Source organism: Bacillus sp. AFS012607, from assembly GCF_002558005.1.
GTDB lineage: Bacteria > Bacillota > Bacilli > Bacillales > Bacillaceae_G > Bacillus_A > Bacillus_A thuringiensis_S.
The window spans coordinates 1-57,671 of record NZ_NTVM01000012.1 but is presented as its reverse complement, the minus strand read 5'-3'; the positions used below and the strand labels follow the sequence as shown (position 1 = coordinate 57,671).

The window sequence follows — 57,671 nt, the reverse complement described above, 5'->3', positions numbered from 1 at the left end:
TAATTTAATTAGTGAAGAAAGTGATTTCGGGCACATGGATACGGAACTAAATAAAGCAATGAATGAAAAAGTGCATAAATATTTAGAACAAACTGTATTACCTAATCTCGCTCTTTCTATGCAAAATTGGATTGCAACTTCTAATAATGAGCTTCTTCAAAGTCAAACGTATTTAGAAGAACTTAGTGAAGGGCTTAATTCACTATTTGGAGAAAATAGAATACAGTTAGAATGTGATTTTAAAGTGCTTGATGACTGGCGCAGAGATACTGACAGGATGACGACTAGAATACAAATGGATGAAGTAAATATTTTACGTCGATTTACGCCAGCACAATTTTTGTTGAAAAGTGCCGGTAAATTATTTGGAGTTCTTCCTAAAAATAAATCTATACTATATAACAAATACAAACAGTATGTAGAAAATGAAGATTATACTGAAGTAACGGCTTCTATTATGAAGAAATTTTTCTTGCAATTTGAGCTGTTTGAAAACACACAAGAGCGAGATATTAATATATTCTTTAGGAATCCATTTAACTCCTTAAAGCAAGCTGTAGAAAACACGCATTTAGAAATACAAGAAAAACAAGAGATATTACATAAGATGAAATCAAATCCTGAAATCTATCATGATTCTATCATGCTCTTTGAATTGAGATTGCGTCAATGTGAAGTAATTTTAAATATAGGTGATGATAATACCTATACGGATGTAGCTTTAGAAACAAGCGTAGAATAAAAGTAAACACATCAGATTTTTTATATGAAAAATCTGATGTGTTATAAGAAAGTAAAAAGGAGCAATTGTAATAAGTTGCTCCTTTTTCATATATAGATTATTTTTCTGTTTCTTTAATTTTAGTTTGTACTTCGCCAGTTTTAATTTTATTACTTTCTGAGAAGCGTAATAAATCGCCTTCAATAATTTTGTCAGACATTCGTAATTCATTTTGTGCACGTTTAATGAGGGCTTGAGCTTCTTTTTTTGGTAAATCTACAATTTCCCCTGTTATACGGTCGTAGAAAGTGTTGTTTTTGTATGCATACTTATCTGTAACGAAGCTACCATCGCGTAAAACAACAAAGCCAGTATATTCATCTGAAAACATATCATGGCCAAAACGGATATCATTCGTAGAACCAACACCTAATAAATTTAGAATAGTAGGTTTCATATCGATTTGTCCCGTAGGCTTTGAAATAGTTTGACCTTCTGTTTGTCCAGGAATATGAATATATAAAGGTGTACGTTGTAAATTTAAAGTATCAAATTCTGTTATTTGATCTTTGTCTAAAAACTGTGCCATTGCACGATTATGTTTTTCGGAAATGCCATAATGATCACCGTATAACACAATAATAGAATCATCATACATTCCCTCGGCCTTTAAACGCTCAATAAATTTTTTAATTGATTCGTCTAAGTAACGTGCAGTTACGATGTAACGATCGAATACGCCATTACCAGAGTTGTATGGTTCAATGAATTTTGTATCTTCATCATACGTGAATGGATAATGGTTTGTTAAAGTAAGGAAACGAGCATAGAATGGTTGATCAACAGTTTTTAATATATCTACTGATTGATCAAAGTATTCGATATCTTTTAATCCCCAATTTAAATTTGTTTCTGGCGTAATTTTGTAATCAAGCTCATTATAGTAACGATCATAACCAAGAGCGGAGTACATAATATTACGATTCCAAAATGTTGCGTTATTCGCATGGAATACAGAAGTGAAATAACCTTGCTGACGTAAAATTTCTGGAGTCGCAGTATAATCATTGTTACCGTGTGTGAAGAATACAGCCCCTCGATTTAATGGATACAACGACGTATCGATTAGAAATTCAGAATCGGATGTTTTCCCTTGACCAGTTTGATGGAAAAAGTTATCAAAGTAATAACTTTCATTTATGAATTCATTTAGGAATGGTGTAACTTCTTGCCCATTGACTGATGCGCCTATTAAGAAGGTCTGCAAGGATTCAAGAGTGACGACAATTACGTTTTTTCCTTTCGCTGCACCAAACATATTAGGGTTTGGCTCGCTTTGGTTTGCTTTTACGTAGTTTTCAGTTTCTTGTAATTTACTACTATCAGCAAGTGCTTTTTGTGACCCAGCTTTTACTTGCAGTGTTAAGTCATATACTTGGTGAGTATATAAGCCTAAATTTTTGACAAGCATTACCCGGTCGAATGATCTCGTTAATAATTCAGGGCGCTCTTTTTCTGCAAGCTGTAGATTCGCAAAGAATACACCAATCGTTAAAAGAAAGTATAACAAGCGTGTAGAATGAGTTACACGTTCTGTTTTAAAGACCAATGATTTCTTTTTTAATAAAATAAAGAAGAAAACAATGTCTACGAATGCGAGTATAATTTTGTAGTTTAATATCTCTATAATACTGCCGCCTAATTGGCCAAAGTTTGAGGTTTGTCCAAGTACTGGTAATGTAACGAAATCACTATAAAAATCATAGAACATTACATTTCCAACAAGCACGATCGTTAATAAGAAATTAATACATAGCGCTATATAATTTCGCTTTTCACCAGTTGCAAATAATGCTAATCCAACAAATGCTAATGATGCGGCTAGAGGGCTAATAAACAAAATAAGCTCTTGCGTTGAAGACTCAATTTTTAAATCAAAACTGAATCGCGTAATAAGATATGTTTTTAACCATACTGCTAAAGCCATTATTATAACAAAACTTATATTTTGCATTTGTAAATTTATTTTATTCTTCATTTTTACACCTTCTTTATACAATTTATTTAATTGAAGTTATATATTATGTTTTTATAACTATTAGAGTTTAATGAACCATTTAGATTATGTTTTCTAAAGGGAATAATTTGAAGTATTCATATACATACAATGGGGATTTTTAAAGCGTAGTAGCATAAATATAACTCTTTTTGAGAAACGGGCAGAACAAGTCATAGTTGTAGTGAAATTGACTTATAGACATCCTACCATATTAAACACTATGATGATGTTACAAAATATCGAACAAATGAAAGTGAAAATGGATAGAGACTTTTAAAACTGTTGACATTCAATTTATTAGAATTGAATGTCAATCGTTTTAAATATACAGTTATGTTACATATGTATTTTGTAAAATTCCGTTTCTTTGCCAGTTAATCATTAGCCGGGAAGGATAGGAGGGATTATTAAAACACTTTTACTATATATAAGTAAAAGTGTTTTGGAATTGAAAATATTTGACTGACATCTTAATGATAGAAATTAAATGTCAGATAAGTACTTTCCAACATACAGACCACTTGCAGCAGCTTGAGATAAGGAATGAGTGACGCCGGAACAATCTCCAACTAAAAATAGTCCATGCACACTTGTTTCAAAAGAGTTATTGATTTTTATCGTAGGAGCATAGAACTTTCCGTCAATTCCATATAGTAAAGTATGTTGATCAATAGGCTCTTGTATAAATTGTTCTAAACGTAATAAAAATTCTTTCAGCCCTTCAATATATAATTGAGGAACTTCTTGATTCAAATCTCCATAATCCCCCTGTAGTGTAGGTTGTATACGATTATGTTCCATGCTGTTTTTCGCCGTAGGTTGTTTCTTTAATAAGTCCTCTAAGCGCTGTATAACAATCCGATCTCGTCCTTGGTTAATGCCTTTAATAATTGAACTTGCGTATACATTTGCTTCTTTGAGAGTTGGAAAATAGTGAGGAATAAATAAAGTGAAGTTTAAATTAGAAGTGCCAGTTCCTTGCTCTCGAAAATTTTGACCGTCAGGCATAACTAAACCTTCTTCGTACTTTCGAATGATGCGTCCTTTTGGATTCATACAGTAAGTAGTTGCTGTGAAATGCTCACCTTGATAAGAAAGTTTTGTTTCAAAAGTATCTTTTAATATAGAACGTAATTGATGTTCTTTCATTTCTACTCTAATTCCTAAATCTACACGTGTTTGCTCCTGAGAAATACTTAGAGAACTGCATATTTCTTTTAACCAATCGGCCCCTGAACGCCCAGTTGCAAATACTAGTTGCTTAGTTTGAACTGTTCCTTGATTTGTCTCTATTGTAAAATAATCTTCCTGTTTCAGAATATGTTGTACATCTATTTGAAATTTGATCTTTATTTTCGTCAGTAAAAATTCATAGAGCTGCTGAAAAATGTTATTGGAAAGGGGAGTACCAAGATGTCTTACTTCTGTTGTTAGCATTTGTAAACCACACGCTTCAGCTCTTTTAGTGAGACTTGAATTTTCAGTACAATATTTTGAGACAGAACTTCCACCAAACTGACATAGAATTTCATCTACTTCAGCCATGAGCTGTATAAAGCCCTTTTTACCGACTTTTTGCTCAAGTTCTCCGCCAAATCCGTTTGTATAATTAAATTTCCCTTCAGATCTTCCTAAACCACCAAACCCGAAATATTTATCACATGTAGTACAATTACACACTTTTCCTTCGTCTAAAGGACAATGGCGATCTTCTAGCGCTTTACCTTTATCAAGAATTAAAACTTTTTTGTTACTTTTAGCTAGTGAATAAGCCATAAAAATGCTACTTACTCCAGCGCCGATAATTGTAACATCATACATATTCTTTCACCTGCTAACGAATAGTTTGTTTTTTATTTTTCTAGTGTATAACAATTTTATGAAGTTAAGAAATAGCTTTTATTAATAAAGTGGGAGTTTTTGAACTTGATGCTGTATTAACTTCTCCGAGTGGTGGAGTAAATACAAAAATTTTTATTTGAAAGAAGAAATAGTTTGAAAAATCACTATGTCATATGATTAATAACATCTTACATAGAAAAAAACAGACCTTTTAAGTGAAGAGGTCTGTTAATGATTTTAAATCTTATTTAGCAAACACATGGTTACCAATTACTGCTACTGTTTGACGTGTCGTAATCCACTTGTCTGTTGATGTTTTTGGATTGTAGAAATAAATCCAGTCAGAATGTACTCCATTTGTGGAGATAGCCTCTTCTACAGCCATTTTTGCTTCTGCACTTGCAGGCTGATTAATTCTGCCATCTGTAACAGGAGTAAATGCATATCCGTATTTAATAGGTTCATAAATAACACCTGTTATTGTATTTGGAAAACCTTTTGCATTTACACGATTTAGTATAACTTTTGCTACTGCTACTTTTCCTTTATAGGATTCGCCACCTGCTTCAGCAGTAACTAAGCGTGCCATTAAGTCTTTTTCTTTTTGTGAAATGCTTGAGTTAATTTTTAAATGTTGTCCTGTATAAAGCTTGTTTCCGACTGTATTGTTAATTTGTTTTATAGATTGGACGGTGACATTGTAACGCTTTGCTATCGTTTCTAATGAATCCCCCGGTTGTACTTGATAAATAATTTGTCCAGAAATGCTCGCAGGCTTGGCGTTTTGAGGAACAGTGATTTCATTTGATTTCACGGACCCTGGAATATGTAACTGTTCGCCAATAAAGGTTTTATCGTTTCCTTTATTATTAGCCTGTTTAATGGATTGTATTGAAACTCCGTATTGTTTACTAATGCCCCAAAGTGTATCGTTCTTTTTTACTGTATGAATGGTAGAAGCTTCAGCTGTACTTTGACTACATACGAATGTAATTGCAGCCGCGGATAAAGGGATTATATGTTTTATTTTTAGTAATTTCATTGTAAATCCTCCTAAGAAAAAATTAAGGTGAAACTATTAAGTAATGTAGTTCAGAATGTGTATATGCATAATATATTAATGTAAGTATATTAGCACATATAAAATAAATAATCACTATAAGTTTCATATTCGTGTAGTGTAGAGTCAGAATATGAAATATTGCATATGAAAATACATTGAAGTTCATATTTCTGATTACTATAATCTATTTAGTAGAAAGGGAATACGTTATAGAAATAAAATCATTATAGATTAATATAATGATTAATAATTATTAATAGGAGGATTGATGTAATGAAAATATTTCAAAAAATGTATGCGTCAACTGTAATCATTACAACACTTTTAGGAACAGGAGGTACTATCAATAGTGTACATGCTGATTCTATAGAACAGCAGAGTAAATTAGGGATAGAACAAGAAACAGATAAGCAAATCATTGTAAAATTTAAAGCAGATTTGGATTTTCCATATGAAGATGGTATTGAAAAACAAATACAATCTCAAACGAATGATAAAGTAATAAAAGATCTTTTGACAGAATATCCAGATGTAACATTTACTCGTTTATTCACATCTGTAAGCCCGGAACAAATACAAAACCTTGAAGTGAAAGCACCTAATCATGTATCTACAAGTTTATTAAACTACTATATTCTTCAAAATCAAAATAGTGGGTATGAAGAAGAAATAGTAGATAAGTTAAAGGCATCTTCTTTAATAGAAGATGCGTATATGAAGAAACAAGAGAAAATAATGCCACCTGAAGTGCAATCATCAAGTGTAGCTCTTAATCCTAATAAAAATCCTAGATTTAAAAAACAAGGTTATCTTGAAGCAGCCCCATACGGTATTAATGCGCCTTTCGCCTGGGGAGTTCAAGGCGGTAATGGAAATGGTATCACTTTTGTTGATATGGAATACGGATGGCTATTAAATCATGAGGATTTATTACATCAAAATATTGAATTAATGTCTGGAAGAAATATAAATCAGCATGTCGGTCATGGGACGTCTGTACTAGGAATTGTATCCTCTGAGGACAATGAAGTCGGGAATATTGGGATTGCGCCAAAAGCGAAAGCAAAGGTTATCTCTCAAATAAGAGATAACGGACAGTATAATACGGCTGATGCAATATTAAGCGCTGTAAATCAGTTAGAAGCTGGGGATGTTTTATTGTTAGAGGCGCAAGCATCCTTTGATGGATATGGTGATAAATATTTACCTGTTGAAGTACAACCAGATATTTTTGATGCAATTCGTGCTGGTACAGATAAGGGAATTGTAATTATAGAGGCTGGAGCAAATGGGTGGAATGATTTAGATCAGTTCAAAGATAGAAAGGGTAAGCAAGTCTTAAATCGTAATAGTAAAGATTTTAAAGATTCGGGTGCAATTATGGTAGGAGCTGGCTCTTCATCTTTCCCTCATGAACGTATGTGGTTTTCGAATTATGGAAGCCGTATTGATGTGTACGGATGGGGAGAAAATGTAGATACAACTACAGCCGAGCAAAGTAGAAGTGCTGTAAATCTTTATACTTCAAGCTTTAGCGGAACATCTAGTGCTTCGCCAATTATTGCTGGGGCAGCGACTTTAGTACAAAGCATTGCTAAAGAAAATTTAGGACAACCATATAGACCTAGTGAACTAAGAGCAATATTAAGCAACCAGAGCACAGGAACAAAATCTAAAGATCCATATGCAGATAAAATTGGTGTTTTACCAGATTTGAAGTCTATACTAGTAAACTTAGGCTATGAACAAAGAAAACTAAACGGTGGGAATGAATTACAAGTAACAGAAAATGAACCAAATAATGAGCCTAGACAGGCAAATAAAGTTAACTTTCATACACCGGTGAAAGGAACGCTACATAATAGTGATAGAGTAGATGTATTTACTTTCCAAATTGACTCGCCGGAAAATATTAATATTTCTCTACTAAATGAACAAAATATCGGAATGACATGGGTACTTCATCATGAATCAGATTTAAATAACTATGTAGCATATGGTGAAAATGAAGGAAATGTAGTTAAAGGAACTTATAATGCAAAGCCAGGAAAATATTATTTATACGTCTATAAATATGAGAATAAAGATGGTTCATATGTATTGAACATAAAATAAGCAAAGGGAACTTCAGATGAAGTTCCTTTAAATTTTTCTAATTTAGTATATGTGAATGATTTTTTAACTTTACTTCTATGCAATATTTCATATTGATGAAATGTTATTTATTTTTTATGAACTAGCCTATATTATATTCAATAAGTTTGATATAAAAACAGAAAAAGAGAGTGATAATAATGAGAAATAAGAAGTTAATTTTGAAATTATTCATATGTAGTACAATATTTATCACATTTGTATTTGCTTTACATGATAAGAGAGTAGTTGCAGCTAGCTCTGTTAATGAGCTTGAAAATTGGTCGAAATGGATGCAACCTATACCTGATAATATTCCGTTAGCACGAATTTCAATTCCAGGAACACACGATAGTGGGACGTTCAAGTTGCAAAATCCGATTAAGCAAGTGTGGGGAATGACGCAAGAATATGATTTTCGCTATCAAATGGACCATGGAGCTCGCATTTTTGATATAAGAGGACGTTTAACAGATGATAATACGATAGTTCTTCATCATGGGCCATTATATCTTTACGTAACACTGCATGAATTCATAAATGAAGCGAAACAATTTTTAAAAGATAACCCGAGTGAAACAATTATTATGTCTTTAAAAAAAGAGTATGAGGATATGAAAGGGGCAGAAGATTCATTTAGTAGTACGTTTGAAAAAAATTATTTTGTTGATCCTATCTTTTTAAAAACAGAAGGAAATATAAAACTTGGAGATGCTCGTGGGAAAATTGTACTACTAAAAAGATATAGTGGCAGTAATGAATCTGGAGGATATAATAATTTTTATTGGCCAGATAATGAGACGTTTACCACAACTGTAAACAAAAATGTAAATGTAACAGTACAAGATAAATATAAAGTGAGTTATGATGAGAAAGTAAAATCTATTAAAGATACAATCAATGAAACGATGAACAATAGCGAGGATTTAAATCATCTATATATTAATTTTACAAGCTTGTCTTCGGGTGGTACAGCATGGAATAGTCCATATTATTATGCGTCTTATATAAATCCCGAGATCGCGGCATATATTAAACAAGAGAATCCAAAAAGAGTTGGTTGGGTTATCCAAGATTATATTAGTGATAAGTGGTCACCGATTCTCTATCAAGAAGTTATAAGAACTAATAAGTCGCTTTAATTTTTATCATAATTTCATAGAAACAATATAACTCTATTAAAAGTCTTGTGGAATTCCCATAAGACTTTTTAGTATTTGATAGTATGAGAATCAAGTTCTTCGAATATAATTATAAGATTAATAAAAAAATGTCGATAAATGTCGATTGTTGTTGTAATATAAAACAAGTAAAATATAATATATAGATGGAGTGATTTTGTTGTCTTTTATTAAAAATAGTAAAATTGGAACGAAATTAAATGTGTTAGTCATTATATCGAGTTTGGCTTGTATCATGTTATCTTCACTCGGGTTTTTAGGGCTTCAAAAAGGTGAAAATGCATCTTCTAGTATGTATGAAGAAAGACTATTACCAATTGAATGGATAGGAATTGTAGAATCAAATTTTTACCATGTTAATATGAATTTTATGGAGATTATGATATCGAAAGATGAAAAAAGAATGAAAGAACTCATAATAGAAATGGATAAGACTAGAAAAGAAAATGATGAGCTGTTAAAACAATTTGAAACTAGAATTAGTTCTCATAAAGAAAAAGATTTGTATAATGCGTTTCAAAGTCAATTTAAAGATTTAAGAGTACAAATGAAAAAAGCACAAGATTTGGGACTGACTAATAATGAAGAAGCCTATAGCTATTATTTAAAAGAAATTGACCCTAATATGGAAAAAACAATTCAGTCTATTCGTGAACTTATTTTATATAATAATAATGCTGCTGAACAGCTACAAAAAGAGAATGTTAATAGTGTGAAAAATACAATCATAACATTTGTAATTATTTCATTTGTTGGAATCATAATAATCATTTTTATTGGTTTTATAACAAAAAATGCTATAAAAAAACCAATTGTATTATTACAAAAAGATATGGAACGAGTATCTGCTGGAGATTTAACAATTCGAACTTCTTATAAATCCGAGAACGAATTAGGCCATATTGTACAGTCCTTTAATAGTATGTTAGATAACTTGCAACAATTAGTCGGTCAGGTGAAGGTTACGGCGAAAGAAGTGATTGTTTCAACTGAAAATATGCTACAAGAGACGAAAACGGCAGCACATATATCAAACGAGGTTGTTCGAACTACTTCTGAAATAAATAAAGAAATAGAGGGACAAGTGACTAGTATTCAAGAAAGTTCAACTTCAATGGAAGAAATTGCAACTGGTGTTCAAACAGTAGCTGAATCTTCAGCGATGGTTGCTGAAGTTGCTGTTGCAACAATAGACCAAGCAAACTCTGGTAGTGAAGTTATAAAACAATCTATTCATCAAATGAATAGCGTGAATGAAGTTGTCGAAGAAACTTCTAAGGTCATTGATAGACTTGTTACGCGTACACAACAAATTGAAGAAGCGTTAGATGTTATTACTAATATTGCGGAACAAACGAATTTACTTGCTTTAAATGCTGCAATTGAGGCAGCACGTGCTGGAGAAAATGGAAAAGGATTTGCAGTAGTTGCAGCTGAAGTAAGAGGTCTAGCTGAGAAATCTAAAACATCTGTAAATGATATAAATAATTTAATACGTTTTATACATCAAGATACAGAGGATACAGTTCATGTAATGAAAAAAGGTCAACAACAGGCTAGTGGTGGTAAAGAAGCAGCGCATAAGGCAGAACTCGCATTTTCATCTATTATGCAAGATATTAATAGAATAACGACCCAAATTCAAGAAGTGTCTGCTGCCACAGAAGAAATGTCTGCTGGGACAGAAGAAGTAAATGCCTCTTTGTCAATAGTTTCTGAAACTGCAACACAAGTCGCACAAGAAACGAATCGAACGGTACAATCAATTCAAGCACAAGCCACATTGATTCAAGAAATAACGACGAAATCTAATGAAATGAAAAAGAAAGTCGAAAATTTAGAAATGCTAATTTCACAATTCATTATTGAAGAATAAGTCTATTAACATTTATCCCGCTATTTGCCGGGCAGTAAGACCCCTACCTCAAAATTCAGCGGAAGCAAAGAAGTTAGGTAGGGGCCTGCTGCCCGTAAAAGCCCGATTGGTGAAGACTGATTAAAGTTTCACTTTATCATTAGTATAAACTTTAAGATACTCAACATAGTGCTGTGTTGTATAATTTGAAAAAGGACCTTCATAGGTTCTTTTTTTGTAAATGGTGTGAACGATACTTTTCATTATGAAAAAATCAAACTTTTAAATCGGGTTAATTTCAAGTGGAAAATGGATATAATTAACCTTGCGAAAAAGCAACTGGTCCTAAGTGATCAGTTGCTTTTTATTTTTAAAGTGGATGAGCAAAAAAACGCGAAAGTGGTTGGTCCGCTTTTTACAAACATCTATTATGATAAGAGAAGAAAGGTAGTATGTTATCAGCGTTTTAAAGAGGAAGGTTTTTATGTAAGTTCTTTAATTAAAATAGATGGGTCTTAGAGAGGTGAAAAGACAATGAGTTTTGCAATTTCACTAGTCGTTATTATTGTAATTGTATCGCTATTTGGGACTGTACTAGTTGCAAGAAACGTGGAGGAGAATTACGGCAAGTCTACAAAAAGAAATGTGAAAAACTTATCTGCAATCTATATTCTTCTTCTTTTTGTTCTACTGGTTGGGGTAACATGGTATGTGGTAATGATTTGATAGTTTGTGAAAGAACTGAAATGAGAGTATGAAGTTGGAATTTCAGAAGCTATCGAGTAATCAGAAAGAGAACTATTTTGGATATATCCATTTACGGATAAGAAAATGTGACTAATTAATACTATTTTTACGGTGAATACTGTTAGTAAAAAATGAGGATAGTTCGTTTTGAAAGGAGGGAACTAGATGGAATGGAAACCAAATCGTGCAGATAAGACACCTGTATATAAACAAATTGCTGATTATATTGAAAGAGGCATTTCTTCAGGTGAATTTCCTTCTGATAGTAAGTTACCTTCTGAGCGTATATTGGCAAAGGGATTACAGGTGAACCGGAGTACAATAGTAGCTGCGTATGAAGAATTAAAATCACTTGGAGTAGTAGAACGGCAAAAGGGAAGCGGAACACGGGTCAATACAGACATATGGGGTGTCTCACATAAACGAATACCGAACTGGGGTAGGTACGTGGAGGACGGATCATTCTTACCTAACGTACCACTCGTTCAACAAATTCGAACGGAAACACAAAAAGATGATTTAATTAATTTAGCAAGTGGTGAACTGTCACCAGAATTAATTCCAAGTGATAGATTTCGAACAATTTTGTCGGAGAAAACATTTATGGAAAACCTCGGTTATGACCATCCACTTGGAAATGAGATGTTGAGAAAAACAATTTCAGCACATGTTCAGCAATATAAACAAATTGAAGCAGATTCAAGCTCTATTCTTATTACGTCTGGAGCACAACAGGCGCTTAATCTTATCGTTCAATGTTTATTAAAACCTGGCGATGCGATCGCGATTGAAGATCCTTCGTATTGTTTTTCGCTTCCAATGTTTAAATCGGCCGGTTTAAACATATTTCATTTACCTGTTGATGAGCATGGAATGAATCCAGATGACTTAATCGATTTGCACAAAAAGCATCGCATTCGGATGGTATTTTTGAATCCAGATTATCAGAATCCAACGGGTACTGTACTTTCATTAGCGAGACGTAAAAAGATTTTAGAACTGTCTTCTGAGTTCGGTATACCAATTGTAGAAGATGATCCGTATAGTTTAATTTCTTTTAATGGAGAAGTGAATCCGACATTAAAATCAATGGATCAAAATGGAAATGTTCTTTATATAAGTTCATTATCAAAAATTGTTGCATCAGGATTACGTATTGGATGGATAATTGGTCCTATACGAGTAATTGAGCGTTTAGCAGATGCAAAGCAACAAGTTGATTTTGGCCATAGTGTATTTACGCAGTGGGTAGCAAATCAATTTTTAGAATCAAAGGATTTTCATACACATATTACGATACTTCGTGGACAATTAAAGCAAAGAAGAGATGAATTAATTACAGAGCTTGAAGGAACATTGGGAGACCGAGTTGAATGTTTCGTGCCAGAGGGTGGAATACATGTATGGTGTAAAGTGAAAGGAAAGTTTGATGAATATCACTTATTAGGTGAATCTATACGGAATGGTGTCGCATTTGTTCCGGGCAGTGTTTTAGGTTCGAAAAATGAATATATACGATTTACGTTTGGTAGAGCGAATATAGAACAAATTCAACTTGGAATTAAACGGTTTGCTTACACGCTAAATGAGATTTCATAATATGGATGTGTGATAGTGAAATGAGGGAAATAAATGAAGTACGTGACGCTTTTACTTCAAGTAGGCGTGCTATATGTATTTAGCTTAGTGGGTATGTGGATTCAGGAAATATTCCATCTATCAATACCGGGAAGTTTAATAGGGATGTTAATACTGTTCCTGTTTCTTTTCACTCGCGTTCTACCGTTAAAGTGGTTTGAGTTAGGTGCGGAAAAGTTAATCGTATTTTTACCGTTATTTTTAATCCCTTCGACAACAGGGCTCATGGAATACGGATCTTTTCTTTTAAGTAAGGGGAGTATTATATTCCTTTTAGTAGTTGCAAGTACTATAGTAACTTTAATTGTTTCAGGTTATATAAGTCAATTATTAGTAACATCAAAAAAATAAAATCGACAAGGTGCACGATTCAAATGGTCTTAATTATTATTACTGTAGCAATTTATTTCTTGGCGACAAATCTATATAAAAAATTTACGTTTGCATTTACGTTACCGGTGTTAACAGTTACGGCAATTATGATTTGTTTATTTTTGATTTTTGGTATTTCTCATCATGAGTATAGGGAAAATGGTGGAGACATTCTTTCAAGCTTATTGAGCCCTGCAATTGTAGCATTAGCCATACCTCTATTTAAAGAGCGAAAGATACTGATGAAAAATTTTTTATCGATACTTATCGGAGTAGTGATAGGTATAGTGGCTGTAACGAGCATGAATGTAGTGATTGGCGGAATTTTAAATATAGATAAGGAACTTATATTAACTACTTTACCACAGTTAGCAACGATGCCTATTGCCCTTTCATTAGCGGATCAAATTGGTGGTATTCCATCTATGACTTCTAGTTTTGTAGTTGTTGCAGGGATAACAGGTGCTATTGTCGGACCGACAGTACTTAAGTTTTTCAGTATAACAAGTACGATTGGAAAAGGAGTTGGAATGGGCTGTGCATCACATATTATCGGTGTGAGTCGTTTAGTGAAGGAAGGCGAGAAAGAAGCGACTATCGGTTCGGTAACGATGATTGTAACTGGAATACTCATTAGTATACTAATACCGTATGGAACGAAATTTATTTTTTAAATGTAATGGAGATGATAACAATGACAACATGGTTTATAGTTACATTATTTGTTTTTGGAGCTATTAAAGTATTAGTTTCTAGTATGCCCACTTCTGTTGTAGAATCAATTATTAGTAAATTTGAGTTGCATCAAAAACTTGAGGCGGAAAATACTTCTATATCAATAGATGGAAAAAATATAGAGGGAGAAATGAAACTACAAGTTATTCATGAATTTAATGAAGCTTTGTTTTTAGATAAACATTATTTCCCGCCGCACGGAGAAGGGACACCAATAGTCATTGATACGAAGAAAGGGAATAAAGAGATTAGGTTTTCTCTATATAGCTATGAGGAACATATTGATGTCATTAAGCAATATAAGAAGAAAGTCGTTGCCTATCGTTTACGCTCTAAAAGCCTACAAACACTGGCACCATTAGCAATAATGGAAGAGTATGCTTAAGAAGGGACCTATAATGGTCTCTTTATTTTTTTATCCAATTATATATGTTCCAAATAAAAGAATGGAAAATCATATAACCAAATAAAGAATATGTATGGTTCCAATTCGTACTGTGTATAAATAAACCTAAACTTTCAGCAATCTGTTCAAAAAGGCTAGCACAAATACCAATTGAAATAATAAATAGAATTCTAGAAACTTTAGATAATTTTTTTGAAATGTGTATAAAGATAACTGTTAAAATCGGCAGTACGAATAATGTAAAAGCTATATTAACCGAAAATGTGGATGAGAAGGGTCTAGCTGGAAAGGAATATATTTGTTTATGAACAAAAAAAGCATCTAAACAAGTTCCAATAATAGCAGAGAGAAAGATTGTAACTACTAATGCTAGAAACTCATTCTTCTTCTCGGAGGAGGACATTTTTCTTTGCGAGAATTGCGAGTTCAATTTTTTCGAGTGTTTTGCAGTAGTCTTCTGTAATTTGTCCATTTATATTTTCCTCCTTATCAACTAAATAATGTACAACTTGCCAATCGGTAAACCAATCTTCACTGTCAACTTCCTCATGCTTCATATCTCGCCATGCATAGATGAGTGCAGGGCTGTATATGCGATAAGCGTCATTTCGTAACTGGCATTTTTTTATTCGGCGCTTATAAAACTCACGGGAAAAAGATTCATTTACACTTGAAAATAAATGGGGCCAGTAATCTTTCCTTGATCCCGTGTGTGGATGGTGTTGGGCCCAGCTTATTATTTGAGATAAAACATGTGTATCTCGAAATAATAATGAATATAATCTTTTTCCAATTAATATTCGTTCATGTAAGGAAGTGAAATGTTTCATTGTATCACCAAATAGTAACACTTTTTGTTTCTTATCATTTTCGTAGAATGGGAAAAGGATATGATTAAACTGAAAGAAATCAAAGAGTTTAAATCCAATACTATTGAGTACGGTCTTTTTAAATTGTACATTTTGAATCACTCTTTTTTCTAAGTAGTTTTGTTCATTAATAATAGTTGCAATGGCTAATGTTTTTTTGTTGCCTGTTTTCCAAAAATCGTTCCACATCGTTTCCATAAATGTAGAAACATTTAGGTGAGGGAGAAGGTGAAATAACTTTTGTGATTTCTTTACACTTTGTTCGTAAAGTAAAAATTGAGGGTATACATCTTGGAAAATAAGCCAATTCCCTCTTTCTAAAAAAGAAAAAAATATGAATTGATCTTTCTCTGATAAGATTCTCGTATATAAATCGCCCTTTAAATCAGTCATATTCCAACCGCCGTTACGTGATACCATATGTCCAAGCAGTGCCCAATGTATTTCTGGATATTGAATGTAAAATTGGTAGTATGCGCGTGTTCTTGTAACATTATTTTTATTTAGCTGTTCTGTTTGTATTTTTATTTTGTTGATGATGAGTTGCTCTTCTTTCGTTAATTTATACAAGGTATCAGAAGGAATAAGCTTGCTTTTTTGTTTCAATTCATTTTTTACATCGAATAGGGAGAGGGGCAGTGCTTTGGAAGGTCCGTTATATGTATGATTTGAATTGCTTTGGTCCATTCCGTTACCTCCCTTTTTCATAAATTTAAACATGATTATTGGCTATGAATCATTCTATTTATCCCGCTATTTGCCGGGTAGTAAGATCCCCACCTCAAAATTCAGCGGAAGCAAAGATGTTCGGTGGGGGATCAACTGCCCGTAAAAGCCCGATTGGTGAGGGCTGATAATTAGTGGGGGATGAACAATATCCCCACTGATTAAAGTTTCACTTTATTTTATTACGAGTATAAGAAATAAATGAGCGGTGTTTTTTTACAAGGAATTTATTTATCATGCAAACAGTATAAAAAATCTTACTGTTGTGAGGTGAAATGAAAAACAGAAACGTTGTTTAATAGTTTCTGTTTTTTTATTTTGTCAATTAAATGTAACAAACGACGATTATGATTTGAATCAATTGAAAATAATTCAATAAATACTATTTAAATTGAGATGTTTCGTAGGAGGAAAAGGAATGTTAAATAAAATAATTTTAATTACTGGTGGTACAGGTTCGTGGGGGCATGAACTTATAAAACAACTATTAGAAAAATCACCGAAAGAAATTAGAATTTTTTCAAGAAATGAAACGGTTCAGTTTGAAATGCAGCAACAGTTTATAAATGATGAAAGGTTAAAATTTATTATTGGAGATATTCGTGATAAAGATCAACTAGTCTATGCTTGCCAAGGTGTACATTATATATTTCATCTTGCAGCTTTAAAACACGTTCCAGTATGTGAGTATTATCCTTATGAAGCTATAAAAACCAACATACATGGTACGCAAAATGTAATTGAAGCCTCTATACAGATGCGAGTTGAAAAAGTTATATATGTTTCAACGGATAAAGCAGCTGATCCATCAAATACGTATGGGATGACAAAAGCAATTGGTGAAAAATTAATGGTTCATGCGAATATACAAACGAAGAAAACAAAATTCATTTGTGTTCGTGGTGGAAATGTTTTAGGGACGAGTGGAAGTGTAGTACCGCTTTTTAAACAACAAATTAAAAAATCTTCACAAGTAGGGATTACCGATGCGAATATGACTAGATTTTTCTTAACAGTTGAAGATGCTGTTGGATTGTTATTTAAAGCCGTATATCAAGGTAGAGGCGGGGAAATCTTTGTTATGAAAATGCCGGCATGTAAAATAACAGATTTAGCAGAAGTGTTAATTGAAGATTCGGAAAAAAGGAACGTTAAGGTAAAAGAGGTAGGGATAAGACCAGGTGAAAAATTAAGTGAAATGCTTTTATCTGAGGTAGAGAGTAAAACAAGTATAAGTTTTGATCAAAATTATTTTGTGGTACTACCGACCATTCCTATAGAAGGACTTCAAGAATATTATTCTAGCTATCCGCTAGTGGATGTGAAGAGTTTTAGTTCTCAACAAGACTTACTTGCAAAACATGAGGTGAAACAAATGCTATTAAAAGGAGGATTTTTGCGATGAAAAAAAATGCGAGCCTTTTAATAACTGGTGCAAATGGTTTTACAGGACGCCATGCTTGCCAATATTTTTTAGAGCAGGGCTTTCATGTAATTCCTATGTTTCAAAATCGTGCACATAGAGAAAAAATTAGAAATGGTATTACTTGTAATTTAACTAATAAGAGCGAAGTAATAAAGGTAATGAAACAAATAAAGCCAGACTACGTATTGCATTTAGCAGGAAGGAATTCGGTCATAGAATCTTGGACATCTGCTCTTGAATATATAGAGATTAACGTAATAGGAACGTTATATTTATTAGAAGCAATTAAGCAAGAAGCATCGCATTGTAGAACATTAGTTATAGGATCTGCTTTGCAAGCAGATAGTATGGACGAAATGAAAATTTCAAATCCATATAGTTTAAGTAAAACGATGCAAGTCATTATTGCAGAGGCTTGGGGAGAATTAATGGATTCAAATATTATCATTGCAAAGCCTTCAAATTTAATTGGTCCAGGGGTATCGAATGGCATTTGTTCGATTCTCGCAAAGAAAATGATAGATATAGAATCAGGTAGAAGTAAAGCTATTATTGAAGTAAACAGTTTGAAAGATAGTAGAGATTTTCTAGATGTACGTGATGCGGTTAAAGCGTATCATGTGTTATTACGAGATGGAATAAATGGAAAACAATATAACATCGGATCAGGAGTAAAACGATCTTTATTAGATGTACTAGAACAATATAAAGAATTAACACAGCTAAATTTTTTTATAGAGGAAACAGAGAAAAGTGGGAGCGACTCAAATGAGAGTTTAGTAATAGAGGAAATAAAAAGGTTAGGTTGGATCCCAGAAATTGAATTTCATCAATCATTAAAAGATGTACTTGAGTATGCGAAGTGTAGTGACATCTGCATGCAATGAAAAACAAAAAAGGGTGTAAGAAATATATGAATGGTTATGAAGTAATAGATAATCAAAATACGCTATTTCTTTCAATTGTTGATACGCTGGACTGGAAAGATGAAGAAGCGCATGTATTGCGTCTTTATGAGGCAATACATAAATATCAAGCGTATGTAGAAGAAAAAAGGGTTAATCGAATAAAGTCAGCATTAGAGACCGAAACTAGGTATGTGATTCAAATCTTTGCTCAATATGAGTGTAGTGAGTATGGAAATGATTTTTATGAACTCATTAAAGATCTTTTACAAGATATAGAGGTGGAGTTAAAGATTTATATAAAAAATAATAAGTTTATTTACATTTAAAAGGTAAATATAAAGCTAGATTTTTAATAATAAAGGTGGGTATAAGTTATGAGCAAAACGATTCTTTTTACTGGGGGCGGTACAGCCGGACACGTTATGATTAATATTGTATTAATTCCTAAATTTATAGAGCAAGGATGGAGAGTCGAGTATATTGGATCCAAAAATGGAATTGAAAAATCATTAGTGAAAAATGTTAAATACAATAGTGTTTCAACGGGCAAGCTTAGGAGATATTGGGATTGGGAGAATTTTAAAGATCCTTTTAAAATTATAAGCGGTTGTTTACAAAGTTATAAATTAATTAAGAAAACAAAGCCTGACGTTATCTTTTCAGCAGGAGGATTTGTTTCAGTTCCTGTAGCTATAGGAGCATGGTTAAATCGTGTGCCTATAATTATACGTGAACCAGATAGCACATTAGGACTTGCCAATAAAATAGCATTACCTTTTGCTACAAAGCTATGCACAACATTTCCTCAGACAGGAGAAAATGTAAGTAATGAGAAGAAGGTTTATGTAGGACCGATTGTAAGGGAAGAAATTGAGAAGGGTAACGTATTAAGAGGAAGAAGATATTGTGAATTTCAACAAGATAAACCAGTGTTATTAATTATGGGTGGGAGTCAAGGTGCTAAATGGATAAATGATATGGTAAGGAAATGTTTAGATACAATACTATTAAACTTTAATATTATTCATATATGTGGTAAAGGGAAGGTAGACCCATCTATTGGCATGGAGGGGTATATGCAATTTGAATATATAGGAGACGAGTTGCCGCATATACTAAATATGGCAAGTGTTGTAGTTTCCAGAGCGGGTTCTACTGCTATTTCTGAATTGTTATTTTTGAAGAAACCGATGTTGCTTATCCCGTTAACTAACAGTTCCAGTAGGGGAGATCAAGGTTTAAATGCTGAATATTTTTCACGGCAAGGATATGCGGAAGTAATACTCCAAGACAGAGTAAATACGAATACATTTATACATGCAGTAAATAAGTTGTATACAAATCAGGAGAAATATATTCAAAACATGAATGAATATAAAAAAACAAATGATGAGGGGATTCATCAATTAGTAGATATAATAAATGATGTGGTGAAGTAATAGAAATGTAAATGGAAAAACAAAAGGAAAGAAGGTATCTTCTTTCCTTTTTACTATATTTGTTCAAATTTATTGTTAGTTATTCCAATTAGCTATGTAATATGGGTGAATGCCGTTTTCTAATAGCTCAGTAAATGCATCAATATGAATAGGCTTACTGTAATAATAACCTTGAATAAACTGACATTTATTTTTTTGAAGGAAATTTACGTGCTCTTTTGTTTCTACACCTTCAGCAATGACAGACATTCCTAGTGTATTTGCTAATGTGATGATTGTTTTAATAATTTCCATTCCATCATCACATGTTTCAGACATTGTAATAAATTCTCTCGGAATTTTTAATGTATCAATTGGATATAAAGGTAAGTAGGCTAGCGAAGAATAACCTGTACCAAAGTCGTCGATTGAAATGTGAATCCCTAGACTTTTTAGTGTACGCAGTTTTATCAATGTTTCTCGTTCATCCATCATTGCAATTCGCTCTGTTAATTCAAGATCAAGAGAGCTTGCTGGTAAACCTGTATTTGTTAAAGTAGAAGAAATAGACCTTACAAAATCCTCTTGTTCAAATTCTTTAGCAGATAAATTTACACCTATTTTTAAATGTGAATATCCGAGTCCGTGCCAACGTTTCATTTGCTTACAAGCCTGCTCTAATGTCCATTTTCCTATTGAAATAATTTGTAGTGTTTCTTCTGCAATCGGAATAAACTCGTATGGAGAAATAATACCTAATTCAGGATGATTCCACCTAATTAAAGCTTCTGCACCGATGATTTTATTAGATTCACTATCAACTTGAGGTTGATACAAAAGGAACAATTCTTCATTTTGTAGTGCGTTTGGTAAATCTTTTTCTAATCGTAATCGTCTTTCAATTTTTTTAGCGATTACATCGTCATAAATAGAGAGAGAGTTAAGCTCTTTTGCTTTTGCATCATACATTGCAACATTGGCGTTTTTCAGGAGTGTAGCGGTATCGATTCCGGAATGTGGATAAATAGCGATGCCGATACTCAGTGATAAAGTTAATTTATGCTCATGTATGATAAATGATTTTTTCATGCATTCAAATAATTGGTTACATAATTGGAATAAGTAATCTTCGTCAGTATAGTTTTCAATTATGATTGTAAATTCATCGCCACCGATTCTTGAAAGATGAGTATGTGATGGAAGACATGATTGGAATCGCTTTGCTACTTCTTCTAATATGTAATCTCCTGACGAATGTCCAAGTGTATCGTTAATTGCTTTAAAGCGATCTAAATCTAAATATAATAATGCAAACTCGCTTCCTGCTATTTTAGCATTTTTTATAACTCTCTTTAATTTTTTATGAAAAAAGGCACGGTTCCCAATTTTCGTTACTGTGTCATGGAATGCTAAATATTTAATTTCTTCTTGCTGTTTTTTTAGTGCAGTAATATCTTTCACCATAATATAGCTTCCTGAAATTTGTCCGTCTATTATAATAGGAATGATTGTAACGTATAAAAAATAAGTAAAGCCATCTTTATATTGAGAACTAAGTTGTAAGGATGCCGATTCTTGTTGTTTCACTTTCTCTAATGCCAATGCTAGCTTATGCTTATCTTCATCTAAAATAATCGAAAAACAAGTTTCACCTAGTAACTCATCCGTTGGTGCACCAAGTAGTACACTCCCAGCCTTATTTACATTTAAGAATATTCCATTTAAATCAATGGTGAAAATAGGGTCAGGATGATATTCATATAATGATTTAAACTTTTGTTGTTCTTGAGAAAGAGCCTCTGATTTATGAACTAAATCAGACGTCCGTAAAGTAACTTTTTCTTCTAGTTGGGCATTAAATGCCTGCAAACGTTTTGTTAAGGAATTGTTTTGCATACGTACGATAGAATGACGAATGAGTACGAAAATAAAAGTAATACAATTTCCTGTAATGAGAGTTGAAGATGATGTTTGTTCTTTTAATGTAAACCCGATTAGTATTGCAACAGCAAGATAGGGAAATACAACTAAAGCTTTTTTTCCTATTATAGGGTTTACAATGAAATAATTTTTATGGCTATTATGATCTTCTGGAATAGAGCCAGCTATTGCAATAAGTAATATAGGTATTCTATATAAAAGACGTAATAATGTTATCGTTTCAGTTGATAAGTGGTTATTTAAGTAAAAATAAATATAGTTAAAAGTTGCAGAACTTATTAATACAAAAATAAAGATATAAATTTTCCGTTTGGATTTAAAAATTGTTGGACGGAAAAAGAGACTAACACCTAGCAGCAGAAATAATAAATCTGCAATTGGGTATAAAAATGAAAGGAAAACATCTCCTAGTGAAAGAGAGAATATATTTAAACTTGGTTGGTTAAATAAATACCATTCTAATGTAAATATGGAAGTAAGCACTATGCATATATCACAAATAAAGAACGCTTTTTCCCATTTATTGCATTCCTTTAAAATTTTATAGCAGAAAGCGATAAGACAGAAAAATAGAAAAAACATGTAAAATACATCAGAAACAGTAAAACGATGTATTGGAATTTCGAAGAAGCTATCCTGATATGTATATACTATTTTCCCTAATAAAAAACTACCAATTGCTATTGTAATACATATCCAAAACGGATTTGAACTGACTTTTTTAGAATATATAGAGTAAATCAGTGATACAAATGTAATGGCTTCAACGATAAGTGAAGCGAAGCGTACATCTGAATTTGAAAAATGAGTAGGGAACAGATAGAAAAACATAAAATAGATTGAATAGCATATTAATGTTCCAATTAATATACATAATTGTAAATTTTTATTTAATTTCAATGAAATCACCTTCTTTAATTATGTACTATGTTCGTTATATCTATACATAATAATATTATTTAAGAATTGTATCAGATTTCCTTATAAAAATCATGTTTATAAGGAAAGTGTTAAATAGTGTAAGTATTCTTAAAGTTAAAAAAACATTGTGGTTGATAGTATAGACTGTATCAAGATTTTAAATAGAAATTGTATATTTAGTCATCCTTTGAATTGTAAAGTTTTTTTAGTGATTTGTAAGTGGAGATGCAAAATTGCATATAAAATGATGAGGGTTTTTTAGGCGAGATTTTTATTTTAAATCTGAAAATTAACATTTGTGAAAATATAGGGAAAGGATATAGAATAAGAACGTGTATTCTTACAGAGTGGATAGTATTGCCACTAAATAGGGAGGTTTTTTTATGATATATCGAATTAAAGATGCAGAAATATACTATGAAATTGTGGGAGAGGGTAAACCGGTCATTATCATACATGGCTGCGCCCCTGATCATAGGTTAATGATGAAATGTATGGAATCAGTATTTCAGAAATATGAAGGTTATAAGCGAATATATATTGATTTACCTGGTATGGGGAAATCGAACGCTCCAAATTGGATAAATAGTTCAGATCGTATAGTAGAAGTGCTTATCACATTTATTGAGGAAATCATTTCTACTGAAAAATTTTTATTGGTAGGAGAATCATATGGAGGCTATTTAGCCAAAGGTATACTTACAAAGATGTTTGAGAGAGTTAGCGGATTACTATTAGTATGTCCTGTTGTTGTAGCGGAGCCAGAAAAAAGGATTCTTCCAGATAAACAGGTAATTGTACAAGATGAGGAATTTTTAAATACGCTTACTTCCACGGAAAGAGAGAAATTTTGTGAGTTAGCTGTAATAGCAAATGAATATACATATACGCGATTTAAAGAAGAAATTAAGCCTGGGTTAGATGTTGCTAATTATGAATTTATTGAAAGGTTGCAAAAGAATTACTCTCTTACTATGGATTTTCAGCGTGAAAAATATGAAAAGCCCGTTCTTTTACTGACTGGAAGACAAGATATATCAGTAGGTTATCAAAATATTATAGAAATTATTGAAGAATATCCCAGGGCAACATTAGCAGTGTTAGATATGGCAGGGCATAATTTGCAAATTGAGCAGCCTGAATTATTTGAGAGTTTAGTAGGAGAATGGATTAGACGAACAAATCAGCACATTTTATAAAGTATTTTAGTATTACACTTAAGTGTTGAAATGGGATAAATGAACGTGATGTATTAACTAATAAACAATTTTAAGGAGAAATTATGAGCACATATATTTATATGGTTAGACATGGTGAATCACCAAAACTAGAAGGAAATGAAAGAATGCGCGGGTTAACTGAGAAGGGACGTATGGATGCCCGTAGAGTAACTGACATATTAAAAGCGGAGAAAATTGATACTTTTATTTCCAGTCCCTATAATCGGGCTATGTTAACGATAGAGGAGTCAGCTAATTTCCATGAAAAAGAAATAGTAGTATATGAAAATCTTAAAGAGTGTATGTTTTCAAGTGAGGGTCAGGTTATATCAGACAAAGAGGTGTATCCACTTGTACAGAAGATGTTCTCTAATCCGGACTTTTCACGAACGGAAGGAGAGTCATATGCAGATTGCCAGAGAAGAGTAGTGAAAGTATTAAAAGAAATCTTAATAGATTTTCAAGGACGCAAAATTGTAATTGGTACACATGGGCTTGTCATGACATTAATGATGAACTATTTTGATAAACAATATGGTTTTGAATTTTTAATGAATACGTCAAAACCGGATATATATAAGATGGAGTTTAAAGAAGAACAATTAATGAATGTAGAGAGATTATGGAAAGCGGAATAAAATTAGTTGCATGGATTTTGTTGTAAAAGTTACTTTTATAGCAAAGTCTTTTTTTGAATAGAAAGCATCTTTATCAACTATTTTTAGAATGTTAAATCAATAAGTAATTATTCAGTATTTGAATAAATTATGGGGGAATTGGTTTAGGGAAACAATTTTAAATGTGTCAAAACTCCAAACGTTGGATTTATATTCAATAGGAGAAAAAGATGTAGAATTTTGTCTTACAGTCCCCGTTTACTTTTCATTTCATTACATATAGGCTTTGTGGTGTAAGGGGGACATCACCTTTACGCAAAATCTATAAGGAGGTCATTGTAATGAAACAGATTAAAAAGTTTGCGGGAGTTGCTTTAGCGGGGACGATTGGATTAAGTGGACTACTGTTTTTAGAACCAAGTGTAAGCGTTGCGGAAGCACAGCAAGTGAAAGTGGAAAATTTCAATACAATTGATGTAACGATGGATCTAAATGAATTGTATGTATTAAGTGGCAGAAGTATTGATATTCTTTCTGGAGATAAAGAAGCAATTCAGTTAAATAAATACACAATTAGTTTTAATAAACCTGGGAAGTATGTGATTAAAGTAAATGGTTGTATTTATGATGATGTATATACTTTTATTGTGAATGAGTAGTATTATATATTCTTAAATTGCGAGATAAAAACAGAAACACCCTATTTGCGGCGGGAGTCGTAAATAGGGTGAATTTATTTGCATTAAGCAGTACTTTAAATATGTTCACTAATTTTCTTTTTGTTATGTAAAGTATGTAAAAGTGTTTGAAACATCTTAAATGATTGCTGAAAGATTGGACTTTGAATAAAGGTGTACAGAAAAGTTACGATGAAAACAGGACCGCCTAGCATAAATCCAACAACTAGTACAATACATTCTACTATGATTCTAGCACGGCTAATAGAAAGTCCTGTTTTGTCGGAAATAGTAAGCATGAATCCATCACGAGGGCCAGCGCCAATCCCAGCTGCAACGTACATCCCTCCCCCGATACCTGTAATGGCAATACCAGAAAATAAAATGAGTAAGTTTATCCATAAATAATTACTAGCGTCTGGAAGCATGTTTGATTGTAAGAAAAAGTCCATAATGGGACCGATAAGTAGTGCATTCAAAAATGTACCGACATTTATATATTTTCGATCTACTAGTAAAGATATTAGAACGAGACATAACCCACATATGACACTCCACGTACCAATGGTCCATCCAAACTTTTGGTAGAGAGCCATATTTAAAACTTCCCAAGGGTGCAAGCCTAGAAATTTAACTTTGACCGCAAGAGCATTTCCAAGGCCAAAGAAAATTAATCCTAAGAAAAAAAGAAAATAGCGAAAGAGAGTTAGCCTCATCTTTAAAACCTCCCATATTTTATAATTATGTATGTTACCTGTTACGGTTTTAATGTACAAATATTATGTCTTTTTATCATTCGTTTAAAAATGTTAACAATGTAAATGAAATATGTATCTTCACAGTCAAAAAAGTTAAAATATTTCGTTTTAAGGATTATAATGGAGAGAGAAACGTAAAAGGGAGTGAATGAACTTGAAACAAGAACTTATTGAAAGATTTACGAGATATGTAAAAATTGATACGCAATCAAATGAAGAAAGCCATACAGTACCAACAACACCAGGACAAATTGAGTTTGGTAAGTTATTAGTGGAAGAGCTAAAAGAAATTGGGTTAACAGAATTAATGATGGATGATAATGGCTATGTAATGGCAACACTTCCAGCTAATACGGACAAGGATGTTCCTGTAATCGGATTTTTAGCTCATTTAGATACGGCAACAGACTTTACAGGGAAAAACGTCAAGCCACAAATTCATGAAAATTTTGATGGTAATGCAATTACGTTAAATGAAGAGCTAAATGTTGTGTTAACACCAGAGCAGTTCCCGGAATTACCATCATATAAAGGGCATACCATTATTACAACTGATGGTACAACACTTCTAGGAGCAGATGATAAAGCTGGTCTTACAGAAATTATGGTTGCAATGAACCATTTAATACATAATCCGCAAATTAAGCACGGGAAAATAAGAGTAGCATTTACACCGGATGAAGAAATTGGTCGTGGGCCAGCGCATTTTGATGTAGAAGCGTTTGGTGCATCATTCGCTTATACGATGGATGGAGGTCCATTAGGTGGTTTAGAGTATGAAAGTTTTAATGCTGCAGGTGCTAAGTTAACGTTTAACGGAACGAATACACATCCTGGAACAGCGAAAAATAAAATGCGCAATGCAACTAAACTGGCTATGGAGTTTAATGGGCATTTACCAGTAGAAGAGGCGCCAGAATATACAGAAGGCTATGAAGGATTCTATCATTTACTTTCTTTAAATGGTGATGTTGAGCAAAGTAAAGCGTATTATATTGTTCGAGACTTTGATCGTGAAAATTTTGAGGCACGTAAAAATAACGTTAAAAATATTGTGAAGAATATGCAAGAAAAGTATGGTGAAGATGCAGTCGTCTTAGAAATGAATGATCAATACTATAACATGCTTGAAAAAATTGAACCGGTAAGAGAAATTGTTGATATTGCATATGAAGCAATGAAAAGTTTAGACATTGAACCAAATATTCATCCGATTCGCGGAGGCACAGATGGATCACAATTATCATATATGGGATTACCGACGCCGAATATTTTCACTGGTGGTGAAAACTATCACGGTAAATTTGAGTATGTTTCGGTAGATAATATGGAAAAAGCCGTTCAAGTTATTGTAGAAATTGCAAGACGTTTTGAGGAGCAAGCTTAAAAAAGAACCAAGTAGTACGAATGTGCTACTTGGTTCTTTTAATATAGTACTCGCCATAAATAAAAAGTCGCATAAGACTCCCAATTAGCCCAGTTTGCCGCGAAATCTTTTATTTCATTTTTAGTCGGTTTATTTTCGGAACCTGTTATAAATTTAATTGCATTATGCAGACCAACATCATCAATTGGAAAAGCTGAAGGAAATCTTAAACAACGCATTAAAACATAGTTGGCAGTCCATGGGCCTATACCATGGATAGCGGTTAATTGTTTCTCAGCAACCTTTACATCTTGTGTTTGCAGTAAATCCTCTTTTGATAGTTTTCCCTCTGTGATAAGCTTCGCAATACCGATTAAATATTCACATTTTCTAGTCGTCATTTTTAATTGTTGGAGATCTTCTACATGTAGATTTGCAATTGTTTCAGGTGATGGGAATATCCAATGCTTTCTACCGTCCCATTCTACATAACTTCCAAATTGCTCAACTAATCTTCTTTTTAGCGTATAAGCATATGTTAGGTTAATTTGTTGACCGATAATTCCCCAGGAAAGTGCCTCAAATAAGTCTGGAATACCTAAAGTACGAAGGCCATAATATTGTTCAATTGGTCCTTGAAGGAGTAAATCATGTTTAGCTAATGTATAAAAGGGGGCTAAATCAGTAGTTAAATCAAACCATTCTTTTACATAGTTAGCTACAGCTTCACGTATCGATTTTTCAGATGTGAATGATTCTTCTAAACAAAGTATTTGAATATTGCCATCTGTATTCACACTAATTTCAACTAAAGGATTTATATCTTGAACAGGGATAACTTTATAAATTTTGTTATCTTCAATATGGAACATACATTCATTGTTAGAACGTGATAGATAACGTAAATTTTCTTGGAAACAAAATTCTTTTGGAACTGCTATAGATAATGCGCTATTATATTCTGCTGTCATATGAATTCCACCTGCAACTTTTCTAATGTAAGCAATTTTTTCTTCATTTCTAATCCACCCCTAAATCCGGTTAGTTTCCCATTCTTCCCAATAACGCGGTGACAAGGAATGGTAATAAGAAGAGGGTTAGCAGCAATAGCAGAAGCAACGGCGCGCACAGCTTTAGGTTTTTGAATTCTTTCAGCAATTTCTGTATAAGAATAGGTCTTTCCATAAGGAATTTCACGTACCGCATTCCAAACAGATGATTGAAAATTAGTTCCATAAGCATCGATAGGGAATGTAAAAGTTTCTCGCTTGCTTTCTAAATATTCGATAATTTCTTTCGTATATATTTGCAAGTAATCTGGACTATGGATCAATATATGTTGGGGCAGTTTTTTTCTAGCCCATATATTTAATTCTTCAAAGTTTTCGTCTTGTGATCCAATGAAACATAGTCCATTTTCAGTTGCAGCAATATGAAATCGCCAATTTTTATGTGTAAGTAGCGTCCAATATATATAATTATTTTTGTAGGAATTCATTATCGTATCCCTCTTTCATTTCGTTCTTTTTTCGATATTCAGTAGGAGTAAATCCGGTTTTCTTTTTAAATAAAGTTGCGAAATACTCTGGGTTTTCTATCCCGACAGCAGTACTAATTTCTTTAATAGATTGATTTGTGTGTAAAAGGTATTCGGTTGCTTTAAGAACCCTGAATTGTTGTATATATTCTATAGGAGTTAGCCCTATTATTCTTTTGAAAGTACGCTGTAAATGAAAAGGGCTACCATGACACATTTCCGCAAGCATGTCGAGAGTTAAGGATTCGTCATAATGCTTTTCGATATAGTCTTTAATTTGTTCTACCCACTCTTCATTAGGTAAAGTGATCCCGTTTGGCTTACAACGTTTGCACGGGCGAAAGTTTTCACTTAATGCTTGTTCTGCATGATGAAAAATTCGTACATTGTTTCTATTCGGTATTCTTGATTTGCATGATGGCCTGCAAAAGATTCCAGTTGATTTCACAGCATAAAAGAATTTGCTATCATAGGAAGAATCATTATGAATAATTGCATGCCAATACTCACTCGTTAATGTTAACCCTTCATTGTGCAAAAACATCACCTCTGAAAGTAGTATAACCTGAATAAAGTGCGTATGTACGTATTTACAAATGTAAGAGCAAGATTACAAAGATGAACATATGATTGTTTTTCTATTTTGTGATAGCATGAACTTTGAAAGTGAACATCAAGAGGAGGACTATAAGTGAAGTTAATTTCATGGAATGTAAATGGTTTACGTGCAGTTATTGCAAAGGGTGGATTTTTAGAATATCTCGAAGAATCTAATGCAGATATATTTTGTCTGCAAGAGATTAAATTGCAAAGTGGCCAAATTGATTTAAATCTAGAGGGATATTATACATACTGGAATTACGCTGTGAAAAAAGGGTATTCGGGAACGGCTATTTTTACAAAAAAAGAACCGCTTTCTGTTACATACGGCTTAGAAATTGAAGAGCATGATCAAGAAGGGCGACTTATTACATTAGAATTCGAAGATTTTTACATGATCACGTTATATACACCAAATTCAAAACGTGGATTAGAACGATTAGATTACAGAATGAAATGGGAAGATGATTTCAGATCCTATATCAAACGATTAGATGAGAAAAAACCAGTTATTTTTTGTGGAGACCTAAATGTTGCTCATAAAGAAATCGATTTGAAAAATCCAAAAAGTAATCGTAAAAACCCTGGATTCTCCGATGAGGAACGAGAGAAATTTACATGTATTTTAGAAGAAGGATTTATTGATACGTATCGTTACCTTTATTCTGATCAAGAAGGTGCATACTCGTGGTGGTCGTATCGTATGGGCGCGAGAGCGAAAAATATCGGATGGCGTTTAGATTATTTTGTTGTTTCGGAAAGAATGAAAGACCAAATAACAGAAGCGAAAATTAATAGTGAAGTAATGGGATCAGACCATTGTCCAGTTGAATTACATATAAATTTCTAAAAAAAGAAGTATCTCCCTAAAATCAGGCGGATACTTCTTTTTTTAATTCAGTTTGTTAAAATTTTTCAAATCATTCTTGAAATAATTTCATATTAAATATATACTTAGTAACGATAATCATTATCAGTAGAAACGGTTATCAAGTGGTGAAGGTGTAAAAGAATTATAGTCTAGGGGAAGTGAACGTGAATGAGTTCTGGATAAAATTATTAATCTAATGAAATATATATTTGAGACAAGGTTCATATAGTTAAATTTTATTGAGAATATAGTTTGAAAATTCGAGAGGAGACATATAAAGATGAACAAGAAATTATTTACTTTAGGGATGGTTACAGTTTTAAGTGTAGGTTTAGCGGCATGTAATAGTGCGGATAAAACTTCAGGCGAGCAAAAACAACAGACAAAAGCTACGGAAACGAAAAAAGATGAAAAACGAAAAATTACATATTTAGGTAAAGAATATACAGTGCCAGCAAAAGTAGATAAAATTGCGACAGCTAGTTTAGAGTCAATGGAAGATGCGGCGGTACTTGGAATTAAACCAGTTGGTGCCATTACTGTAGGTGGTAAATTACCAAAATACCTTGAAAAAGAGTTAGAAGGTGCGAAATCTGTTGGTGAGAAAATGCAACCAAATTTCGAAACATTACTACAATTAAAACCAGATGTTATTACATCGAGTACGAAATTCCCAGCAGAAACAGCTGAAAAGTTTACGAAAGTAGCTCCTACATTCCCGGTATCACACGTTTCAACAAATTGGGAAGATAACTTAAAGTTAATGGGAGAATTAACTGGTAAAAAAGATAAAGCAGAAAAAATTATTAAAGACTACAATTCGGACGCTGAAAAAGCAAAAGCAAAACTAGGAGATAAGTTAAAAGATAAAAAAGTACTTGTCATTAGATTAAGAGCAAACGAATTATTCTTATATCCAGATGGAGTATACTTCAACCCTGTAATTTATAAAGATCTTGGACTAACTGCTCCAGAACAATTGAAAACTGTAAAAGCACAAGAGAAAATTTCATTTGAAAAACTTGCTGAACTTAACCCAGATTATATTTTCTTACAATATGAGGCAAGTGAAAATAAAAACCCGAAAGTGTTAGAAGAAATTGAAAGTAATCCAATTTGGCAAAGTATGAATGCTGCGAAGGAAAAGAAAGTATTTGTAAATGTTGTAGATCCAATGGCACAAGGTGGTACTGCTTGGAGTAAAACAGCATTCTTAAAAGAAGCAGTGAAAAATTTATCTAAATAATACAATAAGTAAGGTGCGTTGAATGATATGCAGAAAACAAATGCAGTACCAGTAACCATATTATGTATAGCACCCATACTCATCTTATTTACAGTTATACTTTCGATTTTGTATGGGGCGAAAAGTATTGATGCTGAAACAGTGTGGAATGCATTATTTCATTTTGATTCAAGCGATGTAAATCATAATATTATTATTACTTCACGTTTACCAAGGGTAGTTGCAGCTCTTTTAGTCGGAGCATTTCTAGCCATATCAGGAGCACTTATGCAGGGGATGACAAGAAACTATCTTGCATCCCCTTCTATTATGGGTGTGACGGATGGCGCTGCCTTTGTTATTACACTTTGTATGATCTTTCTTCCGGGAATGTCATCAATTGGTATGGTTTTATGTTCAATGATTGGTTCTGCACTAGGAGCCGGTATCGTGTTTGGTTTTGGTTCGCTCCTTCAAAATGGCTTATCACCAGTTAGGTTAGCGATTATAGGGACAGTTATTGGAACATTTTTAAGCAGTGTATCGGCTGCAATGGCTTCATATTTTCAAATTTCTCAAAATGTTAGTTTTTGGTTTAATGCAAAATTAGATCAAGTAGATCCTAATATCATTAAAATCACGATACCGTTTGGGATAATTGGAATAATTTTAGCGCTGTTAATATCAAAATCTATTACCATTCTTTCATTAGGCGAAGAGGTTTCTATTAATTTAGGGCAGCGTACAAAACTAGTTAAAGCGATGGCAATTTTATCAGTTATCTTTTTAACAGGAACAGCAGTTGCTTTAGTGGGGAAAGTTGGTTTTGTAGGTTTAATTATTCCGCACATTACTCGCTTTATAATTGGGGTAGATTATAAGTGGATTTTGCCATGTGCAGGCGTTATTGGTGGCGTTTTCTTAGCGTTATGTGATGTTTTAAGTAGATTTGTAAATTATCCATTTGAAACGCCAATTGGAGTCGTAACATCTTTAATTGGAATTCCTTTCTTCCTTTATTTAATTCGTACAAGAGGAGGAGAGAGACATGCTTAAAAGTTCAAGTCAACGTTTTGGAATGACGATGGGGATTATTGTATTTTTAATACTATGTGCCATTTACATTAGTTTAACGAATGGTACGTTTGATATTACGATTACAGATGTATTTAAAACACTTTTTAGAATTGATCCAGTACCAGAACATGATTTAGTTATTTTTGAGTTTCGCCTTCCGCGTATTGTAATTGCTGGATTAGTAGGATTAGGCCTTGGTGTTGCGGGTGCCGTTATTCAAGGGATTACAAGAAATGGATTGGCAGACCCAGGTATTTTAGGCGTAAACGCCGGAGCAGGAACAGCCATCGTTATTTTTATGTTTTTCTTTCAAGGGCAACTAAAGAGCACAGATTGGATTTCTATAATGATGATGCCTATGTTTGGTTTAATAGGTGGATTAGGTGCAGCGCTAATCATTTATTTGTTTTCTTGGAAAAACGGTAAGTTAGATTCGCAACGACTGTTATTAACAGGGATTGCAATCGGTTCAGGGTTTGGAGCATTCTCTATGTATTTATCACTCAAAATGAAGTCAACCGATTTCGAGATGGCTGCAGTGTGGGTGTCTGGAAGTATATATAGTGCAAACTGGAAGTATATTGTGGCTATGTTACCATGGCTTATTATCTTAATTCCGCTTATACAAAAGAAAGCTTATTTATTAGATTTATTTCAATTGGAAGAAACGAGTATTACAAGTTTAGGTGTTTCAGTAGAAAGAGAGAAATCGATTTTACTGTTAAGCAGTATCGGACTTGTGAGCGCATGTGTTGCTGTTTCAGGGAGTATCGGTTTTATTGGACTAATGGCACCGCATATAGCGAAAAGACTTGTCGGTATTCAACATAAGTATATAATTCCTACGTGCGGCGTAATAGGAATGTTTCTTGTAATTGCTTCAGACTTTATTGCGAAAACAGTTTTCACACCTGTAGAGCTACCAGTTGGAATCGTTATTTCTATTGTCGGTGTACCGTATTTCTTATATTTACTTTATAAGGCGAAAGCGTAAGAGGAGGAATAAAAGTGAGTATTTTAAGTGCAAAAAATTTAGAAACAAGTTATGAAAAGCTTACAGTGTTTCGCGATTTAAATGTGGAAATACAAGAAGGAAAAGTAACGACAATTATAGGTCCAAACGGTTGCGGTAAATCGACATTGTTAAAAACAATGGGAAGAATTTTAAAACAAAAAAGCGGAAAAGTATATTTGCAAGGGCAAGATTTACATACAATTCCAACGAAAGAAATTGCGAAGCAGTTAGCTTTACTCCCGCAAACGCCAATTGCACCAGGTGAACTTAAAGTGGAAGAATTAATTTCTTATGGACGCTATCCACATCGAAATAACGTAAATAAGTTAACGACAAAAGATAAAGAAATGATTGATTGGGCATTAGATATAACGAAAACTTCTGAATTTCGGACGAGACAAATTGCAAATTTATCGGGCGGTCAAAGACAAAAGGTATGGCTAGCGATGGCATTAGCACAAGAGACAGAAGTGTTGCTATTAGATGAGCCAACTACATACCTTGATATGTCTCATCAATTAGATGTATTACAAATTGTGGAGAAGTTAAATAAAGAACATAATTGTACGGTTGTTATGGTATTACATGATATTAATCATGCAGCAAGGTTTTCAGATGAAATTATTGCAATGAAGGAAGGAGAAATTGTTATAACTGGTAGCCCAGAAGAAATCATTACAAATGAAGTGTTAAAAGAAGTATTTCATATTGATGCGCGTGTCATGATTGATCCGTATAACGGGGCTCCTGTTTGTTTCGGTTATGATAGCGTTGTATCTCAAGAAGAAAAAATCGAAATATATGTAACAAGTTAAAAAGGGGGGGATAGAGTGAATACTACAGTTGAAAAACAGCAGATTATAACATCTAATACAGAGCAGTGGAAAATGTATTCAAAATTAAAAGGTAAAGAATATCAAATTCATATTTCAAAGCCGAGGCAACCAGCACCGGATTCAGGATATCCTGTCATTTACGTATTAGATGGCAATGCCTTTTTTCAAACATTTCATGAAGCAGTTAAAATACAATCAGTAAGAGCGGAAAAAACCGGTGTTTCACCAGCTGTTATAGTAGGAGTGGGTTATCCAATTGAAGGCGCATTTTCAGGGGAAGAAAGATGCTATGATTTTACGCCTAGCGTAATTTCAAAAGATGCTCCTTTAAAACCAGATGGTAAACCGTGGCCTAAAACAGGAGGAGCACATAATTTCTTTACTTTTATTGAAGAAGAACTGAAACCACAAATTGAAAAGAATTTTGAGATTGATAAAGGTAAGCAAACGTTATTTGGGCATTCTTTAGGTGGACTATTTGCTCTCCATATACTATTTACAAACTTAAATGCTTTTCAAAATTATTTTATTAGTAGTCCATCTATATGGTGGAATAATAAATCTGTACTTGAAAAAGAAGAGAACCTTATACATGAATTAAACAATGCTAAGTTTGAAACAGGAGTGTTCCTTACAGTTGGGTCACTAGAACGAGAGCATATGGTTGTAGGTGCAAATGAATTATCAGAGCGCCTTCTCCAAGTAAACCACGATAAACTTAAATTTAAGTTTTATGAAGCTGAAGGAGAGAATCATGCATCTGTTGTGCCGACGTCTTTAAGTAAAGGATTGAGATTTATTAGTTACGTATAGGAAAAAAGGTAAGCAATTGCTTACCTTTTTTCCTTATTGTTTAAAGGCAACGTATCCATCAATTAAAAAACTAGTGAAAAAGCGAGTCATTTGAGTAAAGCCACATTCCTCGATAATAGTTAATAAATTAGCTTCGGAAATAGGAAATATTTCTGTTTCAAAAGAATTTTCAAATCGGTCCCAATCTTCTAATGGAATTTGATTTTGCATCATATGATTGCGCCAAGCATGTAATTGTGTAGAAAACATACTTGTATGGGGCACACCATTTATTGAAGCGAGAAAGAATGGCGCACCAGGCTTTAGGCGATTACTAATATCATTAATAAGTTCTTTTTTCTCCTTATTAGTTGGAATGAAGTGCAGGACGAGCATACAGGTGGCAGCGTCAAATAACTGATTTGGTAATAATGTATGGATAGTTCCATGTACAAGATGAACATGGTTTTGTATGCCTTCGTTTTTAATTCTTTTTTTAGCTAACTGTAGCATGCTTTCAGATGGATCGACCCCTGTAAAAGATAAGTTGTTATTTTGTTTGCCTATTGAGAGAATTTCTTGTCCGCCACCAGCACCTATAACTAGTAAATTTGGATTCATGTTTTTTATAGGGAGTGTAGTAAATAAAAAATGGTTCATCATTTCATATAGGTGGTAGTAGCCTGGGATTTTACATGGAATTCTTTGTTCATATGAATTTACGGTAGTATCATTCCAATTCATTTTTAACCTCCTAAGTATGTGTTTTATAGGTTTATTATGAAATGAAATTATGAAGGGGAACAATCCCGTAAATCTGGGGGGGAAGAGGATGCATGAAAAAACAATGAAAGAAATTAAAATGGTAGCGAATCATATAAGTTCTATAAGATCATTTCAAGAGTCATTTCTCCACTTGATACGTAAAGTTATTGATTTTGACGCCGCTTGTTTTACAACTATAGACCCAATTTCTTTTTTATCTACTGGGGCATTTACCGATGAGAGTGTTGAAAAGATTCATCCACAATTGTTTATGAATGAATTTTTAGAAGATGATTTTAATAAATTTAAATGTTTAACAGAACACTCTCCTCATGTTGCTTCTCTAAGTATGGCGACAAATGGTGAACAAAAGAAAAGCTCTAGATACCGAAATATTTTAAAACCAGCAAGTTTTGGAGATGAATTAAGGGGCGTTTGTATGAGTAAGGGGAAATGTTATGGCCATCTTAGTTTATTTCGAGGAAGTATAAGTCCCGCTTTTCATATCGATGATTGTAAGTACTTAGCAACGATAGTCCCAATCGCTGGAGAGGCTTTAAAGAAGACAGTTTCTATACCTTTTTCAGAAGAGAAGGTGATAGGCACAGGTACGATTATAGTAAGTGAGGATTTTAGTGTATTATATTGGAATCAAGGTGGCAGCGAGTGGCTTTCAAATCTTAGAAAGCATGAACAGTTAAATATAAAAGAAATACCAAGGCCAATACGTGCGGTTTGTTCGAAAGTAAAGGCTAACGAGTATAATGTAGGGTGTATGAATAGAGAAGAAAACGTTTGTCTACCTTTAGCCTATGGCCATTTTTTAATCATTCGGGCTAGTAAGTTAGAACGTACAAGTAGTTTTCAAGGTGGTTATATTGTTCTATTCGAAAGAGCAAGACCGGAAGAGATTTTTCCACTTATTATGGAAGCTTATAGTTTTACAATACGTGAGAAGCAAGTAATACGTAAAATTCTTACAGGTATGTCGACAAAGGAATTAGCCCAAGAACTTTGTATATCTATATACACGGTACAAGATCATTTAAAATCCATTTTTGAAAAGACTGGGGTAAGTAGCAGAAATGAACTTGTGTGGGAAGTATTTTCGAAGTTTTGCTTTGATGCCAATGAATGAAAATAAAACAACTCTACAAAGATCACATGAAGTACGGTGGATGAGTTGTAGGATTGGACTTAAAAAGGTTATGGATGAAACGTTCCATAACCTTTTTTGATATGTAGAATTGTCCTTTTTGAACGTTTTGTTTCAACTTTTCGTCTAAAGAGACAAAAAGTTGTCACAATTCGGTCACAATTAGCATAAACATAAAATAGACGAAATGAACTTATTTCCAAAAAAGCTTAGTTCATTCCAATCATGATTCGTAGAGCTGCAAAAGCATGGATTAAAAGTTCACTATATTTTCAAGGAGGTAGATCGTATGAAAACTATTCTTGCTATCGCTGGGCTTATTTGGGTTTTATCACATGGAATTCCAATTTATGAGGGAGAACAAATTCGCAGTGCTCTGAATAAAAATTTTAATGAATATCATGTTATTGATCGGCAAGATAATGTTGTGACAGTTCGTGTAAATGACTGTTTTCATACGGTAACCGTGGAAGGAACTTCAGTAGTGAATGATGAAAAAGTATGTGATCAGCAATAATTATATATAGAAGGAAAAAAGTCTCAATTTATACACGTATAAATTGAGACTTTTGTATTTATGGATGAATAATAAGAGGGGATGGATAATCCCCTCTTATTATTTTTTTGAAAAAAGGAAAGGGTATCATGATAATTGAGGCTGAGAAGCTAATAAGTTGTTAAGAATAGGCATAAAGTGTAAATATACTCTTATGGGGTATCATGCGTAGATATTTAATGCTATAATTGGTATACTCATAAAAACAATTGTTTTATTGGATGAAGAGAAACTTTAAGAAGGTGATAATATGGATCATAAAGAGAATGAAGCAGTAACACATAGATCAGAAAAAGAAAAAGAACAGATTATAAATAGATTAAAGAGAATTGAAGGACAGGTTCGCGGTATTCAAAATATGATTGAAAATGATCGTTATTGCGTGGATATTTTAGTGCAAATTTCAGCGATTAATGCAGCGATGAAAAAAGTAGGAATGGGCGTTCTCAAAAATCATACGAGTCATTGTGTTTCAGGAGCTATTAAAAATGGAAATGGTGACGAAGCAATTGAAGAATTAATGACAGTATTTGAACGTTTTTCAAAAGCGTAAAAACAAGCTAGTATTTAACTGGCTTGTTTTTTTGTTTACCCTTATATTGGATTTTGGTGTATTGTAGTGAAAAAGTGTGTGTAAAATAAACTTTTAGAAAATAATTGAAAAATCATGATATAAAACCATTGATTACCTTAGGGGGGTATGGTAAGATATAATTGTGATTAACAAACAATGAATAAACAAGAGGAGGATTTTAAATGGAACAGTTAACATTACAAGTTGAAGGTATGTCTTGTGGACATTGTGTAAATGCTATCGAAAGCAGTGTGAAAGAGCTAAACGGTGTTGAACAAGTGAAGGTTCAATTAGCAGAAGGAACTGTTGAAGTTACTATCGATTCGTCTGCTGTAACATTAAAAGATATCGTTGCTGTAATCGAAGATCAAGGATACGATGTTCAATAATTATTTTTAGATATGGAGATAAATCGTACTTTAAATGAAGTACGATTTATTTTGCTAATAATTATACCTCATAAGGGTATATAGAGGTGAGAGACATGAATGAAAAAAAAGAGGCCAATCTTCAAATATCAGGAATGACATGTGCGGCATGTGCAAATAGAATTGAAAAAGGTCTAAAAAAAGTAGAAGGTGTTCATGAGGCAAATGTAAATTTTGCGCTTGAAAAAACAAAAATAATGTACGATCCAACTAAAACAAATCCGCAACAATTTAAAGAAAAAGTTGAATCGTTAGGATATGGAATTGTAAGTGATAAAGCTGAATTTACTGTTTCAGGAATGACATGTGCAGCATGTGCAAATAGAGTTGAAAAGCGTTTAAATAAGTTAGATGGTGTGAACAAGGCGACAGTAAATTTTGCTTTAGAATCAGCCACAGTAGACTTTAATCCTGATGAAGTTAATGTAAATGAAATGAAGAGCGTGATTACGAAGCTAGGATATAAATTAGAAGTGAAACCAGATGATCAAGATGCATCAACTGATCATCGATTACAAGAAATTGAGCGACAAAAGAAGAAGTTTATTATTTCGTTTATTTTATCTTTCCCATTATTGTGGGCAATGGTTAGTCATTTCTCATTTACTTCGTTTATTTATTTACCAGATATGTTAATGAACCCTTGGGTGCAACTAACACTTGCAACTCCTGTTCAATTTATCATTGGTGGACAGTTTTATGTTGGGGCTTATAAAGCGTTACGCAATAAAAGTGCTAATATGGATGTTCTCGTGGCGCTTGGAACGTCGGCCGCCTATTTCTATAGTGTATATTTAAGTATTCAATCTATTGGTTCTTCGGAACATATGACAGATTTATATTTTGAAACGAGTGCGGTACTTATTACATTAATTATTTTAGGTAAATTATTTGAAGCGAAAGCAAAAGGGCGCTCATCAGAAGCGATTAAAAAATTGATGGGTTTACAAGCGAAGACAGCTACAGTTGTGCGAGATGGAACAGAAATAAAAATTTTGATTGAAGAAGTAGTAGCTGGTGATATCGTCTATGTAAAGCCTGGTGAAAAAATCCCAGTAGATGGGGAAATTGTAGAAGGAAAGTCAGCGATAGATGAATCGATGTTAACAGGCGAAAGTATTCCGGTTGATAAAACAATTGGAGATGGAGTAATCGGTTCTACAATAAATAAAAATGGGTTTTTAAAAGTGAAAGCCACTAAGGTAGGCAGAGATACTGCATTAGCTCAAATTATTAAAGTAGTAGAAGAGGCTCAAGGTTCAAAAGCTCCTATTCAAAGGGTAGCAGATCAAATTTCAGGTATTTTCGTACCAGTTGTAGTTGTGATTGCAATTATCACATTTGCAGTGTGGATGCTATTTGTTACACCTGGTGATTTTGGCGGAGCACTTGAGAAAATGATTGCCGTACTTGTTATCGCTTGTCCGTGTGCATTAGGGCTTGCAACGCCTACATCTATTATGGCAGGATCAGGAAGATCGGCTGAGTATGGTATTTTATTTAAGGGCGGGGAGCATTTAGAAGCAACACACCGATTAGATACAGTTATTCTAGATAAAACAGGTACTGTGACAAACGGGAAGCCGGTGTTAACAGATGTAATTGTAGCAGATGGATTCCGTGAAGAAGAAATACTACGTTTAGTAGGGGCAGCAGAAAGAAATTCTGAACATCCACTTGCAGAAGCGATTGTAGAAGGAATTAAAGAAAAGAAAATTGATATCCCAAGTTCAGAAACGTTTGAAGCGATTCCAGGATTCGGTATCGAATCAGTTGTAGAAGGAAAACAATTATTAATTGGCACACGTCGATTAATGAAGGAATTCAATATTGATATTGAAGAAGTTTCTAAATCAATGGAAGCGCTAGAACGAGAAGGAAAAACAGCAATGCTTATTGCAATCGATAAAGAATATGCCGGTATAGTTGCCGTTGCAGATACTGTGAAAGATACTTCAAAAGCAGCTATCGCAAGACTGAAAAAAATGGGTCTAGACGTTGTGATGATTACAGGAGATAATACACAAACTGCTCAGGCGATTGCAAAGCAAGTTGGTATTGATCACGTAATTGCAGAAGTATTGCCAGAAGGAAAAGCAGAAGAAGTGAAAAAACTCCAAGCACAAGGTAAGAAAGTAGCAATGGTTGGAGATGGAATAAATGATGCTCCTGCTCTTGCTACGGCGGATATCGGTATGGCAATTGGAACAGGAACGGATGTAGCGATGGAAGCGGCAGATATTACGTTAATCCGTGGGGATTTAAATAGTATTGCTGATGCGATCTTTATGAGTAAAATGACGATAAGAAATATTAAACAAAATTTATTCTGGGCATTAGCTTATAACGCGTTAGGAATTCCAATCGCGGCATTAGGCTTCTTAGCACCTTGGGTTGCTGGAGCAGCGATGGCATTTAGTTCTGTATCCGTTGTATTAAATGCATTAAGATTACAAAGAGTTAAATTAAATTCTTAAAAAGCTACATTAAAGTAATTGAATAGAATTAAAAAACAATACTTTGAATAAGTATTGTTTTTTTGTTCGTATAGAAATTAAAACGATATAATAAAGAAGAAATATGGAATCGTATGTAGTAGAAAAGTTAAGAGGTAGTTTGGTAAGGAGACTTATATATGTTAAAAGATATTATAGTTAGAACATTTCAGAAAGAAGATTTAGAGCAAGTATTACAATTGTTCTATGAGACAGTTCATACGGTTAATGCAAAAGATTATAATGAGTTACAGCTACAGGCGTGGGCACCAAATCGACTAGATAGAGAAAGCTGGTTAAAGTCTTTAGAGAAGAATATTAGTTATGTAGCGGATCATAACGGTGTGATATTGGGATTTGGGGATTATAACGATGATCATTACGTAGATCGTTTATTTACACATAAAGATTATCAAGGGAAAAGAGTCGCTTCATACATACTACAGATGTTAGAAAAAGAAGCAGTGAAATTGGGGCATAGGGAGATATATACAGAGGCGAGCATTACCGCAAAACCTTTTTTTAAAAGTAAAGGTTTTATTTGCATAAAAGAACAAAAGAAACAGCATAATGGTCAGATTTTTATTAATTATGTTATGAAAAAAATATCCTTCTCATAAATGAGAAGGATATTTTTCATTATTTTACAGCTTCTTTTAGTTCTTTACCAGCTTTGAAAGCAGGTACTTTAGAAGCTGCGATTTGCATTTCTTCACCAGTTTGTGGGTTACGGCCTGTACGAGCAGCTCTTTCGCGAACTTCGAATGTACCGAATCCGATAAGTTGTACTTTTTCACCAGCAGCTAAAGTGTTAGTGATTGATTCTACTACAGTTTGTACAACTACAGTAGCTTCTTTTTGAGAAATCTCAGCATTTTGTGCTACGTTTTTAATTAATTCTGTTTTGTTCATGTTTTTCACCTCATATGTAAATAATGCTATTTAAGTTGTTATTATAACGTATAAAACATTCGAGAACAAGTGTACGTACATATATTCGCAAAAAAAATGAAATTTGTAATATTTTTTAGGACACTTTATAGACATTCCATTTAAGCGGATAGAGATTTGTTCTTCATTTCAGTCTTCTCTTGATGAGAAGGTAGTTTCTTATTATAAGATATGAAGTAAGGTAGTGCTACAAATAACATACCCCCTACTAAATTTCCAAAGAAAACAAAAATAAAGTTTGGAAAATATTCAGCCCAAGTGAAATGACCGGCAAAAATCGCAGCTGGGATGACAAACATATTGGCTACAACGTGTTGAAATCCAATCGCAACAAAAGTCATAACTGGGAACCAAATACCGATAATCTTTCCGATAAATTCTTTACTTCCCATACTGAGCCAAACAGCTAAACAAACGAGCCAATTACATCCGATTGCAGAAATAAATGCTTGCAATGGTGTATCTTGTAGTTTCGCTTGAGCGATAGAAATAGTTTTCGCTAAAAAAGCTCCTTCAGTTAAGCCGACGATATGACCGAAAAAATAGGCTACGAATACAGCTCCTATGAAATTGCTAAATGTAACAATAACTAAATTTCGTATGAAATAAAATAAAGTAATTTTCTTTTGGAACCAGGCCATAGAAACTGTCATCATGTTACCAGTAACTAGTTCACCGCCTGCAAGAATAACGAGAATAAGACCAATAGGGAATACAGCAGCGCCTAGAAAACTAGAAAATGATCCCCAATATTTTGGCATTGTCCCAATAACATGATATCTAGTAAATACCCTAATGAGATAAAAGCACCACCAAAAAAACCAAGAATTAGTATAGGGAGCAATGATAAATGACCTTTTTTCCTTCCTGAATTCGCAGCAAGTTTCGTAATTTCTTCTGGTGTAAATACAGACATGAATAACCCCTCCGTAATAAAATGATGGAATGAATAGAAAAAATTCAAAAATCTACGTATTATAAAAATATGTTATGACTTCTGTATAAAATTGTCAAAGTGAATAGAGAGGGAACGACATATTGATAACATTGTTCATGTTGTCACATTAATGTAACAATAAGGATTTAAAGTGTTTCTAGAGGTGAAAACATGAATACGAATCATGTAAAAAAAGAACGAAAAAAATCAATCGTAAAGATATTTATTATTATTTTTATAAGTATATTAATGATACCAGTAAGTTTGTATTATTATGCGACAGAAATAGAACGAAAATTAGTAACAGTTACGTGGAATGAAATAGAAGCTTCTGCAATTCCTAAAGAATTTAATAATAAAAAAATATTACAGTTTTCAGATGTACATTTAGGACCAGAGTTTACACTGAAACAACTTGAACATTTAGTGGAGAAGATGAATGAATTACATCCAGATATAGTAGTTTTTACTGGAGATTTAATAGATAAATTTGGGTCTTATAGTGCGGAAAGAGAAGAAGCGAAGGCTATTTTGCAGAAAATTTACGCTCCCTTAGGGAAATATGCTGTGTTTGGGAATCATGATAGGGGCGGGGGCGGTAGTTTATTTTACAAAAAATATATGGAGGAAGCTGGTTTTTCTGTATTAGTAAATGAAGTGCAGAAAATTAAAGTGGAAAACGGCAAATATATTACAATATCAGGTTTGGATGATTTTCTATTAGGGAAGCCGCAAATAGATTCAACTTTAAAAAACTTGAAACAAAATGATTTCAACATGTTATTAGTACATGAGCCGGATGTTGTAACCAAAATCAATCGTTACCCAGTTGATCTTCAACTGTCAGGACATAGTCACGGAGGACAAGTCCAAATTCCTTTTGTAGGTCCGTTAATTACTACCAAACTAGCTGAGAACTATGTTGAAGGTATGTATGAAGTAGAGGGGAAGAGTAAGCCGTTATATTTATATGTAAATCGTGGCATTGGGACTACTAGGATGCCTGTTAGATTTTGGAGTGTACCTGAACTTTCAATTTTTGTGTTGAAGCAAAATAGTGACTAGAATAGTAGGAGGACTTTTAGAGAAAGTTCTCTTTTTTTAATAGTTAAATACTGAATATTATGTAAGTTTCGTTTAAAGTGTTAAATAAAGAAAGGGGAATTTCTAGGATAGAAACATGGCATAAAGAATTGGAAAGTTTATATAATCAAATAGTTTCATGACGAAGAGATTTTCATCAATATCCAGAGCTAGCGTTTCAAGAAATAGAAACGCCGAGAAAAATAGCTGAAATCTTAAAAAGTTTTCATATTGATGTGAAAACAAATATCGGGAGCAGAGGAGTAATCGGCGTAATTGAAGGTGGAAGACCTGGGAAGACGATAGCGCTACGTGCTGATTTTGATGAACAAGCAATGTTAATTGGTGGTAAATTACTTTTAAGTCTTGTGAATAGTTATGTAAGAGATGAAAAAGAATCTCTTCATCATGTAGAAGTGAAAAAGTAATTTACATAAATAAAAAACAACAATAGGTTATGTAACCTATTGTTGTTTTTTATTATTTTTGCAAGGAAAGATTATCAAAATATGTTCTGTAAGTATTAGAGAATTCAAAGTTGTTTTTTGCATCCCAATTAATAGACCAAGACATTAGGCCGCGGAATGCAGGATAGCCACTCTGATTTGAAAGTTTATACTTTCCTCCGAAAGGAATGCCCTTAATGATATAATCTAAAGCTTTTTTCATTTCAGTTGGAGAAATGTACCCGCCACTTGGAGCGGCCGCTGGAGCTGCAGGAAGTCCAATTATGACTTGATCCGAACGAAGAGCTGGGAAAATGTTATTTGCATTACCACCTACAGGAAAACCATGTAAGAGCATATCCGCCATAGCGACTTCGTAGTCTGCAGTACCTTGATTGTAGTTATTACCGTCCATTCCAATCCCGCTACCAGCATTGTAGTGTTGAACGTGAATGTATGTTAGTTTATCTTTCACTCCATAAATAATTGGTAAATATGCACCCCAGATGCTTCCGTATGCGCTATAACCGCCTTGAACATAAGCTGTTTCAGGAGCCATGCTTAATAGAAAATCTGGACCATAATGATCTGAGATTGTTCGAATAGCTGATATAAGATTTACGATTTGAGGAGTAGTTGGGTTTTTGAAATTAGTGTCATTTCCGTTTAAGTAAATACCCGATTCAAGGTCAATATCTATTCCATCAAAAGCATATTTATCAATCAGAGATTGTATGGAATTAATAAAACGTTGCTTAGCGGCATTGTCAGGGAGTAAAACGACCCCATTTTGTCCACCTATTGAAAGAACTACTTTCTTTCCTTTACTTTTTAAATAAGAAATATCTGATTTGAATTCTGCATCTGTACCATATACAGGGGAAAATTCAACAGTGGAACGATCACCACCAGTTTCACCGAAAGATACATTGATTACATCCCATTTTGGTGAAACGTCTCTTAATTTAATAATGCCAGTACCGTTATCGAAGTTATGCCAGTATCCAACGAGTAATTTTGAACCTAAATTGTTTGCTGCTTGTGTTTGGAGAGGGGATAGCGGTAGTAGTAAGAACATTACTAAAATACAACAAAAAAATTTGAACTTGTTTAACATATTAACACTCCTATACAAAAAGTTGTCTAGATGTATAATCTTGTTTATTTAATGATATCTGAAAATTCTTTCTTTTGTAAGAGGACTATAATTTTCTCAACAATTGTGTATGGGAAAGTATTAAACCTAATGAAATAATTTTTGAAGGAGATTGAATTGCAATTGTTAAATTCAGAATATTTTGATATATTTTAAAGTATAGGACAAAATCTTTCGCACAGTACTCTTACATAAATTTCAAAATTTAGTTTGGAAGGGGATGTACAAGAGTTGGATAAAAATCTTAAGAAAGACCTCAAAATACGCCACATTACAATGATCTCAATTGGTGGCGTAATAGGAGCTGGTTTGTTTGTTGGAAGTGGTGCGGTTGTGCATTCGGCAGGACCTGGTTCTATCGTTTCATATGCATTAGCAGGGCTTCTAGTTATTTTCGTTATGAGAATGCTGGGGGAAATGGCAGCTATTAATCCGACAAGTGGTTCATTTGCAACATATGCAAGAGAAGCAATTGGTCCATGGGCAGGTTATACAATTGGGTGGCTATATTGGTTTTTCTGGGTAATTGTTATTGCAATAGAAGCTACAGCAGGTGCTGGTATTATTCAATACTGGATTCCGGAAATCCCACTCTGGTTATTAAGCTTAATATTAACGATTTTATTAACGTTGACGAATGTTTTCTCGGTGAAATCATTTGGAGAATTTGAATATTGGTTTTCATTTATTAAAGTAATAAGTATTGTTTTGTTCCTTTGCTTAGGTCTTGCTGTTATTTTAGGATTTGTACCAGGAACGGAAGCACCTGGCACTTCGAATTTAGTAGGGCAAGGAGGATTTATGCCAAATGGTATAAGTTCGGTGTTACTTGGAATTACCGTCGTTATATTTTCATTTATGGGATCAGAGATTGTTGCTGTAGCCGCTGGAGAGTCTGCCGAACCTGTAAAAGCAGTAAAAACAGCAACAAATAGTGTGATTTGGCGTATTCTCGTATTTTTCATTGGATCGATCGCTGTAGTTGTTACACTCCTTCCGTGGAATTCAGCGAACATACTAAAAAGCCCATTTGTGGCGGTATTGGAACATATAGGGATACCAGCGGCAGCACAAATTATGAATTTTATCGTTTTAACAGCTGTACTTTCTTGTTTAAATTCGGGTTTATATACGAACTCAAGAATGCTTTTTTCAATGGCAGAAAGAGGAGATGCACCAAAGGCATTTTTGAAATTGAATAGTAGTGGTGTTCCGGTTCGGGCGGTTTTATTTGGAACTTTCTTTGCTTACATTGGAGTTGTTTTTAGTTACATATCTCCAGATAAAGTATTTTTATTTTTAGTGAATGCATCTGGCGGTATTGCATTACTCGTTTATCTCGTTATAGCAATTTCACATTTCAAGATACGTAAAAAAATGGGGAAAGCAGAACAACAAAATTTGAAAGTGAAGATGTGGCTTTTTCCATATGTAACATATGTTACAATTGCTGCGATTATAGCAGTTTTAGTTGCAATGATCGCAATTGAATCTTTACGTTCACAGGCACTATTAACGATACTTGTTACTCTTCTTATAATAATTTCTTATTTTATTTTTAATAGAAATAAAAATAGTACAGTATTGAATTCCGAAAGTAAAAATGAGGAATCTGTTCGATTCTAATTTCTTGTTTTAGAAGAGAGTTACACCCAATCATTGCTATAAAAGAATCATATATAATCATAGAAACAAGTAATTACTATTGTCATAGTGAATATAAACTTTTTTCTTGACTTTTTATACGAAGGCGAGCAGAATGGTAAAAAAGGAAGGGGGGGATGATGTTGGAAGAGTACGTATTAGAGCTGTATAACTTGTTATATACGACAGAATGGCAAGATATTGTTTCGTTTCTAGGAATAGTATTTTGCATGAAAATTGTAATTGTATATATGGAAGAGCAAGGTATGTTCTATTCCTTCTCATCTCCGTTCGATGTGCAGCGCGAGCCGTTGCTAAACTATGCCAATGTGAATTACGAACAATTTCCTTTTGTACTATTCTTTATGATTCGATTTATAACAGCAATTGTAAAGAAGAAGGAAAGTGATGATGAAGAGTGCCACGCAACTTGTAAGGTAGCTAACGTTTTTTAAGCTAAATACAAGGAGGAGATTTATATGTGGTTTCGATTTCTTATGATTGGTTTCTTTTCATTAACAGCAATTTCATTAATGGGATATCAAGTGTCTGAAATTTTTCAAGCATATAGCGATACATTTTTTAACAAAAATTAATCGCGTTGCTATTTGAATAATAAAGCGATAAAATCCTTCTTAAGAAGTTTTATTAAGAAGGATTTTTTTCTTTGTCTTGTCTTGCTGTGTCAAACTATTGTCACATTTACACTGTGAATAATATGTTAAAATAGTGAGGTTATGTATACATACTCGAAGGAAGAGGGAGTGACCATTTTGGTGGATCAATCAACAAATCAGAAAAGCTATGCTCCTATTGTGATAACGCTTTCTGTAATTGTAAATGCGATTATTTTATTTTTGTTCTTTGGACCTGTTGGCTATGAAGGAGAAGTACATTTTGATGTAACAATTTTACCAATGTTAAATGCGATTTTTAATAGCTTTACGTTCGTATTCTTATTAGCAGCTTTATACTCTATTATTAAAAAGAATGTGAAAATGCACCGTGGTTTTATCCTCGCAGCATTTACAACGACGTTGCTATTTTGTTTTTCTTATTTATCGTATCATTACTTGGCGCCAGCAACACATTTTGGCGGAGAAGGGTTCATTAAATATGTGTACTTCATTATTTTAATTACGCATATTATCCTTGCTGCAATTATTGTACCACTTGCATTGTTTGCACTTGTATTTGGTTTTACAAATCAATTAACACGTCACCGTAAAATTGTACGTTGGACGATGCCAATTTGGTTATATGTAAGTTTATCTGGTGTTATTGTTTACTTAATGATCTCACCTTATTATCAATAAAAGTCTCAGCCCTTAGGCTGGGGCTTTTTTGTTAAGCAAATCTTTTTGTGAAATGAAAAAAATATGGTATACAAAAGTATAGTTGCTTTTCATATAGAAGGGATGGTAAAGAAATATGCAAAATTTTGTATTTCGTAATCCAACGAAACTTATTTTCGGTAAAAATCAATTAGAACAGTTAAAAACTGAAATTCCACAGTTTGGTAAGAAGGTTCTTCTCGTATATGGAGGAGGCAGTATTAAAAGAAACGGTATTTATGATAATGTAATTTCTATTTTAAACGATATTAATGTAGAAGTATTTGAATTGACGGGTGTTGAACCGAATCCTCGTGTATCAACTGTAAAGAAAGGGATTCAAATTTGTAAAGATAATGGAGTTGAATTTATTTTAGCAGTTGGTGGAGGAAGTGTAATCGACTGTACGAAAGCGATTGCTGCTGGTAGCAAATATGATGGAGATGTATGGGATATTGTAACGAAAAAAGCATTTGCTAGTGAGGCATTACCATTTGGCACTGTACTTACTCTTGCTGCGACAGGTTCTGAAATGAATGCAGGCTCGGTAATTACAAATTGGGAAACGAATGAAAAGTATGGATGGGGAAGCCCAGTTACATTCCCGCAGTTTTCAATTTTAGATCCAGTTCATACTGCATCTGTACCGAGAGATCAAACGATTTATGGTATGGTAGATATTATGTCACATGTATTAGAACAATATTTCCATCATGGAACGAATACAGAACTACAAGACCGTTATTGTGAATCTGTTTTAAGAACAGTCATTGAAACAGCACCTAAGCTTTTAAGTGATTTAGAAAATTATGAGCATAGGGAAACAATTTTATATTGCGGAACGATGGCGTTAAATGGCATTTTAGCGATGGGAGTAAGAGGTGACTGGGCAACTCATAATATTGAACATGCAGTTTCTGCTGTTCATGATATACCGCATGGAGGTGGGCTTGCGATTTTATTCCCGAACTGGATGAAACATGTTGTAGAGGAAAATGTAAGTCGTTTTAAACAGTTCGCTATTCGTGTATTTGATATAGAAACAGATGGCAAAACAGATAAAGAAGTGGCGTTAGAAGGAATTGAGGCACTGCGTCAATTTTGGACTTCAATTGAAGCACCAGCAACATTAGCTGATTACGGTATTGGAGAAAATGAAATTGATATAATGGCTAATAAAGCGATGGTGTATGGTGAATTTGGTAACTTTAAAAAATTAAATAAAGATGATGTTCTAAGTATATATAAAGCTTCTTTATAAGTGAATTTAGAAAAGAAACCTATTTGATTGTTTGATCGAATAGGTTTCTTTTTTGCTTTTTATAAGCGTTTATGAATGTTTGTGATTATTTTTGATTGTTTATGGTTGATTTTTGTGACCGTTTTCATTATACTGTAATCAAAGAAGAGGTGAATAAAATGTTAACTCCTGAACGTCATCAAATGATATTGCAACTTGTAAAAGAACAGAAAGTTGTAAAATTACAGCAATTAGTTGAAAGAACAGAAAGCTCTGAGTCGACAATTCGCCGTGATTTAGCACAATTGGAAAAGCAAAGGTTATTAAAAAGAGTTCATGGTGGTGCCGCTGTTTTAACAGGAAAAGGGCAAGAACCAACGATGGTTGAAAAATCATCCAAAAACATTCAAATAAAACAACAAATTGCTAATTATGCGGCTAGCGTTGTTGAACAAGGTGATTGTATTTATTTAGATGCAGGGAGTACAACATTTGAAATGATTCCATTTTTAATCAATAAAGATGTTACTGTCGTTACGAATGGACTTATGCATATTGAAGCTTTAGTTGAAAATAATATTCGTGCGTATTTACTAGGCGGAATGATGAAGAGTAGGACGAAAGCTTTAATCGGTGCTATGGCACAGGAAAGTATGCAGAAGTATCGCTTTGATAAATGTTTTTTAGGTGCAAATGGTGTACATGAACAGCTTGGCTTTACAACGCCAGATCCAGAAGAAGCGCTCCTAAAACAAATGGCATTAACATTAGCAAACGAAGGATATTTCTTAATTGATGAAAGTAAGTTTTCAGAAGTTGCGTTTGCGAAAATTGCAAATGTTGAAGATGCAAATATTATTACAAACCATTTAGAAATTGATTTAGAAAAATATAAAAAACAAACCAATGTAATTGAGGCTGATAAACAATGATCTATACAGTTACTTTAAACCCATCTATTGATTATGTAGTGCAAGTTCCTTCTTTTGATTTAGGAACAATAAATCGATCGGAGAAAGATATGAAGTTTCCTGGAGGAAAAGGAATTAATGTTTCTCGTGTTCTTCAGCGTTTAGGTGTTAAAAATATAGCACTTGGATTTACTGGTGGATTTACTGGTCAATTTATTAAAGAGGTATTACAGACGGAAGGTGTAACAACAAACTTCGTCCAAGTAGATGAAGATACTCGCATTAATGTGAAAATAAAAGGGAAAGAAGAAACAGAATTAAATGGCCAAGGTCCTATTGTAACAAAAGAGCAGTTCGAACAGTTAATGAAAAAAATTGAGAGTATGCAACCTGGAGATTGTGTTGTACTCGCTGGGAGTGTACCAGTCTCTATTCCAAGTACCTTTTACGAATCAATTGCTGCGTTTGGAGCTGAAAAAGGTATTCGTGTAGTAGTAGATGCAAGTGGAAGTGCACTGCAACATGTAATTAAAAATAAGCCGTTTTTAATTAAGCCAAACCACCATGAACTTGGTGAGTTGTTTGGAGTGGAGCTTTCAACAGTAGAAGACATTTTACCTTATGGAAGAAAATTAATTGAACAAGGTGTAAAACACGTTATCGTATCGATGGCTGGAGAGGGAGCTTTATTATTTACGGCAGAAGGTATATATGAAGCGACTGTTCCAAAAGGTGTTGTAATTAATTCAGTTGGGGCCGGAGATTCTCTTGTTGCAGGGTTTGTAGGCAAATATGAACAGACAAAAGATATTGAAATGGCATTTCAATACGGCGTTGCAACAGGGAGTGCAACAGCATTTTCAGCTGATTTATGTAAGAAGGAAAAAGTAGAAGAATTATTGTCGCAAGTAATTGTAGCTAAGCGATAGGGGGAAGCAACATATGAAAATTACAGAACTATTAAAAAGGGATACAGTCATTATGGATATGACAGCTTCAAATAAAGAAGCTGTCATAGATGAATTAGTTGAGAAATTAAACGGGGCAAATCGTTTAAATAGTAAAACGGAATTTAAAGAAGCTATTTTAAAGCGGGAGTCCCAAAGTACGACTGGAATAGGGGAAGGTATTGCAATACCTCATGCGAAGACAAAGGCTGTTAAACAACCATCGATTTGTTTTGGTAGAAGTGTAAGCGGTATCAATTATGAGTCGCTTGATGGACAACCGGCACACTTATTCTTTATGATTGCTGCAAGTGAAGGAGCGAATAATACTCATTTAGAAACGTTGTCTCGTTTATCGACATTATTAATGGATGAAGGGTTTCGCAAGCAACTATTAGAAGCGAAGGATGAAAGTGAGCTTCTTCAACTATTTGATGAAAAAGAGAATGAAAAAGAAAAAGAGAATGAAAAAGAAGAAGAGATTGAAGTTGCAAAACCAGAAGGAAATGAACCGTACGTACTTGCTGTTACAGCTTGCCCAACTGGAATCGCTCACACATATATGGCGGCGGATAGCTTAAAAGCAAAAGCGGCAGAGTTAGGAATAGCGATTAAAGTTGAAACGAACGGATCAACAGGTATTAAAAACGGTTTAACGAAAGAGGATATTGAACGTGCAACAGCTATTATTGTTGCGGCAGATAAACAAGTAGAAATGAATCGTTTTGCTGGTAAACATGTCATTCAAGTGCCAGTTGCTGATGGGATTAGAAAAACGGAAAATCTGCTTAAACGAGCTGTCAAACAAGATGCACCAATCTTTAAAGGTGTAAAAGAGGATGGGAAAACAGAAAGTATTGAGAGAGAAAAAGGATTAGGAATTTATAAGCATTTAATGAGCGGTGTAAGTAATATGCTTCCATTCGTTGTTGGTGGCGGGATTTTAATAGCGCTAGCATTTTCGTTTGGTGGTATAAAGGCGGAAGGTCCTTTAGCTGAATTGTTCATGTCAATTGGTGGAGGAAAAACAGGTGCGTTTTTATTCCTTGTACCAATTTTAGCTGGATTTATTGCAAGCTCTATTGCTGATCGTCCTGGTTTTATGCCTGGTGTTGTAGGTGGATTTTTAGCGGCGAATGCGAATGCTGGATTTTTAGGTGGATTAATTGCTGGTTTCTTAGCTGGATATGTTGTTTTAGGGTTAAAAAGATTATTTTCAGGACTACCAGTACAATTAGAAGGAATTAAACCTGTTTTGTTATATCCAGTCTTTGGATTATTGATTACAGGAGTTGTAATGCAAAAAGTAGTAATTCCGCCTGTAGTAGCATTAAATGAAATGTTGACAGGGTGGTTAAATGGTTTAAATGGTACGAATGCTATATTACTAGGTCTTATTTTAGGTGGTATGATGGCAATTGATATGGGTGGTCCAATTAATAAAGCGGCATTTACGTTTGGTATTGCTGCAATAGAAGCACAGAATTTTGGAGTGCACTCAGCAGTTATGGCTGGTGGTATGGTACCGCCACTTGCGATTGCATTCGCAACTACATTCTTTAAATCAAAGTTTACAGAAGCGGAACGTAAATCTGGTTTAACAAATTATATTATGGGAGCATCGTTCATTACAGAAGGTGCGATTCCGTTTGCAGCTGCAGATCCGGTTCGAGTAATCGTAAGTTGTGTTGTTGGTTCAAGTATTGCAGGTGCGTTATCTATGTTATTCCAAATTACATTACCGGCACCGCATGGTGGATTATTTGTAATAGCATTAGTAAATAAACCGTTACTATATATTTTCTCTATATTAATTGGAACGATTGTCTCGGCTATTATGCTAGGTGTTTGGAAAAAGAAAGTTCAATAACAAATGAAAAGAGAGCAGCTTTTAGTAGCTGCTTTCTTTTTATTACAAAAAAATAGGTTAACAATGGAATATTGATGCTTTTTGGTAAAAGATGTAATGAATTTTGGTTTTTTTGTAACAAAAAAGTAACACTGTAATTTTTTCTGGAAAAAGTTCTTGTGCTCGTATGTAAAAAATATATGAAAACCATTGGAGATTGTATTAAAAATACATTTTATTAATATGGAAATTTATGTTACAGCTCATTAATCGTATATTACGAATGCTTTGTAATTGTGTGATTTCTAAAAATTCTAAAAATCTGTTGCTATAATGAAAATACGAAAACAAAGCAAATGGAGGCTATTCATGAAAAAATTATTAAGTATAGCAACAGCAGCAGTTTTTGGTCTTGGGATTTTTGCAGGTTCTGCTAAAGCGGAAACAATTGTAACAACAGACGTATTAAATGTTAGAGAAAACCCAAATGTAGAGTCAAAGCTTGTAGGTAAAGTGTTAAGTGGGAATACACTAGATGTTATAAATACAGAAAATGGATGGACAAAAATTAAGTTAAACGGTAAGGAAGCGTTTGTAAGTGCTGAGTTTACAAGGAGCACATATTATGTAACGGCGGGCGTATTAAATGTTCGTGCTGGAGCGAATACTGATTCTGAAATTTTAGGTAAACTTAATAAAGATGATGTGATTGAAACGACGAATCAAGTTCAAAATGAATGGTTACAATTCGACTACAATGGAAAAGTCGGATATGTTCACGTGCCATTTTTAACAGGAACGGCACCTGTAATTGAAAAGAAAGAAGTTGTAGCTCAAGAAGAAGCGCCGGTTAAAAATAATACAGCAGTTAAGAATAAAGAGTCTGTTAAGAGTAACGATTCTATTAAGAATGTAGAATCAAGTAAACCTGTGGTAAAAGAAAAGCCGGCTGCAAAACCAGTTGCGAAATCTACTGAAAAAAGTGCGCCTACTGGTGGTCGTGAAATTACAGTAGAAGCGACGGCATATACAGCAGATCCGAGTGAGAATGGTTCGTATGGTGGTCGTGTATTAACTGCAATGGGGCATGATTTGACAGCAAATCCAAATATGAAAGTAATTGCTGTTGATCCGAAAGTAATTCCGCTTGGCTCAAAAGTATGGGTAGAAGGATATGGAGAAGCGATTGCTGGAGACACTGGTGGTGCGATTAAAGGAAATCGTATTGATGTATTAGTCGGTTCAGATGGTAGTGCTAATAGCTGGGGGCGCAAATCTGTAAAAGTGAAAGTTATACAATAGGTTATCGATATTAATATAAAAAGCGGTTGCTTGAAATTATGTAAGCAACCGCTTTTTATGGATTATTGAAAGGGATAAATAGTTTTACCTGTAATAATTTTATATGCACTGCAAAATTGTGTTTGTATATATTCTGTATTTTTATTTTCTGGATGTGATGTTGTTTCATGGAGAGTAGAATGAAAAGCCCGTAGTAAACAATTTAGGGCGAAGTATAATTCCTCTTGTGAACAATTTTGTTCTTTTGTAGAAGTAGCTAAAATGAGGTCTTTTGTCAAAGATGAAAAATTGATGGTGGATTGTTTCATAGTTAACTCATCCTCTCGAAACTATTTTTATCATGTATATGCAGAATTGGACAAACTATGTTCTTTTTTATATGTAATTTCATGTACCGAAATGAAAGAACTTGCAATCATGCCGTTAAAATTGGTAAGATTGGGTATAATCAATAGATGGAGTATATTACATAAAGAGAGTTGAATGCTATGGGAGAAGTGCAACGTGAAAAAGTTGCTGTCATCATTGGACCAACAGCTGTTGGAAAGACGAAGTTAAGTATCGATCTTGCCAAAGCGTTGAACGGTGAAATTATTAGTGGTGATTCCATGCAAATCTATCGAACGATGGATATTGGAACTGCAAAGGTAACACAAGCAGAGATGGACGGAATTCCACATTATATGGTCGATATAAAAAATCCGGAAGATTCATTTTCTGTCGCGGAATTTCAAGAACGTGTTCGCAAACATATTCGAGAAATTACAGAACGTGGTAAATTACCAATTATAGTTGGTGGGACCGGTCTTTATATACAATCTGTTTTATTCGATTATCAGTTTACAGATGATGCTGGTGATGTGATATACCGAGAGCAAATGGAAAAGTTAGCTTTAGAACGCGGTGTGGAATATGTACATAAAAAATTGCAAGAAGTAGATCCAGAAAGTGCAGAGCGTATTCATGCAAATAATGTACGACGTGTCATTCGGGCGTTAGAAATTTTCCACACGACGGGTGAAAAAATGAGTGACCAAATTGAGAAACAAGAAAAAGAGTTACTCTATGATGTTTCATTAATTGGCTTGACAATGGATCGAGAAATGCTATACGATCGCATTAACTTACGAGTGGATTTGATGATGGAACAAGGCCTATTAGAGGAAGTAGAAGGGCTGTATAATAGAGGGATACGAGATTGTCAATCTATTCAAGCGATTGGATATAAAGAAATCTATGATTATTTTGAGAATCGAGCCTCTTTAGAAGATGCGGTATCACAATTAAAGACGAATTCGCGTCGTTATGCAAAGCGTCAATTAACGTGGTTCCGTAATAAAATGGATGTCACGTGGTTTGATGTTACAGACGGTGAAAAAACGTCAGAAATTTTACGATACATAGAAGGAAAGTTACAAGTAAAGTCGAATAATAGTAAGTAGAGAAAAAGAGGAGGATTCGACATGAAGCAATCAATCAATATTCAAGATCAGTTTTTAAATCAACTCCGTAAAGAAAATACGTTTGTTACGCTGTACTTATTAAATGGTTTCCAGCTTCGTGGACTAATTAAAGGATTTGATAATTTTACAGTCCTACTGGAAACAGAAGGTAAGCAACAGCTTATTTATAAACATGCAATTTCTACATTTGTACCACAAAAAAATGTTTCAATTGAATTAGAATAGTAATGAATTATTGTACATAACAAAAAAAGAGCGAGTTTCTCGCTCTTTTTTTATTTGTCATAAACAATATATAGTGAAATTTAAGCGATTCTAAATACAGTAAGGCGGATGTTAGTATTTCCTGTCGCAGGAATCGTAATCTCATTAAGAGTAGATTGGACAGAAATTCTTGCACCAGCTACTAATGTTTCGATTGTAGTAAATGAAAGTGAGTCGCCTATTAAATTTGAAGAGAAATTATCAGTTGCGACTGCTCCATTAATTGAAATTCCTACTCCGAGTGGAGCGCATCCTGGCGCAGTTGTAGAAATGGATACGCTAATTACATAAATACCACCGTTGATAACAGTAACTGTATCTGTGCCGTTGAAGATAATATTGTTTACGTTAATTGCAGTACTAAAAATAAAGTTATTAAATTGCAGTACTGTTTGCTGAATATTGTTTGTTACAACAATTGTTGCTACAGGGAAGCTAGGTCCAGTTGGCCCAGTAGGTCCGGTAGGCCCACCAGAAGGTCCAGTAGGTCCAGTAACTCCTATACCAGTAGCGCCGGTAGCACCCGTTGGTCCTTGAATGCCTTGAGGTCCAGTGGCACCCGTGTTACCTTGAACACCTTGAGGTCCAGTAGCGCCAGTAGCACCTGTGTTACCTTGA

At 33.7% G+C, this 57,671-nt stretch carries 55 protein-coding genes and 2 pseudogenes (1 of these 57 running past the window's edge); 41 read left to right on the top strand and 16 right to left on the bottom strand.

From position 1 onward, the window contains the following. Positions 1 to 742, top strand: partial view of a dynamin family protein gene (locus CN409_RS13690; RefSeq protein ID WP_001235297.1) — the 3' end only. 2,042 nt of this gene lie to the left of the window's left edge; 742 of the gene's 2,784 nt are visible here — the last part of the coding sequence; the start codon falls outside the window, past its left edge; the stop codon is at positions 740 to 742. 97 nt (positions 743 to 839) lie between these two features. On the opposite strand, the gene CN409_RS13685 is transcribed toward CN409_RS13690, so the two are convergent. From CN409_RS13685 to CN409_RS13670, 3 genes are all read right to left on the bottom strand, one after another. Further along, positions 840 to 2,759, bottom strand: a complete 1,920-nt coding sequence (locus CN409_RS13685; RefSeq protein ID WP_000791036.1) for an LTA synthase family protein — start codon at positions 2,757 to 2,759, stop codon at positions 840 to 842. 504 nt (positions 2,760 to 3,263) lie between these two features. Then, entirely contained in the window at positions 3,264 to 4,601 is a 1,338-nt protein-coding gene (locus tag CN409_RS13675; RefSeq protein WP_097980904.1) for an NAD(P)/FAD-dependent oxidoreductase, read from the bottom strand. Positions 4,602 to 4,866: 265 nt separating this feature from the next. Then, positions 4,867 to 5,664: a cell wall hydrolase gene (locus CN409_RS13670; RefSeq protein ID WP_000771008.1), complete on the bottom strand. Its 798-nt coding sequence runs from the start codon at positions 5,662 to 5,664 to the stop codon at positions 4,867 to 4,869. A 294-nt stretch (positions 5,665 to 5,958) separates the two neighbouring features. Between CN409_RS13670 and CN409_RS13665 the strand changes: the two genes are divergently transcribed. The 8 genes from CN409_RS13665 (at position 5,959) to CN409_RS13625 (ending at position 14,731) form a co-directional block, all read left to right on the top strand. Beyond that, complete coding sequence (locus tag CN409_RS13665) at positions 5,959 to 7,800, top strand: S8 family peptidase (RefSeq protein ID WP_000689210.1); 1,842 nt, start codon at positions 5,959 to 5,961, stop codon at positions 7,798 to 7,800. 179 nt (positions 7,801 to 7,979) lie between these two features. Further along, the gene (gene plcA / locus CN409_RS13660) at positions 7,980 to 8,960 is read left to right on the top strand and encodes a phosphatidylinositol diacylglycerol-lyase (RefSeq protein ID WP_001244684.1); all 981 of its coding nucleotides are present in this window, start codon (positions 7,980 to 7,982) and stop codon (positions 8,958 to 8,960) included. Positions 8,961 to 9,159: 199 nt separating this feature from the next. Further along, positions 9,160 to 10,875 (top strand): methyl-accepting chemotaxis protein, encoded by a 1,716-nt coding sequence (locus CN409_RS13655; RefSeq protein WP_000008148.1) that lies wholly within the window; start codon positions 9,160 to 9,162, stop codon positions 10,873 to 10,875. Positions 10,876 to 11,388: 513 nt separating this feature from the next. After that, complete coding sequence (locus CN409_RS13645) at positions 11,389 to 11,580, top strand: hypothetical protein (RefSeq protein ID WP_000006462.1); 192 nt, start codon at positions 11,389 to 11,391, stop codon at positions 11,578 to 11,580. 186 nt (positions 11,581 to 11,766) lie between these two features. Further along, positions 11,767 to 13,200, top strand: coding sequence for a MocR-like pyridoxine biosynthesis transcription factor PdxR (pdxR, locus tag CN409_RS13640; protein ID WP_000454959.1), 1,434 nt, complete (start codon positions 11,767 to 11,769; stop codon positions 13,198 to 13,200). A gap of 33 nt (positions 13,201 to 13,233) precedes the next feature. Further along, on the top strand, positions 13,234 to 13,590 hold the full coding sequence (locus CN409_RS13635; RefSeq protein WP_000878483.1) for a CidA/LrgA family holin-like protein: 357 nt from the start codon (positions 13,234 to 13,236) through the stop codon (positions 13,588 to 13,590). A 23-nt stretch (positions 13,591 to 13,613) separates the two neighbouring features. Beyond that, complete coding sequence (locus tag CN409_RS13630; protein WP_000242949.1) at positions 13,614 to 14,285, top strand: LrgB family protein; 672 nt, start codon at positions 13,614 to 13,616, stop codon at positions 14,283 to 14,285. Between the two features lie 20 nt (positions 14,286 to 14,305). Further along, positions 14,306 to 14,731 (top strand): YfmQ family protein, encoded by a 426-nt coding sequence (locus tag CN409_RS13625; RefSeq protein ID WP_000214632.1) that lies wholly within the window; start codon positions 14,306 to 14,308, stop codon positions 14,729 to 14,731. 22 nt (positions 14,732 to 14,753) lie between these two features. Here the strand turns inward: CN409_RS13625 and CN409_RS32360 are convergent, their stop codons facing one another. Then, entirely contained in the window at positions 14,754 to 15,155 is a 402-nt protein-coding gene (locus tag CN409_RS32360; protein WP_042595508.1) for a CBO0543 family protein, read from the bottom strand. Next, a complete protein-coding gene (locus CN409_RS13615; RefSeq protein ID WP_000372811.1) occupies positions 15,130 to 16,308 on the bottom strand; it encodes a DUF2515 domain-containing protein in 1,179 nt (392 codons plus the stop codon). Before CN409_RS13615 ends, CN409_RS32360 begins: the two co-directional genes overlap by 26 nt. Positions 16,309 to 16,765: 457 nt before the next feature. Between CN409_RS13615 and CN409_RS13610 the strand changes: the two genes are divergently transcribed. Genes CN409_RS13610 through CN409_RS13595 form a run of 4 tightly spaced genes read left to right on the top strand, consistent with a single transcriptional unit; the run spans position 16,766 to position 20,120 of the window. Next, positions 16,766 to 17,752 (top strand): UDP-N-acetylglucosamine 4,6-dehydratase family protein, encoded by a 987-nt coding sequence (locus CN409_RS13610; RefSeq protein WP_000932593.1) that lies wholly within the window; start codon positions 16,766 to 16,768, stop codon positions 17,750 to 17,752. Continuing rightward, positions 17,749 to 18,660, top strand: a complete 912-nt coding sequence (locus CN409_RS13605) for an SDR family oxidoreductase (RefSeq protein ID WP_000739089.1) — start codon at positions 17,749 to 17,751, stop codon at positions 18,658 to 18,660. Before CN409_RS13610 ends, CN409_RS13605 begins: the two co-directional genes overlap by 4 nt. Then, the gene (locus CN409_RS13600; protein WP_002082318.1) at positions 18,657 to 19,007 is read left to right on the top strand and encodes a DUF6572 domain-containing protein; all 351 of its coding nucleotides are present in this window, start codon (positions 18,657 to 18,659) and stop codon (positions 19,005 to 19,007) included. Before CN409_RS13605 ends, CN409_RS13600 begins: the two co-directional genes overlap by 4 nt. Positions 19,008 to 19,055: 48 nt before the next feature. After that, positions 19,056 to 20,120 carry an undecaprenyldiphospho-muramoylpentapeptide beta-N-acetylglucosaminyltransferase gene (locus CN409_RS13595; protein ID WP_000047567.1) on the top strand — a complete coding sequence of 355 codons (1,065 nt, stop codon included), beginning with the start codon at positions 19,056 to 19,058 and terminating at the stop codon, positions 20,118 to 20,120. Between the two features lie 75 nt (positions 20,121 to 20,195). Here CN409_RS13595 and CN409_RS13590 read toward each other — a convergent pair whose 3' ends face one another. Next, positions 20,196 to 22,940 (bottom strand): sensor domain-containing protein, encoded by a 2,745-nt coding sequence (locus tag CN409_RS13590; protein WP_140161780.1) that lies wholly within the window; start codon positions 22,938 to 22,940, stop codon positions 20,196 to 20,198. 404 nt (positions 22,941 to 23,344) lie between these two features. On the opposite strand from CN409_RS13590, the gene CN409_RS13585 reads away from it, so the two are divergent. The 3 genes from CN409_RS13585 to CN409_RS13575 all read left to right on the top strand — a co-directional run bounded on the left by CN409_RS13585 (position 23,345) and on the right by CN409_RS13575 (position 25,457). Further along, entirely contained in the window at positions 23,345 to 24,160 is an 816-nt protein-coding gene (locus CN409_RS13585) for an alpha/beta fold hydrolase (protein ID WP_000640338.1), read from the top strand. 83 nt (positions 24,161 to 24,243) lie between these two features. After that, positions 24,244 to 24,819 (top strand): histidine phosphatase family protein, encoded by a 576-nt coding sequence (locus CN409_RS13580; RefSeq protein ID WP_000109172.1) that lies wholly within the window; start codon positions 24,244 to 24,246, stop codon positions 24,817 to 24,819. Between the two features lie 320 nt (positions 24,820 to 25,139). Continuing rightward, the gene (locus CN409_RS13575; RefSeq protein ID WP_000809494.1) at positions 25,140 to 25,457 is read left to right on the top strand and encodes a hypothetical protein; all 318 of its coding nucleotides are present in this window, start codon (positions 25,140 to 25,142) and stop codon (positions 25,455 to 25,457) included. A gap of 95 nt (positions 25,458 to 25,552) precedes the next feature. Here CN409_RS13575 and CN409_RS13570 read toward each other — a convergent pair whose 3' ends face one another. Continuing rightward, positions 25,553 to 26,191 carry a YczE/YyaS/YitT family protein gene (locus CN409_RS13570; RefSeq protein ID WP_001241258.1) on the bottom strand — a complete coding sequence of 213 codons (639 nt, stop codon included), beginning with the start codon at positions 26,189 to 26,191 and terminating at the stop codon, positions 25,553 to 25,555. A gap of 196 nt (positions 26,192 to 26,387) precedes the next feature. Here CN409_RS13570 and pepT point away from each other — a divergent pair, with 196 nt between their 5' ends. Next, a complete protein-coding gene (pepT, locus tag CN409_RS13565; RefSeq protein WP_097980905.1) occupies positions 26,388 to 27,620 on the top strand; it encodes a peptidase T in 1,233 nt (410 codons plus the stop codon). Between the two features lie 38 nt (positions 27,621 to 27,658). On the opposite strand, the gene CN409_RS13560 is transcribed toward pepT, so the two are convergent. The 3 genes from CN409_RS13560 to CN409_RS13550 are packed head-to-tail and all read right to left on the bottom strand — an operon-like array spanning position 27,659 to position 29,674. After that, positions 27,659 to 28,570, bottom strand: coding sequence for a DNA-3-methyladenine glycosylase 2 (locus tag CN409_RS13560; RefSeq protein WP_000123497.1), 912 nt, complete (start codon positions 28,568 to 28,570; stop codon positions 27,659 to 27,661). After that, positions 28,567 to 29,097: a methylated-DNA--[protein]-cysteine S-methyltransferase gene (locus tag CN409_RS13555; RefSeq protein WP_001089834.1), complete on the bottom strand. Its 531-nt coding sequence runs from the start codon at positions 29,095 to 29,097 to the stop codon at positions 28,567 to 28,569. The genes CN409_RS13560 and CN409_RS13555 overlap by 4 nt, the downstream gene beginning before the upstream one ends. Next, entirely contained in the window at positions 29,078 to 29,674 is a 597-nt protein-coding gene (locus CN409_RS13550) for a bifunctional transcriptional activator/DNA repair enzyme AdaA (protein WP_000551298.1), read from the bottom strand. The genes CN409_RS13555 and CN409_RS13550 overlap by 20 nt, the downstream gene beginning before the upstream one ends. A gap of 153 nt (positions 29,675 to 29,827) precedes the next feature. Here CN409_RS13550 and CN409_RS13545 point away from each other — a divergent pair, with 153 nt between their 5' ends. From CN409_RS13545 to CN409_RS13515, 6 genes are all read left to right on the top strand, one after another. Continuing rightward, positions 29,828 to 30,586 carry an exodeoxyribonuclease III gene (locus CN409_RS13545; RefSeq protein ID WP_000767606.1) on the top strand — a complete coding sequence of 253 codons (759 nt, stop codon included), beginning with the start codon at positions 29,828 to 29,830 and terminating at the stop codon, positions 30,584 to 30,586. 301 nt (positions 30,587 to 30,887) lie between these two features. Next, positions 30,888 to 31,853: an iron-hydroxamate ABC transporter substrate-binding protein gene (locus CN409_RS13535; RefSeq protein ID WP_001035504.1), complete on the top strand. Its 966-nt coding sequence runs from the start codon at positions 30,888 to 30,890 to the stop codon at positions 31,851 to 31,853. A 27-nt stretch (positions 31,854 to 31,880) separates the two neighbouring features. Beyond that, positions 31,881 to 32,888, top strand: a complete 1,008-nt coding sequence (locus tag CN409_RS13530; RefSeq protein WP_001173054.1) for a FecCD family ABC transporter permease — start codon at positions 31,881 to 31,883, stop codon at positions 32,886 to 32,888. Next, positions 32,881 to 33,903 (top strand): FecCD family ABC transporter permease, encoded by a 1,023-nt coding sequence (locus tag CN409_RS13525; protein ID WP_000920455.1) that lies wholly within the window; start codon positions 32,881 to 32,883, stop codon positions 33,901 to 33,903. The genes CN409_RS13530 and CN409_RS13525 overlap by 8 nt, the downstream gene beginning before the upstream one ends. A 14-nt stretch (positions 33,904 to 33,917) precedes the next feature. Next, the gene (locus CN409_RS13520; protein WP_000025762.1) at positions 33,918 to 34,739 is read left to right on the top strand and encodes an ABC transporter ATP-binding protein; all 822 of its coding nucleotides are present in this window, start codon (positions 33,918 to 33,920) and stop codon (positions 34,737 to 34,739) included. 15 nt (positions 34,740 to 34,754) lie between these two features. Continuing rightward, on the top strand, positions 34,755 to 35,573 hold the full coding sequence (locus CN409_RS13515; protein WP_001098706.1) for an alpha/beta hydrolase: 819 nt from the start codon (positions 34,755 to 34,757) through the stop codon (positions 35,571 to 35,573). Positions 35,574 to 35,606: 33 nt separating this feature from the next. Here CN409_RS13515 and CN409_RS13510 read toward each other — a convergent pair whose 3' ends face one another. Next, positions 35,607 to 36,296 (bottom strand): class I SAM-dependent methyltransferase, encoded by a 690-nt coding sequence (locus CN409_RS13510; RefSeq protein WP_044782941.1) that lies wholly within the window; start codon positions 36,294 to 36,296, stop codon positions 35,607 to 35,609. An 88-nt stretch (positions 36,297 to 36,384) separates the two neighbouring features. Here CN409_RS13510 and CN409_RS13505 point away from each other — a divergent pair, with 88 nt between their 5' ends. The 6 genes from CN409_RS13505 to CN409_RS13480 all read left to right on the top strand — a co-directional run bounded on the left by CN409_RS13505 (position 36,385) and on the right by CN409_RS13480 (position 42,146). Continuing rightward, on the top strand, positions 36,385 to 37,455 hold the full coding sequence (locus CN409_RS13505; protein ID WP_097980906.1) for a helix-turn-helix transcriptional regulator: 1,071 nt from the start codon (positions 36,385 to 36,387) through the stop codon (positions 37,453 to 37,455). A 307-nt stretch (positions 37,456 to 37,762) separates the two neighbouring features. Further along, the gene (locus CN409_RS13500) at positions 37,763 to 37,990 is read left to right on the top strand and encodes a hypothetical protein (protein WP_000849105.1); all 228 of its coding nucleotides are present in this window, start codon (positions 37,763 to 37,765) and stop codon (positions 37,988 to 37,990) included. Positions 37,991 to 38,279: 289 nt separating this feature from the next. Next, positions 38,280 to 38,582, top strand: a complete 303-nt coding sequence (locus CN409_RS13495) for a metal-sensing transcriptional repressor (RefSeq protein WP_000349643.1) — start codon at positions 38,280 to 38,282, stop codon at positions 38,580 to 38,582. Between the two features lie 203 nt (positions 38,583 to 38,785). Beyond that, the gene (gene copZ / locus CN409_RS13490) at positions 38,786 to 38,992 is read left to right on the top strand and encodes a copper chaperone CopZ (protein WP_000436973.1); all 207 of its coding nucleotides are present in this window, start codon (positions 38,786 to 38,788) and stop codon (positions 38,990 to 38,992) included. Positions 38,993 to 39,087: 95 nt separating this feature from the next. After that, positions 39,088 to 41,508, top strand: a complete 2,421-nt coding sequence (locus CN409_RS13485) for a heavy metal translocating P-type ATPase (protein WP_097980907.1) — start codon at positions 39,088 to 39,090, stop codon at positions 41,506 to 41,508. 158 nt (positions 41,509 to 41,666) lie between these two features. After that, positions 41,667 to 42,146, top strand: coding sequence for a GNAT family N-acetyltransferase (locus CN409_RS13480; protein WP_000910172.1), 480 nt, complete (start codon positions 41,667 to 41,669; stop codon positions 42,144 to 42,146). Positions 42,147 to 42,165: 19 nt separating this feature from the next. Here CN409_RS13480 and CN409_RS13475 read toward each other — a convergent pair whose 3' ends face one another. Both CN409_RS13475 and CN409_RS13470 read right to left on the bottom strand, forming a co-directional pair. Beyond that, on the bottom strand, positions 42,166 to 42,438 hold the full coding sequence (locus CN409_RS13475; RefSeq protein ID WP_001043904.1) for an HU family DNA-binding protein: 273 nt from the start codon (positions 42,436 to 42,438) through the stop codon (positions 42,166 to 42,168). A 140-nt stretch (positions 42,439 to 42,578) separates the two neighbouring features. Continuing rightward, positions 42,579 to 43,393 (bottom strand): annotated as a pseudogene (locus tag CN409_RS13470) (formate/nitrite transporter family protein). 192 nt (positions 43,394 to 43,585) lie between these two features. Here CN409_RS13470 and CN409_RS13465 point away from each other — a divergent pair. Continuing rightward, positions 43,586 to 44,479 carry a metallophosphoesterase gene (locus tag CN409_RS13465; protein ID WP_001095333.1) on the top strand — a complete coding sequence of 298 codons (894 nt, stop codon included), beginning with the start codon at positions 43,586 to 43,588 and terminating at the stop codon, positions 44,477 to 44,479. Between the two features lie 107 nt (positions 44,480 to 44,586). Continuing rightward, positions 44,587 to 44,823: pseudogene (locus CN409_RS32355) on the top strand (amidohydrolase); the annotation flags it as partial. Positions 44,824 to 44,977: 154 nt separating this feature from the next. Here the strand turns inward: CN409_RS32355 and CN409_RS13450 are convergent. Next, positions 44,978 to 46,060, bottom strand: coding sequence for a chitinase (locus tag CN409_RS13450; RefSeq protein WP_044782938.1), 1,083 nt, complete (start codon positions 46,058 to 46,060; stop codon positions 44,978 to 44,980). A 270-nt stretch (positions 46,061 to 46,330) separates the two neighbouring features. Between CN409_RS13450 and gabP the strand changes: the two genes are divergently transcribed. The 8 genes from gabP to entD all read left to right on the top strand — a co-directional run bounded on the left by gabP (position 46,331) and on the right by entD (position 55,326). Further along, positions 46,331 to 47,725, top strand: coding sequence for a GABA permease (gabP, locus tag CN409_RS13440; protein WP_000360100.1), 1,395 nt, complete (start codon positions 46,331 to 46,333; stop codon positions 47,723 to 47,725). Positions 47,726 to 47,883: 158 nt separating this feature from the next. Next, on the top strand, positions 47,884 to 48,198 hold the full coding sequence (locus CN409_RS13435; RefSeq protein WP_002162598.1) for a hypothetical protein: 315 nt from the start codon (positions 47,884 to 47,886) through the stop codon (positions 48,196 to 48,198). Positions 48,199 to 48,516: 318 nt separating this feature from the next. Next, entirely contained in the window at positions 48,517 to 49,059 is a 543-nt protein-coding gene (locus CN409_RS13425; protein WP_097980908.1) for a DUF420 domain-containing protein, read from the top strand. Between the two features lie 115 nt (positions 49,060 to 49,174). Next, positions 49,175 to 50,338 (top strand): iron-containing alcohol dehydrogenase, encoded by a 1,164-nt coding sequence (locus tag CN409_RS13420; protein WP_086390344.1) that lies wholly within the window; start codon positions 49,175 to 49,177, stop codon positions 50,336 to 50,338. 158 nt (positions 50,339 to 50,496) lie between these two features. Further along, positions 50,497 to 51,249, top strand: a complete 753-nt coding sequence (locus tag CN409_RS13415; RefSeq protein ID WP_000957288.1) for a DeoR/GlpR family DNA-binding transcription regulator — start codon at positions 50,497 to 50,499, stop codon at positions 51,247 to 51,249. Further along, positions 51,246 to 52,157, top strand: coding sequence for a 1-phosphofructokinase (gene pfkB / locus CN409_RS13410; RefSeq protein ID WP_086390343.1), 912 nt, complete (start codon positions 51,246 to 51,248; stop codon positions 52,155 to 52,157). The genes CN409_RS13415 and pfkB overlap by 4 nt, the downstream gene beginning before the upstream one ends. 13 nt (positions 52,158 to 52,170) lie before the next feature. Beyond that, a complete protein-coding gene (locus tag CN409_RS13405) occupies positions 52,171 to 54,045 on the top strand; it encodes a PTS fructose transporter subunit IIABC (protein WP_000704617.1) in 1,875 nt (624 codons plus the stop codon). A gap of 348 nt (positions 54,046 to 54,393) precedes the next feature. Beyond that, positions 54,394 to 55,326, top strand: coding sequence for a cell wall-binding protein EntD (gene entD / locus CN409_RS13395; RefSeq protein WP_000735455.1), 933 nt, complete (start codon positions 54,394 to 54,396; stop codon positions 55,324 to 55,326). 62 nt (positions 55,327 to 55,388) lie between these two features. Here entD and CN409_RS13390 read toward each other — a convergent pair whose 3' ends face one another. After that, positions 55,389 to 55,634: a hypothetical protein gene (locus CN409_RS13390; protein ID WP_000814431.1), complete on the bottom strand. Its 246-nt coding sequence runs from the start codon at positions 55,632 to 55,634 to the stop codon at positions 55,389 to 55,391. A gap of 180 nt (positions 55,635 to 55,814) precedes the next feature. On the opposite strand from CN409_RS13390, the gene miaA reads away from it, so the two are divergent. Next, on the top strand, positions 55,815 to 56,768 hold the full coding sequence (gene miaA, locus CN409_RS13385) for a tRNA (adenosine(37)-N6)-dimethylallyltransferase MiaA (RefSeq protein WP_000504954.1): 954 nt from the start codon (positions 55,815 to 55,817) through the stop codon (positions 56,766 to 56,768). 21 nt (positions 56,769 to 56,789) lie between these two features. After that, the gene (gene hfq / locus CN409_RS13380; protein WP_000813896.1) at positions 56,790 to 57,014 is read left to right on the top strand and encodes an RNA chaperone Hfq; all 225 of its coding nucleotides are present in this window, start codon (positions 56,790 to 56,792) and stop codon (positions 57,012 to 57,014) included. A gap of 80 nt (positions 57,015 to 57,094) precedes the next feature. Here the strand turns inward: hfq and CN409_RS13375 are convergent. Further along, positions 57,095 to 57,671: collagen-like protein (locus CN409_RS13375; protein ID WP_141527706.1), on the bottom strand; the 577-nt coding region annotated here is incomplete at its 5' end.

Coding starts and splice junctions, on each gene's coding strand:
- CN409_RS13685 (WP_000791036.1), bottom strand. CDS start 2,759: ATGAAGAATAAAATAAATTTACAAATGCAAAATATAAGTTTTGTTATA.
- CN409_RS13675 (WP_097980904.1), bottom strand. CDS start 4,601: ATGTATGATGTTACAATTATCGGCGCTGGAGTAAGTAGCATTTTTATG.
- CN409_RS13670 (WP_000771008.1), bottom strand. CDS start 5,664: ATGAAATTACTAAAAATAAAACATATAATCCCTTTATCCGCGGCTGCA.
- CN409_RS13665 (WP_000689210.1), top strand. CDS start 5,959: ATGAAAATATTTCAAAAAATGTATGCGTCAACTGTAATCATTACAACA.
- plcA (WP_001244684.1), top strand. CDS start 7,980: ATGAGAAATAAGAAGTTAATTTTGAAATTATTCATATGTAGTACAATA.
- CN409_RS13645 (WP_000006462.1), top strand. CDS start 11,389: ATGAGTTTTGCAATTTCACTAGTCGTTATTATTGTAATTGTATCGCTA.
- pdxR (WP_000454959.1), top strand. CDS start 11,767: ATGGAATGGAAACCAAATCGTGCAGATAAGACACCTGTATATAAACAA.
- CN409_RS13635 (WP_000878483.1), top strand. CDS start 13,234: ATGAAGTACGTGACGCTTTTACTTCAAGTAGGCGTGCTATATGTATTT.
- CN409_RS13630 (WP_000242949.1), top strand. CDS start 13,614: ATGGTCTTAATTATTATTACTGTAGCAATTTATTTCTTGGCGACAAAT.
- CN409_RS13625 (WP_000214632.1), top strand. CDS start 14,306: ATGACAACATGGTTTATAGTTACATTATTTGTTTTTGGAGCTATTAAA.
- CN409_RS32360 (WP_042595508.1), bottom strand. CDS start 15,155: ATGTCCTCCTCCGAGAAGAAGAATGAGTTTCTAGCATTAGTAGTTACA.
- CN409_RS13615 (WP_000372811.1), bottom strand. CDS start 16,308: ATGGACCAAAGCAATTCAAATCATACATATAACGGACCTTCCAAAGCA.
- CN409_RS13610 (WP_000932593.1), top strand. CDS start 16,766: ATGTTAAATAAAATAATTTTAATTACTGGTGGTACAGGTTCGTGGGGG.
- CN409_RS13605 (WP_000739089.1), top strand. CDS start 17,749: ATGAAAAAAAATGCGAGCCTTTTAATAACTGGTGCAAATGGTTTTACA.
- CN409_RS13600 (WP_002082318.1), top strand. CDS start 18,657: ATGAAAAACAAAAAAGGGTGTAAGAAATATATGAATGGTTATGAAGTA.
- CN409_RS13595 (WP_000047567.1), top strand. CDS start 19,056: ATGAGCAAAACGATTCTTTTTACTGGGGGCGGTACAGCCGGACACGTT.
- CN409_RS13585 (WP_000640338.1), top strand. CDS start 23,345: ATGATATATCGAATTAAAGATGCAGAAATATACTATGAAATTGTGGGA.
- CN409_RS13580 (WP_000109172.1), top strand. CDS start 24,244: ATGAGCACATATATTTATATGGTTAGACATGGTGAATCACCAAAACTA.
- CN409_RS13575 (WP_000809494.1), top strand. CDS start 25,140: ATGAAACAGATTAAAAAGTTTGCGGGAGTTGCTTTAGCGGGGACGATT.
- CN409_RS13570 (WP_001241258.1), bottom strand. CDS start 26,191: ATGAGGCTAACTCTCTTTCGCTATTTTCTTTTTTTCTTAGGATTAATT.
- CN409_RS13560 (WP_000123497.1), bottom strand. CDS start 28,570: ATGACAGCAGAATATAATAGCGCATTATCTATAGCAGTTCCAAAAGAA.
- CN409_RS13555 (WP_001089834.1), bottom strand. CDS start 29,097: ATGAATTCCTACAAAAATAATTATATATATTGGACGCTACTTACACAT.
- CN409_RS13535 (WP_001035504.1), top strand. CDS start 30,888: ATGAACAAGAAATTATTTACTTTAGGGATGGTTACAGTTTTAAGTGTA.
- CN409_RS13530 (WP_001173054.1), top strand. CDS start 31,881: ATGCAGAAAACAAATGCAGTACCAGTAACCATATTATGTATAGCACCC.
- CN409_RS13525 (WP_000920455.1), top strand. CDS start 32,881: ATGCTTAAAAGTTCAAGTCAACGTTTTGGAATGACGATGGGGATTATT.
- CN409_RS13510 (WP_044782941.1), bottom strand. CDS start 36,296: ATGAATTGGAATGATACTACCGTAAATTCATATGAACAAAGAATTCCA.
- CN409_RS13505 (WP_097980906.1), top strand. CDS start 36,385: ATGCATGAAAAAACAATGAAAGAAATTAAAATGGTAGCGAATCATATA.
- CN409_RS13500 (WP_000849105.1), top strand. CDS start 37,763: ATGAAAACTATTCTTGCTATCGCTGGGCTTATTTGGGTTTTATCACAT.
- CN409_RS13495 (WP_000349643.1), top strand. CDS start 38,280: ATGGATCATAAAGAGAATGAAGCAGTAACACATAGATCAGAAAAAGAA.
- copZ (WP_000436973.1), top strand. CDS start 38,786: ATGGAACAGTTAACATTACAAGTTGAAGGTATGTCTTGTGGACATTGT.
- CN409_RS13485 (WP_097980907.1), top strand. CDS start 39,088: ATGAATGAAAAAAAAGAGGCCAATCTTCAAATATCAGGAATGACATGT.
- CN409_RS13480 (WP_000910172.1), top strand. CDS start 41,667: ATGTTAAAAGATATTATAGTTAGAACATTTCAGAAAGAAGATTTAGAG.
- CN409_RS13475 (WP_001043904.1), bottom strand. CDS start 42,438: ATGAACAAAACAGAATTAATTAAAAACGTAGCACAAAATGCTGAGATT.
- CN409_RS13465 (WP_001095333.1), top strand. CDS start 43,586: ATGAATACGAATCATGTAAAAAAAGAACGAAAAAAATCAATCGTAAAG.
- CN409_RS13450 (WP_044782938.1), bottom strand. CDS start 46,060: ATGTTAAACAAGTTCAAATTTTTTTGTTGTATTTTAGTAATGTTCTTA.
- CN409_RS13435 (WP_002162598.1), top strand. CDS start 47,884: ATGTTGGAAGAGTACGTATTAGAGCTGTATAACTTGTTATATACGACA.
- CN409_RS13420 (WP_086390344.1), top strand. CDS start 49,175: ATGCAAAATTTTGTATTTCGTAATCCAACGAAACTTATTTTCGGTAAA.
- CN409_RS13415 (WP_000957288.1), top strand. CDS start 50,497: ATGTTAACTCCTGAACGTCATCAAATGATATTGCAACTTGTAAAAGAA.
- pfkB (WP_086390343.1), top strand. CDS start 51,246: ATGATCTATACAGTTACTTTAAACCCATCTATTGATTATGTAGTGCAA.
- CN409_RS13405 (WP_000704617.1), top strand. CDS start 52,171: ATGAAAATTACAGAACTATTAAAAAGGGATACAGTCATTATGGATATG.
- entD (WP_000735455.1), top strand. CDS start 54,394: ATGAAAAAATTATTAAGTATAGCAACAGCAGCAGTTTTTGGTCTTGGG.
- CN409_RS13390 (WP_000814431.1), bottom strand. CDS start 55,634: ATGAAACAATCCACCATCAATTTTTCATCTTTGACAAAAGACCTCATT.
- miaA (WP_000504954.1), top strand. CDS start 55,815: ATGGGAGAAGTGCAACGTGAAAAAGTTGCTGTCATCATTGGACCAACA.
- hfq (WP_000813896.1), top strand. CDS start 56,790: ATGAAGCAATCAATCAATATTCAAGATCAGTTTTTAAATCAACTCCGT.